The following is a 54,778-nucleotide window of genomic DNA, read 5'->3' as shown; positions in this document are numbered from 1 at the left end:
CGCAACGCCAATGGCGGCACCGAGATCTACATCACCCATCGCGGCATGATTGAGGTCTACGGCAACGTTTCCAAAGACAGCACCGTGTGGCAACCCCGCCCCTCCGACCCGGAACTCGAAACCGAATTCCTGCGCCGCCTGATGGTCAAGCTGGGCGTGAGCCAAGAGCAGTCCAAGGCAGTGGCTGCGGCTCCCGCCCCACGCGCTCAGTCGGCCCGCATGGCCACGGTAGACAACAAACCCGTGGTCCAGCTTGACGAGGGTTTTGACCGCGCCTGGCGCCGCATCGGCCTGGCCCTGGACCGCACCGGCTTCACGGTGGAAGACCGCAATCGCAATGAAGGCACCTACTTTGTGCGCTATGTGGCGCCCAATGCCGAGAAGAAGGAGCCAGGGTTCTTCGGCAAACTCTTCAGCTCGTCCAACGCCACACCTCCACTCAAGTACCGCATTCTGGTGCGCAGCCAAGGGGAGTCCACCACGGTATCGGTGCTCAACGAAGCCGGCGTCCCCGAATCGTCCTCCAATGCCGAGCGCATCGTCCGCGTGATTGCCGACGATCTGAAATAAGCGACGAACCGCGCGCCTCTTCGCTCCCCCTGCCTGGGCCCGGGGCCCAGGCTACAGAGGTGCTGCGCGGCAAGCGCCTTCAACCACGACATGCTGCGTTTCAAGAACCTGGGTAGCGGCAGCACGGGCAATGCCACGGTGGTGGAAGGCAGCAGCGGCACACAGGTACGCCGCCTGCTGATCGATTGCGGATTCGGCATCCGGCAACTGCAAACCCGCCTGGCGCAAGCGCAGTTGCAGATCGAAGACTTGGATGCCGTCTTCATCACCCACGAACACTCGGACCACATCGGCTGTGCACTGGCCGTGGCCGTGCGCTACCGCATCCCGGTATGGATGAGCCAGGGCACCTACGCCGCCCTCGGAGCCCCCGACTTTGATGGCATGCTGCGCATCGCACACGACATGGAGGCTCTGGACCTCGGCATCTTCAGCGCCCTGCCCTTCACGGTGCCCCACGATGCGCGCGAGCCGCTGCAGCTGCGCTGCTCGGACGGCGCATCCCACCTGGGCGTGCTCACCGACCTGGGCCACGCCAGCGACCATGTTCTGCAGCAACTACAAGGCTGCCATGCGTTGATGATTGAAGCCAACCACGACCCCGCAATGCTCGAAGCATCCCGGTATCCGACCTTCTTGAAACGCCGCGTCGGGGGACCGTATGGGCACTTGGCCAATTTTGCGACAGCCGACATCCTGCGTGCCGTGCGGCACCCTGGCCTGCAGCGTGTGGTGGCCGCCCACCTGAGCGCACAGAACAATGCACCCAGCCTCGCTCAACAGGCGCTAGGCCTTGCACTGGAGTGGCCCGCCGAGGAAATCACCGTCGCCAGCCCAACGGTGGGAACGCCCTGGCTGGCAGTTGCAGGATGAAGTGACTCCGGTCACGCCGCAAACGACCAACCCCGGGGAAGGAAAACGCCCCCAAAAAGAAAAAGCCCCGACCTTGCGGTGCGGGGCTATCGGTCGATAGCAGGTTTTGCAACCCGCTGCGGCCTGCAGCGAATTACTTGGCTGCGGAAGCGCCAGTAGCAGCGGTGGCAGCAGCGTCAGCGGCAGCCTTGGCAGCATCGGCAGCAGGTGCAGCAGCAGCCGAGGCAGCGTCGGAAGCGGCAGGAGCGGCTTCAGAAGCGGCAGGAGCTGGTGCGGGTGCTGGAGCTGGGGCTTCCACGGCAGCTGGTGCTGGAGCAGGAGCGGGCTCTTCCTTCTTGCCACAAGCGGCGAGTGCAGCAGCGGCGATCAGGGCGGCCAGAACGAGAGAGTTCTTCATTTCGATTTTCCTAGTTGGACAGACAGAATCTTGAAAAGCCACGGCGTCAGGCTTTTTGGAAGCCCCGGTACGCTTTGGCACAATGCGCTTGGCTTGCACCTTTTCGGCGCAGCCGCTGATTATATTGGTATTTAGTCAATACAGACTAACACTGACGAAACCTTTACGCCCAATTGACAAGGCGCAAAGCGCGCATTTGGCTCATAACCCCAGCGTCGATGCGGGGAAACCGGGCGTGCTTTTGCTGCGCACCCACTCGTTGAGCGTCTCGCGCAGCAGCACACGGCGATCTGGTTCAAAGCCTGCAACCCCCACGCACCGCTCCGGGTCCAGCCGTTGCATCACCCAGTACGGGGACCACAATGCACTGGGAATATCCAGGGGATCAGCCGCCGGGCTGCGACGGCAATTGATGATGTGGTCCCAGGTGCCCCGCCAACGCACAAAACGCGCGTGCCGACGTATCACATCATCGTAGCTGCACGCCAGCATGGTGAAACGCCGACTTCCATGGGCCCAATCCTGCAAGGCCTCCACCACACTAAGTTCGCCCAGGGGCCAGTCATGGAAATTCGCATCGCTGATCACAATTTCCTTCCAGCCATCCCGGGCGGCTGTGGCAATCGCGTCGCGCACCATTTGCTGAAACGCTTCACGGCTGCTGAAACGACCCACCGGGAGATCGGGCCGCGAATCGGCGGAACTGGCAGAAATCTCGGTCATGACGGTGTCTCCTGGGGTGCTTCGATCTATCCAGCCCAGACGTGAGCCCAGCCCGCATCACACCAGGACGACAGCAGCTCCAGCGCGTCGTCACTGGCGCGCGCAAGCTCGCGGGCGGTCAACTGACGTTCATCAGCCAGGCGGCGCATTAGCGTTGCATCGCGGCCTGCTGCGCGGTAGCTCTCGCCATTGATGAACACATGGTGCGTGTCGTACATCATGCGGCTGCGGCGGTCCAGGCGCACCCCTTCCAGCATCACGCCTGTATCGCCAGGTTCGAACCACACATTCGGCTTGGGCTCAGTCAGATACTCCCCCAGTGCGCGCTCCAAAACAAGGGGCTGCGCCAGCGCGCGGCTCAAAGCATCCCGCGCGAAGTCCTGCAAACCCGCCGGAATGGCCGCGGGTTGAGACACAGCTTCCTGCTGGGCATCGCGGTACAGCAGGGGCTTGTCTTGATCCGCAGCATCCTCGGCCAAGCGCACCAACAATTCCTGGCCCAGTTCGGCGCGGGACGGCACCTTAAAGCCGATCGAATAAGTCATGCATTCGCCCTCGGCGATGCCATCGTGGGCATAACGCGGCGGCAGGTACAGCATGTCGCCCGGCTCCAGCAGGTACTCCTCTTCAGGCTCGAACTGCGCCAGCACTTTGAGTGGAATACCTTCGCGCAGCGCGAGATCCTTCTGGCGGCCAATGCGCCAACGCCGCGTTCCGTGGGCCTGCAACAGAAAGACGTCGTAACTGTCGAAATGCGGGCCCACACCACCGCCGTCGGACGCATAACTGATCATGAGGTCATCAAGCCGCGCCTCCGGCACAAACCTGAACTGCTGCATCAGCGCATGCACGGCGTCGTTGTGCAGATCCACGCCCTGCACCAGCAAAGTCCAATCGGGATGCTGGAGCGCAGGCAGGGCACGCCTTTGAAAGGGTCCATGGCGCAGCTTCCACGCCCCTTTGGCCAGTTGCACGAGGCGAGACTCCACGCCCTCCTGGGAGGCCAGCGCGAACAGCTCCGACCGCAACACAGGGGGAGCAAACTGGGGAATGGCCTGGCGCACCAGCAAGGGCTTCTTCTGCCAATGGCGGCGCATGAACTGGGCGGGGGTCAGGCCACCGAGCAGGGTAAGGGGTTGCAGGATATCCATGGGAACTGGTCTGCCCCTTTGCGGAGCCGTTGGTCAAACTGCGACAATTCTCCTATGGAAATTACCCAACAATGTGTGGTCGCACTGACCTGGACACTGAAAGACACCCTTGGCGAAGAACTGGATGTGCTCGACGATCCCGTAGAGTTTCTGGTGGGGGGCGACGACCTTCTACCCCGCATCGAAGAAGCCCTGCAAGGCCACGGCCCCGGTGCCACGCTGGCGTTGCACCTGGAGCCCGAAGATGCGTTTGGTGACTTCAACGACCAACTGCTGTTCCTGGAGCCACGCGATCTTTTTCCGGCAGAGATCGAAGAGGGAATGACGTTTGACGGCGCCGCGCTGCCCGAGGGCTGCAATCCCGATGCCCCCCGCACGGGGCTCTACACGGTCACGGAGATCTATCCGGAGCATGTGGTCCTGGACGGCAATCACCCGTTGGCGGGGATTGCGCTGCGCTTGCAGTTGACCGTACAGGCCGTGCGGGAAGCCACCGAAGAGGAAATTGGCCGGGGCAGCGCCGGCACAGGCTTTTTTCGGGTACAGCCGCAGGCGCCTGGCAGTAACCTGCTCCACTGAGCTGGGCGAAAGGAAGGCCCTGAACGGTTTTCAGAGCCTAGCCAAGCCCGAATGGTCGATTAAAGGCGTGAAATCTGGCCGTTGTACAGGCGTACACGGTCGCCAATGCGCAGATCGCCGGGGCTGCTTACGTCGTAGACGCGGTAGCCGCCGTGATCGAGTTGCACCGACAGGCGGTAGCCCTGTACTTCCTGGCTGTTGTTGCGGCCCTCAATGGCATTGCCTGCTACTGCGCCTCCAACAATGCCCACGCCGGTTGCGGCCGCACGACCAGAGCCCTTGCCAATCTGGTTGCCCAGAACACCACCGACGACCGCGCCGATCACAGCACCAGCCCCGGAGGTCTGGCCTTGCGACCGCCCCTGCAGCACTTCGATATTGGAAACCCGACCGTACTCCGTGCCGGCCGGATTGTTCGGGTAGGCCGGCGCCGTTTGGTAGCCGCCCGAGTAACCCCCCGAATATTGCGGCGCAGGGGCCGATCGGTTGTGGCCGCAGGCGGCCAACGAGCCCACAAGGACCACGGCGCCAGCGATGGCGAAAGAACGGGTAATTTGCAGCATTTTCGTACTCCTAAAGTCAGGGGGTGCACACGGCTTGCAGGGAATCCGGCCTTGGTGCGCATACCTAGATTGGAACAACGCCCCAGCCCCCTGTCCCGTAGACGCAGGGGCTGCGCCTGCGTCAGTAACAAACCCATCCAAAGGTAAGCGGCGTCTTACAACCCCAACCTGCCCCGACCCCATTCAGCCCGGTGCTCAGGCCTTCCCGGTTGACCCGTAGCCACCCTCGCCCCGCTCCGTCGCTGCAAACGCAGTCACCACGTTGAACTGCGCCTGCACCACCGGCACGATGACCAGTTGGGCCAGGCGCTCCATGGGCTCCAGCGTGAAGGCCACATTGCTGCGGTTCCAGGCGCTCACCATGAGCTGGCCCTGGTAGTCGCTGTCAATCAGGCCCACGAGATTGCCCAGCACGATGCCATGCTTGTGTCCCAGACCCGAGCGCGGCAGGATCAGCGCGGCGTACCCGGGGTCTTTGAGGTAGACGGCAATGCCCGTGGGCACCAGTTGCCAGGCATTCGGCTGCAGGGTGAGCGGAGCATCCAGGCAAGCGCGCAGGTCCAGGCCAGCACTGCCGGGGGTGGCATAGGTGGGCAATTGGTCCGCCATGCGCGGATCCAGAATCTTCACATCAATCTTCACGGCTATTTTTTCTTTCCTGTTGTGCGCTGCTGGGCCATTTGCCGCAGCCGCTCCTGCAAGGGCTCCACGCCAGACGCGGCCCCGAAGGCTGCGGATGATAGGGCCTTGGGAGCCACGTCGATCAAACGCCCCAACCCCCACCAGATGGCCGCCATGACCGCGAGCCCCGGCAAAGATCCTTGACTGAACATGAACAGCGCCACCCCGTGCAAGGCAATCAACACCAGCAGCACGGCGCGCACCGCACGCACAACGCCCAGCAAAGGCTTCAGAACCAGAGCGAGATCCGGCGGACCGGACTGGGGCGCCGGGCGCACCCCACCCGCCCCAGCGGACTTCTGGGCGGTGGTGGAGCCAGGGGCTGGAGCCTGTACACCTCTGGCAGGTGCAGGCGCGGTCAGCCGTTCCACGTAGCGTGCAAAGTCGCCATCGGGCGGCGTATCCCATTCAGGCTTGGTGGCACCAGTCTTCATACGGCCTCCCGGCAAAGACCTCTAGGAACCCACAGGGGACAACCGCGCCGCAATCTCCCCGATCAGCTGCTGGGCCAGCACCCGCTTGGAAGCCCGGGGCAGCTCGCGGTGCCCTTGGGCGTCCACCAACAGCAGGGCATTGTCATCCTGCCCAAAGGTGGCAGGGCCAATGTTGCCCACCAGCAGCGGCACCCCTTTGCGCGCACGCTTGGCCGTGGCGTGTGCCAGCAGATCATGGCTTTCAGCAGCAAAACCGACGCAAAAGAGATCACCCTCCAGGGCATGCGATGACTTCGCGACCATGGCCAGGATGTCGGGGTTTTCCACGAAACCCAGGGTCGGTGTCTGGCCCGAGCCGTCTTTCTTGATTTTCTGGGAGGACTGGCTGGCGGGCCGCCAGTCCGCCACGGCAGCGGTGGCAACGAACACCGACGCCACCTGCACATGGCGCTGTACAACCGCCAGCATCTCCTGGGCCGACTGCACATTCACACGCTGCACCCCACGTGGCGTGGGCACATGCACAGGCCCTGCGACCAAAGTGACTTCGGCACCGGCCTCGCGGGCCGCACGGGCAATGGCAAAACCCATCTTTCCGCTCGAGAGGTTGGTGATGCCACGCACGGGATCGATCGCCTCAAAAGTGGGCCCCGCCGTCACCAGCACCTTGCGCCCCGCCAGGACCTTGGGCGCGAAGAAGGCAATCAACTCTTCCAGCAGCTCCACAGGCTCAAGCATGCGGCCATCGCCAGTCTCGCCACAAGCCTGGTCTCCGTTGCCCACACCCAGCACCACCGCGCCATCCTGCGCCACCTGGGCCAGGTTGCGCTGCGTGGCCGGATGGGCCCACATCTCGCGGTTCATGGCCGGAGCCAGCAGCAACGGCACCCGCTGCGCAGGGCGGGCCAGGCACAGCAAGCTGAGCAGCTCATCCGCCCTGCCCTGCACCAGCCGCGCGATGAAATCGGCGCTACATGGCGCTATCAGGATCGCGTCGGCCTCACGGCTCAGGTTGATGTGGGGCATGTTGTTGGGCTCGCGCGCATCCCACTGCGAGCCGTACACCGTGCGGCCAGACAGCGCCTGCATGGTGACCGGCGTGATGAATTGTTCAGCCGCCTCGGTCATCACCACCTGCACGGTGGCCCCCTCCTTGATGAGCTGGCGGCACAGATCAGCCGCCTTGTAGCAAGCCACGCCCCCGCTCAGACCCAGAACAATGTGTTTGCCAACAAGCTCATTCATGGGGCGAATTTAGCAGACGGGGGTGACCCTGCCCGGCGGGGTGTCGCCGGGGTGCCATCTATAATCCCAATTTCCCACCACCAGGAGACCTCTCGTGAGAGGCCCCCTTCAGACATGACCAAATTTGTCTTCGTCACCGGCGGTGTGGTGTCTTCCCTCGGTAAGGGAATCGCCTCAGCCTCCCTTGCCGCGATCCTCGAATCGCGGGGACTCAAAGTCACCCTCATCAAGCTTGACCCCTACATCAACGTAGACCCGGGCACCATGTCGCCGTTTCAGCACGGCGAGGTTTTCGTGACCGACGACGGCGCAGAAACCGACCTGGATCTGGGCCACTATGAGCGTTTCATCGAAACGCGCATGAAGAAAACCAACAACTTCACCACGGGCAAGATTTACCAGTCCGTGCTGGAGAAGGAACGTCGCGGCGACTACCTGGGCAAGACCGTGCAGGTCATTCCCCACGTCACCAACGAAATCCAGGAATTCATCAAGCGCGGCGCCGGTATCGGCACGCCCGATGCCGTGGATGTGGCCATTGTCGAAATCGGCGGCACTGTGGGTGACATCGAATCGCTGCCGTTCCTGGAAGCCGTGCGCCAGATGAGCCTGCGCATGGGCCCGAACAACGCAGCCTTCGTGCACCTGACCTACCTGCCCTGGATCGCGGCAGCGGGCGAACTCAAGACCAAGCCTACCCAGCACACGGTGCAGAAGCTGCGCGAAATCGGTATCCAGGCCGACGCGCTGCTGTGCCGCGCCGACCGCCGCATCCCTGAAGAAGAGCGCGCCAAGATCTCGCTGTTCACCAACGTGCCCGAATGGGGCGTGATCAGCATGTGGGACGTGGACACCATCTACAAGGTGCCCCGGATGTTGCACGAACAGGGCCTCGATGGCCTCATCTGCGACAAGCTGCGCCTGAACACCCCGCCCACCAGCCTCAAGCGCTGGGACGACCTGGTGTATGAAACCGAACACCCCCAGGGCGAAGTCACCATCGCCATGGTCGGCAAGTATGTGGACCTGTCGGACAGCTACAAGTCGGTGAACGAGGCCCTGCGCCACGCCGGCATGCGCAACCATGTCCGCGTGAAAATCGACCACGTCGATTCCGAAACCATCGACAGCGCCGACGCAGCAGCCAAGCTGGCCAAGTACGATGCCATCTTGGTGCCCGGTGGTTTTGGCCAGCGTGGTGTGGAAGGCAAGATCGCCACGGCCCAGTTTGCCCGCGAGCGCAAGGTGCCCTACCTGGGCATCTGCCTCGGGATGCAGGTGGCCACCATCGAATACGCACGCCACGTGGCGGGCCTGGCCAACGCCAACAGCACCGAGTTCGACCCCAACACGCCCCACCCCGTGATCGCACTGATCACCGAGTGGAAGGATGCAGACGGCACCATCAAGAAGCGCGATGAAAACTCCGACTTGGGCGGCACCATGCGCCTGGGCGCGCAGAGCTCGGACGTGTCCAAGGACACGCTGGCCCACAGCATCTACGGCGACGTGGTGACCGAGCGCCACCGCCACCGCTACGAAGCCAACGTGAACTACCTGGACCAGTTGCGCAAGGCGGGCCTGGTGATCTCGGCGCTGACCCAGCGTGAAGAACTCACCGAAATCGTGGAGCTGCCACAAACCGTGCACCCCTGGTTCATCGGCGTGCAGTTCCACCCCGAGTTCAAGTCCACGCCCTGGAACGGCCACCCGCTGTTCAATGCCTTCATCAAGGCGGCCGTGGAACACCAGCAAGCCGCGAAAAAAGCCTAAGGGGACCTCACCATGCAGCTGTGCGGATTCAACGTCGGCCTGGAACAGCGCTTTTTCCTGATCGCGGGCACTTGCTCCATTGAAGGCCTGGAAATGTCGCTCGATGTCGCAGGCCAGCTCAAGGAAGCCTGCGCGCCGCTGGGCATTCCGCTGATCTACAAGGGCTCGTTCGACAAGGCCAACCGCTCCTCCGGCACCAGCAAGCGCGGCGTCGGCATCGACGCTGGCCTCAAGATCCTCGATGAAGTGCGCCGCCAACTGCAGCTGCCCATCCTGACCGACGTGCACGACACCTCGCACGTGGCCGAGGTGGCCAGCGTGGTGGACGTGCTGCAAACGCCTGCGTTCCTATGCCGCCAGACGGATTTCATCCGCGCGGTGGCGCAAAGCGGCAAGCCGGTGAACATCAAGAAGGGCCAGTTCCTGGCGCCCTGGGACATGAAGAACGTCATCGACAAGGCCCGGGCTGCAGCGGCCGAAGTTGGCCTGTCGGAAGACCGCTTCCTGGCCTGCGAGCGCGGTGTGAGCTTTGGCTACAACAACCTCGTGGCCGACATGACCAGCCTGGCCGAGATGCGCAACTCCGGTGCGCCCGTGGTGTTTGACGTCACCCACTCGGTGCAAAAACCCGGCGGCCTGGGTGCCGTGAGTGGTGGCGCGCGCGACATGGTGCCCGTGCTGGCCCGCGCCGGTGTAGCCGTGGGCGTGGCGGGCCTGTTCATGGAAACCCACCCCCGCCCTGCTGAGGCTTGGTCGGACGGCCCCAACGCCGTGCCGCTCAAGCACATGAAGGCGCTGCTCGAAACCCTGGTGGCACTTGACGACATCACGAAGAAAAGCGGATTTCTCGAAAACAACTTCAACTAACAGGACGACCCCATGCCAGCTGCCTACATCATCGTGGACATGAAAGTGTCCAACCCCGAACAGTACAAAGACTACATGGCGGCCGCGCCCGCAGCCGTGAAGGCCCACGGTGGCGAATACCTGGTGCGCGGCGGAAAGTTCGAGACCCTGGAAGGCAACTGGACGCCCGCGCGCGTGGCGATGCTGCGCTTTCCCAGTTTCGATGCCGCCAAGGCTTTCTACGACGCCGAGCTGTACCGTGCCGCGCGCAGCAAGCGCGCCGGTGCGACCGAGTTTTTCAATATGGTGCTGGTCGAAGGCGTTGACGCCCCGGTCTGACCTCTATCTATCCAAAGGAAAAAAATGAGCGCAATCGTTGACATCGTAGGTCGCGAAATTCTGGACAGCCGCGGCAACCCCACCGTCGAATGCGACGTGTTGCTCGAATCGGGCGTGATGGGCCGGGCCGCCGTGCCGTCGGGCGCCTCCACCGGCAGCCGCGAAGCCATTGAAATGCGCGACGGCGACAAGAGCCGTTACCTGGGCAAGGGTGTGCTCAAGGCTGTGGAATACATCAACACCGAGATCAGCGAAGCCGTGCTGGGCCTGGACGCCTCCGAGCAGGCCTTCCTGGACAAGACCCTGATCGACCTGGACGGCACCGAGAACAAGAGCCGCCTGGGCGCCAACGCCATGCTGGCTGTGTCGATGGCCGTGGCCCGTGCTGCCGCCGAAGAGTCCGGCCTGCCCCTGTACCGCTACCTGGGCGGCATGGGCAGCGTGCAACTGCCCGTGCCCATGATGAACGTGATCAACGGCGGCGCGCACGCCAACAACAGCCTGGACCTGCAAGAGTTCATGATCATCCCCGTGGGCGCTCCCACGTTCCGCGAAGCCGTGCGCTGGGGCGCCGAAGTGTTCCACGCGCTCAAGAAGATTCTGCACGACAAGGGCATCAGCACTGCCGTGGGCGACGAAGGCGGCTTTGCCCCCAGCGTTGAAAACCACGAAGCCGCCATCCGCCTGATCCTGCAAGCCATTGAAGCTGCGGGCTACACGGCGGGCGAGCAGATCGCCCTGGGCCTGGACTGCGCCGCGAGCGAGTTCTACAAGGACGGCCACTACGTGTTGGAAGGCGAAGGCGGCCTGAAGCTCACCGCCCAGCAATGGACCGACATGCTGGCCGCCTGGGTGGACAAGTACCCGATCATCAGCATCGAAGACGGCATGCACGAAGGCGACTGGGACGGCTGGAAGCACCTGACCGAACGCCTGGGCGACAAGGTGCAACTGGTGGGTGACGACCTGTTCGTGACCAACACCAAGATCCTGAAGGAAGGCATCGACAAGCGCATTGCCAACTCGATCCTGATCAAGATCAACCAGATCGGTACGCTGACCGAAACCTTTGCCGCCATCGAGATGGCCAAGCGCGCAGGCTACACCGCCGTGATCTCGCACCGCTCGGGCGAAACCGAAGACAGCACCATTGCCGACATCGCCGTGGGCACCAACGCAGGCCAGATCAAGACCGGCTCGCTGAGCCGCTCTGACCGCATCGCCAAATACAACCAGCTGCTGCGCATTGAGGAAGACCTGGGTGAAATCGCTCAGTACCCCGGCCGCGCTGCGTTCTATAACCTGCGCTGATCCCCATCCAGCCCGAGCGAGCCATGGGCTCCCGCCTTGTGCCTGTGATCCTGCTGGCTCTGCTGGCAGCGCTGCACGCCCAGCTCTGGCTCGGGCGGGGCAGCGTGCCGCGCGTCAACGAGATGCAGCGGCAAATCGATGTGCAAAAGGCTGCCAATGACCAGGCCAAGCTGGCCAACGAGCGCTTGTCGTCCGAGGTGCATGACCTCAAGGAAGGGCTCGACATGGTGGAAGAAAAGGCGCGCAGCGAACTGGGCATGGTCAAGCCCAACGAGGTCTACGTGCAGTTCACGCCACGCTGAGTCCTTGTGTTCGCCCCTCCTGGGGTCAGTGCCCCGGCCCCCAAAAACTGCCCTTCGGATGTCTTGATGGTGGATTGGGGACGACACCCCACCTTCTGCCCCCCCCTGCCACCGTGCCCTTCCCGCCCACAATTGTTCTCCTCGGCGCGCCCGGCACCGGGGCCCAGGCGCTGCGCGATGCGCTCCACGCGCAACTTGCCCCCGGCTCCGCGCAAATTCTCTGCAACCCTGGCCTGCCCTCTGAGGGGGTCGTGGATGCCAGCCTGATTCTGCTCATGGGGCTGGATCTGCCCTGCCCCACCAGCGAGCGGGCCGCACAGGAAGCCGCCGATGCACGTTTGCGTGCGGATCTGACCCAGGTGGGTATGGGCTATCGCGTTGTGTATGGCCACGGTGAGCAGCGCATTGCCAATGCGCTGAATGCTATAAAAAACATAGCTTCTAGCACATACCCATCAAGCGCCAGAGGCAATTTCGATTCAGATTCTGGCTCCAGTACCCGGACAGCGCCCCGCCTGCGCGCCTGGAACTGCGAAAAATGCAGTGATCCCGAATGCGAACACCGACTCTTCACTGCACTTATGGGGCGGGACACAGGCTCCACCTAAAACCCGCGACCCGAGGCATATCCCCAAACAACGTGGAGGGGATGGAGGTAGAGGGATGAGATCAGGCCTGCTGCACCAGACCGCGCTTGAGCTCCTTGAGCAGCAGCACCACTTGGCTGGAGCCATAGCGGTAGCCGCCATGGAGCACCTGCACGGCCTTGTCCCACTCGCCCTGCTGGGCCAGCTCCACCAGCATCGCTGCCTGTTCGTGGAAATACTGGTGGCGTGCCATCAGCACCGCATACGCAGGCTGGTCGCCCAGCAATTCACCGCCCACCCCATGCAGCCAGCGCCCGAGGGCACCCCGGTCACTGCGGCGCACCTCCGCAGGGTCCAGACCCTCGGTGGTACGGCCTTCCAGGTAGTCCATGAGATGGGTTTTCCAGCGCTCGTGGGCATTGATGGCGGCGTCGATGTCGAGGGCCGCCAGCACGGTGTCCGCGCGCAGCGAATCCTGCGTGCCGGAAGCCCGGCTGCTGTCGCACAGCTCCAGGGAAGGCACAGCCTCTTGCCCCCGGGCACCCCCAAACACACGGCGTAGTAACCCCATAACTCCTCTTGCACTTGCAGCACCACACCAAGAAAGCGGTGCGGCTGCGGGCCTGCCCCTGGGGTGGCCTTGCAGAGAACCTGCCGTGTGGAAGGCGACATCTTAGGGGCGCACAGCGTGATAAAGCGCGTGCGATTGTCAACGATGGTCATCCGCCCGGCACGTCGGCTGGCCCGTGGAGCGCAGGCAGCCGTGGCTGCGACGGGCGCCGGAAGACCTACCAGATGCCCTACTGGATGCCGGTGGGTCCGGGCGGCTGGCTGACGGTGGGTGGCACAAAAATCTGCGCGGCATCGACCGCGTCAAAGCGGTACTGCTGCCCGCAGAACTCGCAGCCCACCTCGATGTCTTCGCGTTCGGAGAGGATGCTCTCGGCTTCTTCGACGCCCAGGTTGCGCAGCATGTTGCTCACACGTTCACGGCTGCAGGTGCAGGCAAACCGAGGGCCGCTGGCGCCCTGCTGGGGCTCGAAGCGCAGTAGCTTTTCCTCCCAGAAAAGGCGGCGCAGGATGGTATCCACGTCCAGGGTCAGCAGCTCTTCGCGCGTGAGGCTGGCAGCCAGGTGGGCGATCCGGTTGTAGTCTTCGTTGTGGCCGATCTGGTCTTCGTTCTCGCGGTGCGTGAGGCCTGCTGCCAAATTGCCCTCGCCCTTGATCGGCATGCGCTGGATCAACAGGCCCGCAGCCACCTGGTCATTGGCGCCCAGCACCAGGATGGTGTCCAGCTGCTCGGACTGCAGCATGTAGTGCTGCAACACGTCGGACAGGCGTTCCAGCTTCTCGTGGCGGTCGCCATACAGCGGCACCACGCCCTGGTAGGGCTGCTGGCCCGGGTGGCGGTCCTTGGGGTCGAGCGTGATCGCGCAGCGGCCGCCACCGCCCACATTCACCATCTGGCTCAGGGCTGCGCCCTCTGGCACCTCGCTGTTCACGGTCGCCGTGGCTCGCAGGCTCAGGTCCGACTGCACTTCGGCCACGGCGAGCTTTACGGGGCCATCGCCAAACACCTGCAACACCAGTGCGCCGTTGAACTTGATGTTGGACTGCATGAGCACACCGGCGGCGGCCATCTCGCCCAGCAACTCGCTCACGGGCGCAGGGTAGGCACCCGTGCTGGTGTTGCTGGCGCGGCGGCGCAGGATTTCGGTCCAGGCATCGGTCAGGCGCACGATCATGCCGCGCACGGGCAGGCCGTCGAAAAGAAACTTGTGGAGTTCAGACACGCAGGGGTTCCAGGAGAAAAGTGGACGGCAGCAACGAAAAATGGTTGCCGCCGCTCAGGCGAGCTTGTGCAGGCCGCTGTGATAGCGGCGCGCGTTGTCGATGTAGTGCTGGGCGCTCTGGCGCAGGCCTTCAATCTGCTCGGGGGTCAGTTCGCGCACTGCCTTGGCAGGGCTGCCGATGATCATGGAGCCATCCGGGAACTCCTTGCCCTCGGTCACCAGCGCGCCCGCGCCCACCAGGCAGTGCTTGCCGATCTTGGCGCCGTTGAGCACCACGGCGCCAATGCCGATGAGTGATTCGTCGCCGATGGTGCAGCCGTGCAGCATGACCTGGTGGCCCACCGTCACACGCTCACCCACCACCAGGGGCTTGCCGATGTCTGCATGCAAGACACTGGCATCCTGGATGTTGGAGCCAGCGCCGATGGTGATCGTCTCGGTATCGCCGCGGATCACCGTGCCGAACCAGACGCTGGCGTCTTCGCCCAGCACCACATTGCCCATCACTTGGGCACTGTCCGCCACCCAGGCCGATGCCGCCAACTGGGGCACCATGCCATCGAGTTCGTAAATCGCCATGCACCACTCCAAAAAAGAGGAAAGGCCAGCGTTTGCACAGGCCCAGGGAAGTCGCCAGACGTTACAAAGCGTGCGCCGTGTTCCGCATGGCAGGGCCTAGAATTGTAAGGATGGAGCTTCGCCACCGTGCACTGCAGGTCTTGTGCCTTGCAGACCCTGAACAAAAAGCGGCCGCAGCGCTTGACCTGCAAGCGCAATCAGCTACTCTTTCGATAGCAGAACAATCCCCCACTCCCCCATCCGACGCCAGTGCACTGCCTGGCCGTCCCGAGCGGCCGGAGTTGCTTCGCCATACCGACGTCGCCCGCCGTTCGCCGGCCACTCCACAGGGGCGCGCCATTCTGATCCACGCCATTGCGCACATCGAGTTCAACGCCATCAATCTGGCACTCGACGCGGTATGGCGCTTTGACGGCATGCCCCGCAGCTACTACACCGACTGGATGCTGGTCGCAGGGGAAGAGGCCCGGCACTTTCGCCTGTTGCGCGATCACCTGCGCCGCCAGGGCCATGACTATGGCGACTTCCCGGCCCACCAGGGCCTGTGGACGATGTGCGAGAAGACCCAGCACGACATCCTGGCCCGCATGGCGCTGGTGCCGCGCACCCTGGAGGCGCGCGGGCTGGACGCCACGCCGCAGATTCAGGCCAAGCTGCGCCAAGTGGGCACGCCCGATGCGCTGGCCGCCGTGGGTATTCTCGACACCATCCTGCGCGACGAGGTGGGCCATGTGGCCATCGGCAACCACTGGTACCGCTGGCTGTGCGAGCGCCAGGGGGTAGACCCTGAAGCCCACTATGACACCCTGGTCAAGCAGTACGAAGCCCCCCGCCTGAAACCCCCGTTCAACGAAGCCGCCCGCCGCAAGGCCGGGTTCACTGACAACGAGCTGCGCTGGCTCCAGCAGATCTGACATGGCTTGCGCAAAAAAAGGCTCCGTCAAGCGGCCAGTCCCAGGGCGAGAAGGCTGGCGCATCCCGATGTATGCAAGCCCTGTCTGAATTCCTGGTTACAGCGCGCGCCCGCAGCGGCTCCTACAATTTGCCGCGCCAGCCCCGCCCGCTGACACTGGCCCCTCTTTCTTCGATACTCCCTCCATGACTTCACCCACTGCCCCCGGCACTCCCACCGCACCGCCCTCCGGCAACCAGTCCTCGGTCGCCATGATCGCGCGGCAGGCCATCGTGAATGCGCAGCAGGTGGTGGTCGGCTATGAGCTGTTCAACCGCTCGCGCAGCGGCGCCGCACACACGGCCGCCACCGACGTGATCCTGGTCTTCACCGCCCTTTCGCACGCTGGCACTGAAGAGCTGGTGGGCAAAAAGCTCATCTTCGTGAACTGCACACATGAAAGCCTTTCCGGTGGCCACCTCGAACTCGTGGAGCCCGACAAGGTGGTGCTCGAAATTCCTCCACTGGGCCACACTGCGGCCGAAGAAGTCGCCACACGCCTGCCTATCTTGACCGAGCTGCGCGACCGGGGCTTTCACCTGGCGTTCAACCACACGGTGTTGCAGTCCGCGTATGCCCCGTGGCTGCCGCTGGCGGACTACATCAAGCTGGATCTTTCGGTGCTGGCGCCCGACCAGCTGGCCGTGCTGATCAGCTACGCCGGGCGCCACAGCCAGGCCGAACTGATCGCGGAAAAGGTGGAAACTGCTCAGCAGTACGACATGGTCTCCAGCCAGGGCGTGCAGATGTTCCAGGGCTACTGGTTCGCACGGCCCGCGCTGGTCGAGGCCAAGCTGCTGACCCCGTCACAGGCCAGCATCATTGAACTCATCAACCAGGTGCGCAAACAGGCCAGCACCGATGACATCGAAGAAACGCTCAAGAAAGATGCTGGCCTGGCCTTCAACCTGATGCGCCTGATCAACTCGGCAGGTTTTGGCCTGTCGCGCGAGATCACGTCTTTCCGCCAGGCCGTGATGCTCATGGGCCTGAAAAAACTGTTCCGCTGGGCAGCGCTGCTGCTCACTGCCTCGCGCACGGGCGGCACCCCATCGTCTGTGGGCCAGACCGCCGTGGTGCGGGGCCGCCTCATGGAACTGCTGGCGCTCGAAACCCTTCCGCCCGAAGAAGCCGACCAGGCCTTCGTCGTGGGCATCTTCTCGCTGCTGGACGTGATGCTGTCCATGCCCATGGAATCCGCGCTCGGCCTGCTCAACGTGCCTGAGCCCGTGGCGGCGGCGCTGCTGCGGCGCGAAGGCTTCCTGGGAGACCTGCTGACCCTGGCCGAAGCCTGCGAATCCAGCGACGATGTGGTGTTCGACCGCACGGCGGGCCTGCTGCACCTGACCAGCCAGCAGATCAACTTTGCGCACCTGCAAGCCCTGGCCTGGGCGGACCAACTCACCGACTGAAGCTCACATTGATTGATAGGCGCACGCCACGTGCAGGTCTAGAATCATTGCAGACCCCAGCACATCACTCCAGCAGACCCCATGTCGACCACACCTGAACAAGACGCCCCCGAAGCTGCATCTCCTGCGGTTGACCCTGTAGACGAGAACATCGCCATCATTGCGCGCCAGGCCATCGTGGACGAATCCCGCGCTGTCTATGGCTATGAGCTGTTTGACCGGTCCACCGCCTCCGACGCCCACACAGCGGCCAGCGACGCTGCCCTGCTGTTCAACGCCCTGTCGTACGCCGGCACCGAGGCCCTGGTCGGCAAGAAGACGGTGTTTATCAACTGCACGCACGACAGCCTCTCGGGCGGCCACCTGGAGCTGATCCACCCCGAAAAGGTGGTGCTGGAAGTCCCCCCTTTACCCGAAGGCGCCACGCCCGAGGAGATCGAAGGCCGCATTCCCACGCTGGAAGCCCTGCGCACGCGCGGTTTTCGCCTGGCATTCGACCAGCAGGCCCTCAAGCGCGCCTACACCAGCTGGTTGCCCATGGCCTCCTTCATCAAGCTCGACATGCAGGCCTTCAAGCCTGAACTGGCTGGGCCGCTGGTCAAGTTCTCCACCACCCACAGCAAGGCCACGCTGGTGGCCGAAAAGGTGGAAACCGCCGAACAGTACGAGCTGATGCGCGGCCTGGGCGTCAAGCTCTTCCAGGGCTACTGGTTTGCCCAGCCTTCGCTGGTGAAGGCCACCACCATCCGCCCCTCGCAGGCCACGATCATCCAGCTCATCAACCTGGTGCGCAAACAGGCCAGCACGGCCGAGATCGAAGATCTGCTCAAGAAAGACCCCACGCTGTCTTTCAACCTGCTGCGCTTCATCAACTCCTCCGGTTTTGGCCTGTCGTGCGAGATCACCTCGTTCCGCCATGCGGTGATGATCCTGGGCCTCAAGAAGCTGTTCCGCTGGGCGGCCTTGCTCATGACCACGTCCCGCGCCGGCGGCGCGCCCCCAGCCGTGGGCCAGACCGCCGTGGTGCGCGGCCGCCTGATGGAACTGCTGGCCGCCGAGCTGCTGCCACCCGAAGAATGTGACAACGCCTTTGTGGTGGGTGTGTTCTCGCTGCTGGACACCATGCTGGGGGTTCCGATTGAAAAGGCGCTCGAATCCGTGGCCCTGCCCGAGCCCGTGATGGACGCCCTGCTGCGCGGCACTGGTGTGTTCGCGCCCTTCCTGGAACTGACCAAGGCCTGCGAAAGCGGCGACGAAGTGGCCTTTGCCAAGAACGCCGATGCGCTGCACCTGTCCAACCGCCAGGTCAACTGGGCCCACCTGCAGGCACTGACCTGGGCCGAGAGCCTCAACGAAGACTGATTCGTCCCAGAAACACCTTTACCTGCACGGGCCCTGGTCATCCAGGGCCCGTGGTTTTTCAGGCGGTCATTGATTTCCCTGGATACCCGCCGCGCGGATGATGCGCGCGTTGTTCTCCGACTCCTGCGCAATCTGGCGCGCGAACTCGGCAGCCGTGCCGCCGGTCGGTACGTTGTCCGTGGCCTCGAGCTTGTTGCGGATGTCGGGCAGGGCCAGCGCCTTGTTCACCTCGGTATTGATGCGCTCCAGCACGGCCACAGGCGTCTGCGCTGGCGCATAGATGCCAAACAGCGAAGACAGGTTGGCAGCAGGCTGGCCTAGCTCTGCCAGCGTGGGCACCTGGGGCAGCGAGTCGAGCCGCGCTGGTGCGCCCACCGCCAGCGGCTTGAGCTTGCCCGCCTTGATGTGCTGCAGCACGGCAGGGCCCGCGTTGGTGGACAACACCTCGTACTGGCCGCCCAGCGCGTCGTTCATCTGCTGGCCGCCGCCCTTGTAGGGGACATGGGTGATCTGCACCTGGCTTTTGCCCATGATCTGCTCCAGCATGATGTGGCCCAGCGACGCCTGCCCCGAGGTCGCCCAGCGCACAGCCCGCGGCTTGGCCTGTGCGGTGGCGATGAGGTCCTTGAAATCCGCCGCCTTGCTGGCGGATGTGCCCAGCAGCAGCACGGGTGAATACATCACGCTCACGACCGGTGCAATGTCCTTTTGGGGATCGAACGGCGACTTGCCCAGGTGCGGATTGAGCGCCAGCGGGCTCACCGCCGCAAAGCCCAGGGTGTAGCCGTCGGGAGCCGCCTTGGCCACCGCGTCCACGCCCAGGCTGCCACTCGCACCGGCCTTGTTCTCGATGACCACGGGGGTGCCGAGCTGCACAGCCAGCTTGTCGGCCAGCGCTCGGGCCACCGTGTCGCTCACGCCGCCAGCGGGGTAGGCGACCACGATGCGAATGGGTTTGGCCGTAGGCCAGGCCTGCGCCATGGCCAAGGTGACGGTGCTCAGCAGCAACGCGCCGATAAATAGTTTTTTCATGAATGTTTCCTTGGGTGAAAGGGCGTGTATCCGCAGGGGCACCACAACCAGGGCGCCTGCGCTACCCGCGCGGATGGTGTTGCGCATGAAGCGATTTGAGCCGCTCGCGCGCCACGTGGGTGTAGATGGTGGTGGTGGAAATATCGGCGTGGCCCAGCAGCAACTGCACCACCCGCAAATCTGCACCGTGGTTGAGCAGATGCGTGGCAAACGCGTGCCGCAGCGTGTGGGGCGACAGTGGCACGGTGATGCCCGCCACCTGCGCCCATTTCTTCACGATGACCCAGAACATGACCCGCGTCATGCCGCTGCCCCGCTGGGTGACGAACAGGTCGTCTGTCTGCTGCCCGCCCAGGATGGCGCTGCGGCCTTCCTGCAGATAGCGGTCCAGCCACTGGCGGGCCACTTCGCCAAACGGCACGAGCCGCTCCTTGCTGCCCTTGCCCATGACCCGCAGCACACCTTCGTTCAGGCCCAGCTGAAAGGTCTTGAGCGTGACCAGCTCCGTCACGCGCAGGCCGCTGGCGTACATCAGCTCCAGCATGGTGCGGTCACGCAGCCCGAGCGGGTTGCCGACGTCTGGCGCATTCAGCAGGGCTTCCACCTGCGCCTGTGACAAGGTCTTGGGCACGCGCAGAGGCTGGCGCGCAGCCTGCAACCGCACCGTGGGGTCGACCGTGATGCGCCGCTCCCGCAGCGCCCAGTGAAAGTAGCGGCGCAGCACCGTGAGGCGCCGGTTGGCAGACGTAGCGCGGGTCTGCGCATGCCGGGCGGCGAAGTAACCCTGCAGATGGTGCTCGGCCGTGCCGTCCAACGCCTGCGGAGGCTGCTGGTCGGCCAGCCACTGCGCGTACAGCGTCAGGTCACGCCGGTAGGCGGCCAGCGTGTTGCGCGAAAGCCCGTCCTCCAGCCAGAGGGCGTCCACAAAGGTGTCGATGGCGGTCAGGCTGGTGGCAAGCATGCAAAAAACGATAGCACGTAAAAAAGCCGCCCGTGGCAACGGGCGGCTTTGACTGAGAAGTATGGAATACGGCGCTTGCTTATTCCAGCGTCAGCTTCTGCTTGGCGACCACCTGCTTGTAGACCGCGAACTCGGCCTTGATCTGCTCGGCAAACTGCTCGGGCGTGTTGCCCACCACGATGGAGCCGGTGTCTTCGATGCGCTTCTTCACGGCCGGGTCTTGCAGTGCGGTGCGCACGGCGGCGTTGATTTTGTCAACGATGTCCTTGGGCAGTCCCTTGGGGCCCAGGATGCCGTAGTAGGCCATGCGGTTCACGGGCTCCAGGCCCAGTTCCTTGAACGTGGGCACATTGGGCAGTGCGGCAACGCGCTGTGGCGCGGCCACAGCGATGGCCACGAGGCGGTTGTCCTTGATGAAGGGCAGCGCGGATGGAATGTTGTCAAAGATGATCGGCACCTGGCCGGCCACGGTGTCGTTCAGCGCCGGGCCCGCACCGCGGTAGGGGATGTGCGTGACGAAGGTGTTGGACAGGCTCTTGTACAGCTCCATCTGCAGGTGGCCAATGCCGCCCGTGCCCGACGATGCATACGAGTACTTGCCGGGGTTCTTCTGCACTTCGGCCACAAACGACTTGTAGTCCTTGGCGGGGAAGCTGGGGTTCACGGCAATCAGATTGGGCGTGGCCGCAATGTTGATGATGGGCGTGAAGTCCGTCAGCGGGTTGTACGGGGTCTTGGGGTTGATGGCGGGGTTGGCGGCCGTGGTGGACACGGTAGCCACGCCCAGCGTGTAGCCGTCTGGGGCCGAGCGTGCCGTTTCTGCCGCACCCACGATGCCGCCGCCACCGGCCTTGTTCTCCACGATCACGCTCTGGCCCAGGGCCTTGCCCAGCGGGTCGGCGATCACGCGCGCAATGATGTCGGTGGTGCCACCGGGTGCAAACGGCACCTGCAGCTTAATCACCTTGTTGGGGTAGCCCTGGGCGGCTGCGGTGCCTGCGGCGGCAGCCAGTACGGTCAGCGCGAGCCATTGACGACGATGCATGGAGTTCTCCTTCGAGCGGGGGTAACAAACAGCGCTGATGGTATGCGCAATGGCTGCCTTGGAGCCCTGCGGATTCCACATAAGGGCTAACCCGCAGAGACTGACACGGATCAAGTATTCTCGGCACGTGAATTACGCCCAGCTCCTGATCCCGGACTTCTCCCTCATCCTCTGCGGATACCTCATCTGCCGGTACACCGCCCTCAACCGCTCGGTATGGCAACCCGTGGAGAGCCTGGTGTACTACCTGCTGTTCCCTGTGCTGTTGTTCCAGTCCATCGTCAAGAGCCCGGTGGACATCGGCGCCGCGTCGGGCCTGATCGCTGCGGGTTTGACCATGGGTGTCACGGGCATTGCACTGGCCTACAGCCTGCCGCACTGGCCGTGGCTGGGCAAACACATCGACGCACGCGACCACGCTGCCAGTGCGCAGGTGGCGTTCCGCTTCAACTCGTTCATTGGCCTGGCCATTGCCGAGCGCCTGGCGGGCGCTGAGGGCTTGCTGATGATTGCCGTGCTGATCGGCGTGTGCGTGCCGCTGTTCAACGTGGCGGCCGTGTGGCCCATGGCGCGGCATGGCCAGCACAGCTTTGCGCGCGAGCTGGTGCGCAACCCGCTCATCGTCGCCACGGTGTCGGGCCTGGTGGCCAACCTGCTGGGCTTTCAGATTCCGGAATGGGCCAGCCCCACGGTCAGCCGCATCAGTGCGGCGTCGCTCGCGCTGGGGCTGATGGCGGCGGGCGCAGGCCTGCAGTTTGGCCTGCTCTCGCGCGGCAAGGCCCTGAGCGTGGCGGTGTTGTCCATCCGGCACCTGGTGCAGCCCCTGCTGGCGTTTGCGATGGCCCGGCTGTTTGGGCTCAATGCCGTGCAGACCACCATGCTGCTCGCTTTCTCGGCCCTGCCCACTGCCTCTACCTGCTATGTGCTGGCAGCGCGCATGGGCTACAACGGGCCGTATGTGGCGGGGCTGGTGACGCTCTCCACATTGCTGGGCATGGTCAGCCTGCCGTTTGCGCTGGGGTTTCTCCGATGACCGATTCCCGCAGAGCCCTGGGTTCCGACGCCTTGGCAAGCCGCCGCGCGTTGATGGCAAGCCTGGGGGCACTGGCGCTTGTGCCGTTGGTGGGCTGCGGGCGCAAAACCCCGCGCGCGCAATCGTTGCCGCCCGATGCCACCGTGCTGGCCCTGGGCGACTCGCTGACATCGGGCGTGGGTGCCTCGGCCGACACCGCCTACCCGGCCGTGCTGGCACGCCTGACAGGCTGGAAGGTGGTCAATGGTGGCATTTCGGGTGACACCTCGGGCGATGCGCTGGCACGCCTGCCGGGGTTGCTGCAAAAGCACAAGCCGGCGTTGGTGATCGTGAGCATTGGCGGCAACGACTTTCTGCGCCGCCAGAGCGCCACCGGCACCCGCAGCAACATCCGCCAGATCTGCGCCGATGCTCAGGCCAGCGGCGCACAGGTGCTGCTGGTGGCGGTGCCCGAGCTGACGATGCTGGCGGCGGTAGGCCGCCTGAGCGACCACGCGATGTACGAAGAGATCGCCGGCGAACTGAAAGTGCCGCTGCACAGCAAAGGCTGGTCGGGTGTACTGGGGCAGGAGCGGCTGCGGGCGGACCAGATCCATGCCAATGCTGCGGGGTATGAAGAATTTACCCAGGGGCTGGTGTTGACCCTCAAAGACACAGGTTTGCTGGCGCGGTAGCCGCAAGAGCAAAAGCAACACGCCCCAGCAAAGCTGGCACCAATGCTCTTATTTTGATAGCTGTTTGCGCTTATCCATCAAGCGCTAGGTGCCAATTTCACTCAAAATTCAGCGCCCAGACCACATGTTCGCGCACCAGCTCGCTGGTGTCGTCGGCGCGGGACTGCAATGCCGCACGCACCGCCTCGTCGCCCGTCGCCCGCAGCGCATTGCCCAGCGCCACAGCCACATTGCGCAGCCAGCGCTCGTGGCCAATGCGGCGGATGGGGCCGCCTTCGGTCATGCGCAAAAAGGTCGGCTCGTCCCACGAAAACAAGTGCACCAGCTGCTGGCCCGCCAGGCCCTTGCGCTCGTCAAAGTCCGGCAGGCGGCTCACCTGGGCAAACTTGTTCCAGGGGCAAATCAGCTGGCAGTCGTCGCAGCCATAGATGCGGTTGCCCATCAGCGGGCGCAGTTCCACGGGGATGGGCCCGGCGTGTTCGATGGTGAGGTACGAGATGCAGCGCCGCGCATCAACGCGGTGCGGCGCAATGATGGCCTGCGTGGGGCACACGTCAATGCACGCGCTGCAGCTGCCGCAATGCGCGGTGACGGGCGCGCTTTCGGGCAGGGCCATGTCCACATAGATCTCGCCGAGGAAGAACATCGACCCCGCCTCGCGGTTGAGCACCAGTGTGTGTTTGCCGCGCCAGCCCTGCCCGCTGCGCGCGGCCAGCTCCGCTTCCAGCACGGGGGCCGAGTCGGTGAACACGCGGTGGCCAAACGGTCCAATCGCCTCGGCGATGCGGTCGCTGAGTTTTTGCAGGCGCGCGCGCAGCACCTTGTGATAATCCCGGCCCCGGGCGTAGACCGAGACGATGCCCTCCCGCGGGCGCTGCAGGCGCGAAAGCTCCGCCGTCTGCCAGCCTTCGGGCGCGTCCATGGCGGTATCGCGCGGCAAGTAATCCATGCGCGCCGTGATCACGCTCACGGTGCCGGGCACCAGTTCGGCCGGGCGCGCACGCTTCATGCCGTGGGATGCCATGTAATGCATGTCACCATGGAAGCCCTGTGCCAGCCAGGCCTCAAGCCCGGGCTCTGCCGCAGACAAGTCCACCCCCGCCACGCCGATTTGGGAAAATCCCAGCTCGCGGGCCCACTCCTGCATTTGAGGAACGAGTTGACTGTTGCACCACATACCGGCCAGATTGTAGAAAGCGGCAACCATGCTGCTGCCGAAACTGCGCGCCATTTCACCTGGCACAGCGAGGACGACACCACCGCCTTCGCGCAGCGCCTTGCCGCGCAGCCCCTGCTGGCCAATGCCTTTGTAACCCTGCACGGCGACCTGGGCGCGGGCAAGACCACGCTGGTGCGCCACCTGCTGCGCGCGCTGGGCGTAGAGGGCCGCATCAAGAGCCCCACCTACGCCGTGGTGGAGCCACACGAGGCCCCGGGCCTCGCCATCTGGCACTTTGACTTCTACCGCTTTGACGACCCGCGCGAGTGGGAGGATGCGGGTTTCAGGGACATTTTTGCCAACCCCGGTCTCAAGGTGGCAGAATGGCCGGAAAAGGCTGCAGCGCTTACCCCGCTTGCGGACCTTGCTATCCACATTGAAGCAATCGACGACACCGAAAGGAAAGTCACCGTGCACGCCCATACCCCCATCGGGCGTGCCTTGCTGCAAGCACTCTGAGACGCCGTGAACGAACCCACCCTGCCCGCTCATCCCCCCGCTGCCCCCCTGCCCTCGCGCCGCGCTGTGCTGCAGGCAGGCAGCCTGGTGCTGTTGCTGGGCACGCAGCAGATTGCACGCGGCGCCACCATCCTGGCCGTGCGCGTGTGGCCCGCCCCCGAGTATTCGCGCGTGACCATCGAATCCGACGGTGCGCTGGTGGCCAAGCAGTTTTTCGTGACCACCCCGCCCCGGCTGGCGGTGGATATCGAGGGCATTGACCTGAGCCCCGAGCTGCGCGAGCTGGTGGCCAAGGTCAAGCCCGACGACCCCAACATCGCTGGCATCCGCGTGGGCCAGAATGCGCCCGGTGTGGTACGTCTGGTGGTCGACCTGAAACAGGCGGCCATGCCCCAGGTGTTCACGCTGCCCCCCGTGGCGGCCTACCAGCACCGGCTCGTGTTTGACCTGTACCCCGCCGCACCGGTGGACCCGCTGGAGGCGCTGATTGCCGAACGCCTGCGCGAGGCCCCCGCCAAGCCCGCCCCCGCACCCAATCCGCCGCTGACGGCCGCTGCTGCGGCCAACGCCGCCGCAGCGCGCGCCCCCACAGCGCCCGAGCACGACCCGCTGGGCGACCTGATTGCGCAGCGCAGCCAGCGCCCTGGCCCGCCCGAGCCCCCACCCATGGTGGCCACCGCGCCGCCACCGCCAGAACCCGCGCGCCCCGGCAACCGAGCCACATCCACCCAGACGGACCGCATCATCATCGTGGCGCTGGACCCTGGCCACGGCGGCGAAGACCCCGGCGCCATCGGCCCTGCAGGCACGCGCGAAAAAGACGTAGTACTGCGCGTGGCGCACCTGCTGCGCGACCGCATCAACGCCACCACCGTGGGCGGCAACCCCATGCGCGCCTACCTGACGCGCGACGGCGATTACTTTGTGCCCCTGGGCACCCGCGTGCAAAAGGCCCGGCGCGTGCAGGCCGACCTGTTCGTCAGCATCCACGCCGACGCGTTCACCACCCCCGCCGCCAGGGGCGCCAGCGTGTTTGCGCTGAGCCAGGGTGGCGCCTCCAGCACGGCTGCCCGCTGGCTGGCCAACAAGGAAAACCAGGCCGACCTGGTGGGCGGGATCAACGTGCAGTCCAAAGACCAGCACGTGCAGCGCGCGCTGCTGGACATGAGCACCACCGCACAGATCAACGACAGCCTGAAGCTGGGCACCGTGCTGCTGGGCGAGATCGGCGGCATGGCCAAGCTGCACAAGCCCCGCGTGGAGCAGGCAGGTTTTGCAGTGCTGAAGGCGCCCGATATTCCGAGCGTATTGGTCGAAACCGCCTTTATCAGCAACCCCGAAGAAGAAAAGCGCCTGCGCAGCAGTGCCTACCAGGAACAACTGGCCGATGCGCTGATGCGCGGCATCACGCGTTACTTTGCCAAGAACCCGCCGCTGGCCCGCAGCCGGTCGGTGTAAGAACCTGTTCAAGACACCCCAATGGTGACTCCCCCGCCTTGCGCGGGCCGCGAAGTGCAGGCACAGTAGCCTTCATCGTCCCAGCCTGGCGCGCACCGCGCACCGGCAGGAAAGGAGGAATGCCATGGCACTACCCCACGCCCAATCCGGCCAGATCGTCAGCATGCGCCCCCTGGGCGACCGTTTGCCCGAAACCGTCACCACCGCCATCCTCAAAGCAGGTCAGCTTGAAGTGATACGCGTGGTGCTGCCGGTGGGCAAATCCATGAAAGAACACCAGACCCCCGGCGAGGGCACCGTGTTGTGCATTGAAGGCATGGTGGAATTTGTCAGCGAGCACGGCGTTCAGCAACTGCGCGCGGGCGATTTTGTGCACCTTGCGCCCCGCGCACTGCACTCGCTCAAAGCCGTGGAGGATGCATCGCTGCTGGTCACCATGTGCCTCAAGCCTACCCAAGCAGCATAGGCCCATCAGCGGATCAGTGTCCGCTCAGCGCCCCAGCCGGAACACGCTCACAATTTCGGCCAGCTTGGCAGCCTGGTGCTTGAGGCTGTCGGCCGCTGCGGCGCTCTGCTCCACGAGCGCCGCGTTCTGCTGCGTGACCTGGTCGAGCTGTGTGACGGCCTCGCCCACCTGACTGATGCCGATGGTCTGCTCGCCCGTCGCACTCGATATTTCGCCGATCAGGTCACTCACACGTTTGACCTGGGCGACGATGTCTTCGATGCTCTGCCCCGCGTTGCCGACCAGGTGCGTACCAGCATCCACCTTCTCCACACTGGCACCAATCAGGGCCTTGATCTCCTTGGCAGCCTCGGCACTGCGCTGGGCCAAATTGCGCACCTCGCTGGCCACCACGGCAAAACCCCGGCCCTGCTCGCCCGCGCGGGCGGCTTCCACAGCGGCATTGAGCGCCAGGATGTTGGTCTGGAACGCGATGCCATCTATCACCGCAATGATGTCGGTGATCTTGCGCGATGCGGCCGAAATGTCCTGCATCGTGGCCACCACCTGGCCCACCACCTCGCCACCCTTCACGGCCGCAGCCGATGCGGTGCCCGCCAGCACGGCAGCGCGCTGGGCAGTGTCGGCATTGTTCTTCACGGTGCTGGTGATCTCCTCCATCGAGGCTGCGGTTTGCTCCAGGTTGCTGGCCTGCTCCTCGGTGCGCTGGCTCAGGTCGGCATTGCCCGAGGCGATTTCGCTGGAGCCGGTGGCAATGCTGTCGCTGCTGTGGCGCACATCGCCCACGATGCGCACCAGCGAGGTCTGCATGGCCTCCATCGCCCGCATCATCTCGGCCACCTCGCCCCGCCCGCTGGCATGGATGGGCTGCGACAGATCACCCTCGCCAATGCGCTGGGCGACGGCGCTCACTTCCCCCAGCGAGCGGCGGATGCGCTGTACCACCACCCACGACAACACCGCCAGCAGCGCCAGCCCCGCCACACCCGCCACCAACACGGTCATGCGGTAGGACTGGATCAAGCCCGCCGCCTCGGCCGCCTGCTCGGCCGAGCGTTGCACCTGGTAGTTCACCATCTTGTCGGCCACGGCGTTGTACTTGTCCAGCACCGGGGCAAAGCTGCCCAGCGCATAGGCGCGCGCCTGGGCCATGTCGCCCGCCTTCTTCAGCGCGAGCGACTTGTCGCGCGTCTCCAGGTAAGACTTGCGGATGGTGGCCAATTCCTCCTGGATGAGCAGCCCCTGCGGGCTGTTTTCCAGCTCGGTGTAGCGCTTTTGCACCTTGCTGGTGTCAGCGGTGGTGGCCGCCACCACGTCCTTGAAGTAGTTCTGCAGGTCATCGCCCTCCGTCTGGACGATGGAAAACACCCGCGTGGAGTTGACGGCAATGTTGCTGCGCCAGCGCAGTGCCAGCTGCAGCCGCTCGACCTGCTCGGTGGCCAGGCGGTCTACCGTATTGCCCAGGGTCTGCACCCGCACCAGGCTCAGGACCAGGATGAGCACCAGCGCAAAAACAGCCACCCCCACAATCAATCCAATCTGTTGCGCAACCGTCAGCTGCGCACCCATCCCCCGTGGTTGCTGGTCCATGGTGTCCCCTTTTGTAGATGTATGTGATGGGTTTGCAGAGAGAAGAAATGATCTTCCTGCGCCCGCCCGTTGGCAACCACCCCACGGGCCACGTAAACCCTGATCACCGGCCTCTGGCCCATGGGCCAAGGACGCCTTACGGCCAAACGCAGCGCCCGCCCCGCACGAGGCCCCATGTCCTACAGACGCTTGCCACAGCTGCCTACGCCGGGCCCCAGCCGCCGGATTGATAGTGAAGCCACAGGTCGAGCCCCAACGCACCCGCTGCAGGGACCCCAGGCCTGACTCCATTCATAAAGGACTCCTGCCATGAAAATCCGTCACATCCTTCTTGCCACCACCTGCACTGCAGCCCTTGCTCTGGGTGGTTGCGCTTCCAATCCGTCGGGCGCCCAGGTGGGCACCGGTGTAGGCGCCGTGGTCGGCGGTGTAGCCGGCAACGCTGTCTTTGGCGGCCCCGTGGGCACCATTGGCGGCGCGGCGGCCGGTGCCCTCATCGGCCATGAGATCGGCGAAGACCGCGATCAACGCAAGCCCTACCGCCGTTAATTCCACCCTCTGTGCCTGACCCTCTGGGAATCAGGCATAAAAATAGCTGCTAGCGCTTATTTTGTAGCGCCAGCAGCTATATTTTTTTAGCATTTGCAATTGATAAATCAGGCCGCCTTGGCCTGCCGCCCAGCCCGCCAGGCGCCAAAAATCGCGATCAGGCCGGGCACAAAAATCATCGCCCAGATGATCTTGTCCAGGTTCTCCTTGACCCAGGCAAAGTTGCCAAAGAAGTAGCCAGCGGAGCAAATGCCCAGCACCCAGATGAGTGCCCCGGCCACGTTGAACGCTGTGAACTTGGCACGGCTCATCTCGGCCACGCCCGCCACAAAGGGCGCAAACGTGCGGATGAATGGCATGAAACGCGCGAGGATGATGGTGATGCCCCCATAGCGCTCGTAAAAATCGTGCGCCTGGTTGAAGGCCCGGCGGTTGAACCAGCGCGAGTCCTCCCACTGGAACACCTTGGGGCCAAAGAAGCGGCCAATCGAATAGTTGCACTGGTCCCCCAGAATGGCCGCCGCGATGAGCACCGCGCAGGCCAGCGGAAAACTCATCATCCCCGCGCCGCAGAGCGCGCCCACGATGAACAGCAGTGAGTCACCGGGCAAAAACGGCATGACCACCACACCGGTTTCGACGAACACGATCAGGAACAACAGCGCATACACCCAGGCGCCATAGGTTTGCACAAAGGCTTCGAGGTACTTGTCGACATGCAGGATGAAGTCGATCAGAAAGGTCACCAGTTCCATGGGGTAGCCGGTGGGGGCACCGGACGCAAAAAAGTTGCGGGCATTATCCCCATCGGCCAATAGGCACCGGCCGATACCCCTGCGCGGCCCCCGCCCTAAAATTGGCCGGGTGAACGACACCACCCCCACCCTTGCAGCGGCGCAGCCTGCCTCTTTCACCCCCCTCAACACCCGCCGCCCCATCCGCGACCTGCCGGACGAGCTGATCAGCCAGATCGCCGCCGGTGAGGTGGTGGAACGCCCCGCCTCGGTGGTGCGCGAGCTGGTGGACAACGCGCTGGATGCAGGCGCCACGCAAATCACCGTGCGCCTGTCGGCCGGCGGCGTGCGCCTGATCACCGTGGAAGACGACGGCGGCGGCATTCCACACGAAGAGCTGCCCGTGGCCCTGCGCCGCCACGCCACCAGCAAGATCACCAACCTGAACGACCTGGAAACCGTGGCCACCATGGGCTTTCGGGGCGAGGCGCTGGCTGCGATTGCCTCGGTATCGGAGATGTCGCTGCTCTCCCGCCCCATCGCCCAGTCCAACGCCTTTTTGCTGGACGCCCGCAGCGGCGAGCTGCGCCCCGCCGCGCGCAGCACCGGCACCACCGTGGAGGTGAAGGAGCTGTTCTTCTCCACCCCCGCGCGCCGCAAGTTCCTGAAGACCGACGCCACCGAGCTGGCGCACTGCATCGAATCGGTGCGCCGGCACGCGCTGGCCCGGCCCGATGTGGGATTTGCCATCTGGCACGAAGGCAAGCTGGTGGAGCAGTGGCGCGCCACCTTCGTGCCTGGCCAGGGGGATGCACAAGATGCGCTGGCCCGCCGCCTGTCGGACGTGCTGGGCGAAGACTTCGTCACCCAGTCCGTCGCCGTGCAGCACCGCGTGGGCCCCGTCATCGTGACCGGCCGCGCAGGCCTGCCCGACGCTGCCCGCTCGCGCCCCGACCACCAGTATTGCTACGTCAACGGGCGCTTCGTGCGCGACAAGGTGCTGACGCACGCCGCCCGGAGCGCGTATGAAGACGTGCTGCACGGCCACAAGCAGCCCATCTACGCGCTGTATGTCGAGATCGACCCGGCGCGCGTGGACGTGAACGTGCACCCCACCAAGATCGAAGTGCGCTTCAGAGACAGCCGCGAGGTGCACCAGGCCCTGCGCCACGCCGTGGAGAACGCGCTGGCAGCGCCCCGCGCCGCAGCGCTGGCGGCGGCTGCAGGGGCTGCCGCTTCAGCAGACACGGGCTCCACGGCACAGGCCCCCATTGAGAATTTCAAGCCAAATCAGCCTCTAGCGCTTAACAGACAAGCGCAAGCAGCTATCAAATTTGAAGAACGTGGCCACCATGTGGCGGACCTGCAGGCGCTGTGGGGACCAAGGAAAGAGGACGTAGCCACACCGTCTGCAGAGCTCACCGCACCGCTGGTGAACTGGGGCGCTGCGGCCAACACCGGCGAGGCAGATGCCACGCCGCAGCCCGTGACGCCCACGTCATTCACCCCCCCTGCTGCGGCCTGGGCCAACAACAGCACCGCGAAAGAAACCACCTGGCCCCAGGGCCAGGGCGGCAACGACACCGCCTGGCCGCTGGGCAAGGCCGTGGCCCAACTCCACGGGGTCTACATCCTGGCCGAAAACGCCCAGGGCATGGTCATCGTGGACATGCACGCCGCACACGAACGCATCGTCTACGAACGCCTCAAGTCCCAGGTGGACAGCGGCGCCCGAATTGCCAGCCAGCCCCTGCTGATCCCCGCCACCTTTGCCGCCACCCCGCAAGAGGTCGCCACCGCCGAAGAATCGGCCGAGGTATTGGCCACGCTGGGCATGGAAGTCGTGCCGTTCTCCCCCAAGACCCTGGCCGTGCGCGCCGTGCCCACCACGCTGGCCCAGGGCGACCCCGTGGAACTGGCCCGCAGCGTGCTGGCCGAACTGGCCGCCCACGACGCCACCACCGTGGTGCAACGCGCGCGCAACGAAATCCTGGGCACCATGGCCTGCCACGGCGCCGTGCGCGCCAACCGCAAGCTCACCATCGACGAGATGAATGCGCTGCTGCGGCAGATGGAAACCACGGACCGCAGCGACCAGTGCAACCACGGACGGCCAACGTGGCGGCAGCTCAGCATGAAGGAACTGGACGCGCTGTTCCTGCGGGGCCGGTAAGGTACCCGCAAAAAGATCGGCCCGAGGGCCGATGGTCCACCTGCACATCAAGCCCAGGAGCCGCCACAACCGGCACAGCCCCAGGCCAGTGCACCCGTGGAACCGGCTTTGCTGGCCCACCGGGTACGCGCCCCCCCTTGGGGGGAAGGCGCGCCGGGCCTCAGTGGGCTTCAGTTATCCCGCGCCGCCTTGGCATGGTCCGGGAAGTCGCTGAACACGCCATCCACGCCCAGTTGATAGAACAGCTTGTATTCCGCCTTGGGATCGCCCTTGAAGTCCGACGCCAGGCGCTTGGCCTCGCTGCGGAAGGTGTAGGGGTGCACCAGCAGGCCTGCGGCGTGGGCGTTTTTCACCACGTCGGTGGCGGGCATCATCACGCGGTCGCGTTCGTCGATCTTGCCGTCGCCATTGAGGTCGTCGGCCTTGCCGTCCTTGTTGGCGTCCACCTGCTTGGAGGGGATCAGGTAGGGCTTCCAGGGGCCGATGCCGTCGGCGTAGGTCTTCACTTCCTTCAGGCCCGCAGGCGTGAGCAGGCTGGCGAAGGTGCGCGTGTCTCCCGCCACGGCAAAGTCGTACGGTTTGTCGTAGGGGGCGGTCAGGTCCATGCTGCCGTCGGGGTTCACGTCGTTCGCGTCCACCAGTTGCACCAGGCGGATCTGGGTCTTGGTGCGCAGGTACTTGAGGTTGGAGACCTCAAACGACTGCACGATGACCGGCGAGCTCTTGGCGGTGTAGCTGTACTTGGCCAGGATGGTGAGGAGGCGGTCTTCGAGTGGCAGGCCCAGGCGGACGTGGTAGGTGGGGTGCTTGGTTTCGGGGTACACACCCACGGTGCGGCCCGCCTTGGCGCCTTCGCTCTTGGCCAGGTCCAGCACCTCTTCCAGCGTGGGGATCTGGTACTTGCCGTTGTGCGACTGGTCGCGGTCGGCCAGGGGCTGGATGGCGCGCAGGGTCTTGATTTCGGCCAGGGTGAAGTCCGAGGCGAACCAGCCTTCTTCTTCCACGCCGTCGACCACTTTCTTGGTCTTGCGGCTGGCAAATTCGGCGCGGGTGGACACATCGGTGGTGCCGGTGATGTTGGGCTCGTGGCGTGCAATCAGCGCACCGTCCTTGGTGGCGACCAGGTCAGGCTCGATGAAATCGGCGCCCATCTCGATGGCCCGCTTGTAGCCTTCGAGCGTGTGGTCCGGCAGGTAGCCCGCGGCACCCCGGTGGCCAATCACCAGGGGCTTGTCGCCACTCAAAGTGGGATAGGGGTTGTCATCGCTGCCACCGCAAGCAGCCAGCGTGGCCACCAGGGCCAGCGCACCCAACTTAGCACCGGAAATGTGCATGCTCTTCTCCTCGTTGTGTTTAGAACCGCCGAACTGTGGGCGCCCCCTGTGACAAGGCGATGACGCCCGTTTTGCGAATGGATGACAGCTTCACCGCACCATCCAAACGCACCAAAAAGTGGCAATCACCCTGCCACATTCCCCACCATTGTGCAGAGTCATGCGCATAAACGTATAACTTTTAGACATAATTCGATGTTGCAGCGCGCCATGGCGTGCCACCGCCCCTTGATCTTCAGAAAGTTTTTTGAAATATGAAACACGCGTCCGCAGGCAGCTTCCTCTCACACGTCGCCCTTCGCAACCCAGGACAGCCCGAGTTTCTGCAAGCTGTCACCGAGGTGATGGAAAGCCTGTGGCCCTTCATTGAAGAACACCCCCGCTACGCCGAGCACGGCCTGCTGGAGCGCCTGGTGGAGCCCGAGCGCATCGTCATGTTCCGCGTGTCGTGGGTGGACGACCACGGCAGCGTGCAGGTCAACCGGGGCTACCGCATTCAGCACAGCATGGCGATTGGCCCGTACAAGGGTGGCATCCGGTTCCATCCGTCGGTCAACCTGTCGGTGCTGAAGTTTCTGGCGTTTGAGCAGACCTTCAAGAACGCTCTGACCACCCTGCCCATGGGCGGCGGCAAGGGCGGCAGCGACTTTGACCCCAAGGGCAAGAGCCCGGGAGAAGTCATGCGCTTTTGCCAGGCCTTTGTGTCCGAGCTGTTCCGCCACGTGGGGGCCGACACGGACGTGCCAGCGGGCGACATCGGCGTGGGCGGCCGCGAGGTGGGCTTCATGGCCGGCATGATGAAAAAGCTCAGCAACCGGGCCGACTGCGTGTTCACCGGCAAGGGGCTGTCGTTTGGCGGCTCGCTGGTGCGCCCCGAAGCCACGGGCTACGGCACGGTGTACTTTGCGCAGGAAATGCTCAAGTCCAAAGGCCGCTCGCTGGATGGTTTGCGTGTGTCGGTTTCCGGTTCGGGCAACGTCGCGCAATACGCCGTCGAAAAGGCCATGGAACTGGGTGCCAAGGTGGTCACGGTCTCGGATTCGAGCGGCACCATCGTGGACGAAGACGGCTTCACCCCTGCCAAGCTGGCCGAACTCATGGAAGTGAAGAACCATCTGTATGGCCGCGTGAGCGACTACGCAGCCCGCACCGGCGCCACCTTTGAAGCCGGGGTACGCCCTTGGCATGTACCAGTGGATGTGGCCCTGCCCTGCGCCACCCAGAATGAGCTGGACGCGAACGACGCGGCGGTGCTGATCAAGAACGGCGTGGTCTGCGTGGCCGAGGGCGCCAACATGCCGTCGACCATCGACGCAGCCAAGGCGTTTGAGGCTGCGGGCGTGCTCTATGCCCCGGGCAAGGCCAGCAACGCAGGCGGTGTGGCCACATCGGGTCTGGAGATGAGCCAGAACGCCGCGCGCCTGTCCTGGCCGCGCGAAGAGGTGGACGCGCGCCTGCTGCAGATCATGCAGGGCATCCACGCTGCCTGCCTGCATTACGGCAAACGCGGCGATGGCACCGTGAGCTATGTGGACGGCGCCAACATCGCCGGTTTTGTGAAAGTGGCCGACGCCATGCTGGCGCAGGGCGTGGTGTAACCCCGGTTCCGAAGGCAAGGCAACCGAAGATGGGACAAGAAGGCGCGTTGCCCGCCATTTCGCTCGATTTGCAGGAAACGGGCACAAACCCTGCTTCGCCGGTCAGAACTTTCTGACGCGAAGCCGAGTCTGTCTCCACCATGAAGCGCACCCCCCTCCTGGTTACCCTGACCTTGGCCATCGCCGTGACGGCGGGCTGCGCCACCCTCGACGCCAAGCAGCGCGAATGGATCTTCCAGCCCAGCGACCGCAGCTGGGGCGGTGCACAGTCCACGGCGGACATGCAGGATGTCTGGATCAACTTCCAGTCCGACGCCAGCGGCAAGGCCGAGCGCCTGCATGGCCTGTGGCTGGCCCATGAGCGCGCCGATGCGCCCGTGCTGCTCTATTTGCACGGTGCACGCTGGAACGTGGCGGGCTCGTCGGGCCGCATCCGGCGCATGCAGGAGCTGGGCTTTTCGGTGCTGGCCATCGACTACCGGGGCTTCGGCCAAAGCAGCGCCGGGCTGCCGTCCGAGGCGACCGCCAGCGAAGATGCCCGCGCCGCGTGGGACTGGCTGGCCCAGCAGCAACCCGGCAAGCCCCGCTACATCTTCGGCCACTCGCTGGGCGGCGCCATTGCCATCGACCTGGCCCGCCAGGTGTCTGACGAACAGGGCACCATGGTGGAAGGCACGTTCACCAGCATCCCCGATGTGGTCAGCACCTTCAAGTGGGGCTGGTTGCCGGTGTCGGGCCTGATCACGCAGCGATTTGAATCCGTCCGCAAGGTGGCCGAGATCGGATCGCCCCTGCTGGTGGTGCACGGCAGCCAGGACAGCCTGATCCAGCCCGCCCTGGGCCGCAAGCTCTTCGAGGCGGCGCAGGAACCCAAGCAGTTTGTGCTGGTGGAAGGCGGGTCGCACCACAACACCAACTCGGTAGGGCAACCAGCGTATCGGCAAGCCATGGCATCGCTGTTCAAGCTGAGGTAGAGACACCCCCCTGAGGCGCTGCGCGCCTTCCCCCCGCTCTCGCAGCGCTGCGCGCTGTGGGCAGGGGGACGCAGCCCTCGCTGCGGGGCGGCCCTTGCTCGGCTGGCCTGGCCTGGGCCGCGCCGGTATCGAAGGCCCTGTCTGGTACGCTCCAGCGGTTATGTCCGCTCCCTCAACCGCAGCTGCTGGCGCTGCTCCCCCTGCCTCCATCAACCCAGGCATGGCCATCCTGGTGCTGGCCATGCTGCTCTCCATTCAGCCCGTCACCACTGACCTGTACCTGCCCGCATTGCCCGCCCTCACGCGCAGCCTGGGCGCTCAGATGGCCGCGGCACAGCTCACGCTCAGCGGGCTGCTGCTGGCGTTTGGCTGCTCGCAAATGGTGTGGGGGCCGTTGTCAGACCGCTTTGGCCGCCGCCCCATCCTTCTGGCGGGGCTGGGCATCTACACCGTAGCTTCGCTGGGTAGCGCCTTTGCGCCCACCATGACACTGCTCATCGTGTGGCGCATTGCCCAGGGTGCCGCCATGGGCGCGGTGGTGATGTGTGCCCGGGCCATCGTGCGCGACCTGTACACCCCGCTCGATGGCGCGCGCGCCATGTCCAAGGCACTCACCGGGCTCGGGATTGTGGCCTGCATCTGCGCACCACTGGGTGGGGTGCTGAGCGAGTGGCTGGGCTGGCGCGCGGCGCTGATGGCGCTCACGGTGTATGCCGTGGCCACGCTGGCACTGGTGGCGCTGCGCTTGCCCGAGACCCTGGCGCACCGCAACCCGAAAGCCCTGCAGCCCCGTGCACTGGTCGGCACCTGGATGCAGGTTTTGCGCAGCCCCACTTTCTGGGCGTTCTCGCTGCAGACCACAGCCACCTATGGCGGGCTGTTCACCTTTCTCGCCGCGTCCTCGTTTGTCTTCATCGACGTCCTGGGCCTCACCCGCACGCAGTTCGGGTGGACGATGGCGTCGGCCTGCGTGGCGTATCTCGCGGGCACTTTCCTGTGCCGGCGCCTGCTGGTACGCCAAGGCCTGCTGCGCACCGTGGCCATTGCTGGCGCGCTGAGCGTGAGCGGCGGTACGCTGATGGCGGCCGTGGCCTTCATGGGCTGGCACCAGCCGTGGGCGCTGCTGCTGCCCTTTTACCTGTTCATGCTGGGCCACGGCATCCACCAGCCCTGCGGGCAAAGCGGTGCGGTGGGGCCGTTTCCCAAAGCGGCCGGCGTGGCGTCTGCGCTCAATGGTTTCATGATGATGCTGGCCGCGTTCGGGATTGGCGGCTGGCTGGGCATGCGGCTGGACGGCACGGTGTGGCCGCTGGTCAACGGCATCTGGTTCTGGTCGGTGGTGCTGGCCCTGATCTCGTGGACGCTGGTGCAAAAATTTGGAGCGCCGCGTGAGCATGCCTGAGCCCCTGCTGCACGCCGCTCTGCCCGCCATCGCACTGGCAGGCCCCACAGCCTCGGGCAAGACGGCGGGTGCCCTCGCGCTGGCGGCTGTGCTGGGCAAGCAGGGCACGCCGGTGGAGATCATCAGCGTGGACTCGGCCCTCGTTTACCGGGGCATGGACATCGGCACCGCCAAGCCCACGCCCGACGAGCTTGCTGCCGTGCCGCACCACCTTATCGACATCCGCGACCCCCTGCAGGCCTACAGCGCGGCCGAGTTCGTGCAGGACGCCACGCGGCTCATCGCCGAGATCCGTGCGCGCGGCGCCCTGCCGCTGCTGGTGGGCGGCACCATGCTGTACTTCAAGGCGCTGTTTGACGGCATTGACGACATGCCCGCCGCAGACCCTGCCGTGCGCGCACAGATCGAAGCCCAGGCCGCCGAGCAGGGCTGGCCCGCACTGCATGCCGAGCTGGCCCGCGTAGACCCCGTGACGGCCGCACGCCTGGCCCCGGCCGACAGCCAGCGCATTCAGCGCGCGCTGGAGGTGTGGCACGTATCCGGTCAACCCCTGTCGAGCTTTCACACTACTAAAAAGATAGCTAGTAGCGCTTGTGGGATAAGCGCTAGAGCCTTGTTTTCCTTAGAACCTGACGACCGCGCCTGGCTGCACGGCCGCATTGCCCAGCGTTTTGACGCCATGCTGGCCAGCGGCTTCATCGACGAAGTGCGGGCCCTGCGCGCGCGCGGCGACCTGCACCCGGACCTGCCCTCCATGCGCTGCGTGGGCTACCGCCAGGCGTGGGAAGAGCTGGACTTCCAGGCGGCCAAGGGCCCCGACGCGCCGCTGAACCTCGCCTTTTTGCGCGAGCGCGGCATTGCGGCCACACGCCAGCTGGCCAAGCGCCAGATCACCTGGCTGCGCAGCATGCACGAGCGCCACACCATCGCCTGCGACCAACCCCACGCCGTCGCCCAGCTCGTGCAGGCCGTGCTGCAGCGGCTGCAGCAGCAGCCGGGCGGACAAGAATCCGCCACCCCATGACACTGCTGCGCGCTGAACAACTGGGCAAACACTACGGTGAAACGCCGGTGTTCTCGCACGTGAACTTCACTGTCGAGCCGGGCGAGTTCGTGGCCATCGTGGGCGATTCGGGCGTGGGCAAGTCCACCCTGCTCAACTGCCTGGCGGGGCTCGACACCTGGGACACCGGCCGCATCACGCACGGCGCCACCGACCTGGGCCAGCTAAGCGACACAGAGCGCGCCCTGTGGCGCCGCGCCCATGTGGGTTTTGTCTTCCAGGCTTTTCATGTGCTGCCGCACCTGGACGTAGCGCAGAACGTGGCCCTGCCGCTGATGCTGCTGGGCCAGAAAGACCCGACGCGCGTACAGCAGATGCTGGACGCCGTAGACATGGCCGACCTGGGCGCGCGGCTACCGCAGCAGCTCAGCGGGGGGCAGCTGCAGCGCGTGGCCATTGCCCGTGCCCTCGTGCACCGCCCCGCCCTGCTGCTGGCCGACGAACCCACCGGCAACCTCGACCCCACCACCGCCGCCCGCGTGATGGACCTGCTGCTGGCGCAGACACGCGGGCATGGGGCGTCGCTGGTGCTGGTTACGCACTCCGACGCGGCGGCAGCCCGGGCCGACCGCGTGCTGCGGCTGCGCAGCGACGGCATCTGCGCGGGCGGCTGACTGAGAGGCCTGCCTGTTCAGGGCTCCAGGCGGGGCGCCCGGAAGCGCCCGTTCTGGTGCAGCACCACGGCACGCACCTCGCCGCTGGGATAGCGCTCAAACTCCAGCTCGGCCCGTACCGCGTCATACGCAAACCGGTCTGGCTGCCCCGGCAGCGGATAGACCGTGAAGCGCGGCTGCGAGCCCAGGCGCACCTGCAGACGACCGTCTTCAGCCTGCACATCCAGCACATTGCCGCCCCGCAGCCGGTAGCGGCCCAGGTAAGGGGCCAGCACACCCTGGGCCTGGGGTGGTACCAGGCCGAGCACCGGCTCTTCGGACCGGGTTGCCGTCAGGCGTGCCCCAAAGCGTGTGTAGTGAAGCACTGTGGGTCGGCCTTCCGTATTGCGCTCCAAGCGGAACTGGCGGCCGGTGGCTGGCTGCGTGAACGCATCCGGCCCCAGCACCTGCAGCGGCTCAAACACCCCACCCGTGGGGCGGGCTTGCAGTTGCCCATCCACCATGGCAAGGCTCAGGGCGACGGCAGGAGATACGCGGTACACCCCTTCGTACGGGGTAAGCACGGTCGCATCGGTGGCGGGCTGACCGGGCGGCACGGGGTAACGCTGCTTCAACAGTGGCGTCATCACATCCTGCTGTGCGGCACGCGCGTTGCCCACCAAGGCGATCACCGCCTCACCCCTGTCGGGCGCCAGCAACCACACGCTGCGAAAACCCCCGGTACCGCCGCCATGCAGCCAGGTGCGCACCCCATCGCGCTCGCGCAGCATGATGGCGTAGCCGATCTGGCCACCGTCGTGGTCCGCAAGCGGTGTGAACAGGCGCTCGGCCGCTGGGCCCAAGGGCCCTTGCGCGCCCGCCAGCAGCGCGCGGCTGAGCACCAGCATGTCGGCCGTGGTCGAGCGCAAGGCGCCCGCACCGGCAAAGGCATCAAACTCCCACACCGACACCCGCGTCTCGCCCTCGTGCGGTGCAGCAAGGCGGGGTGCCTTGTCGCCCAGCGACTGCACCGTGTCCTGCATGCCCAGCGGGCCGGTGATGCGCTCGTGCACCAGCACCGCCCAGGGTTTGCCGTAGCGCTGGGCCAGCAGTTCGCCCAGCACCGCAAAACTGAGGTTGCTGTATGCGCCAGCGCACGGCGGCGACTGGGTCAGCCGTGCATCGGCCAGGGCTTGCCACAGGCGGGGGCGGTCGTAGCGCAGATAAGGGTTGGCGGGATCGGAGTTGTGGCGGAAGTCCGCCGGCAAGCGTGGCAGGCAGGAGGTGTGGGTCACGAGTTGGCGCAAGGTGATGGCGGCCACCGGGGCGGGCAAGGCGGGAGCCAGCGCGGATGAGCCATTGAGCAGCCGGCCCAGCGTGTCGTCCAGCGCCAGATCGCCGCGCTCTACGGCCTGCGCCAGCAGCAGGCCGGTAAACACCTTGCTGATCGAGCCCACTTCAAACAGAGCCTGCGCGGGTGCATCCGCCGTGCGGTTGCGGGCTGTGCCGAAATGCGCCCGCCCCCCGTGCCACACGCCCACCTCAGCCGCGCCGCGCAACGGGCCCAGCGCTGCAGCCGCCATGGCGTCCGCAGGGCCCGACCAGTCGAAACGGGGTGGAGGGGCAGGCACAGCGGGTGTGGTTGCAGCGTGCCCGGCAAACGCTATCCACAGCGCCCCGGCAGCAAGGGCTTGCCACGCAAGGCGGCGTACCGGGGCAAGGACTCCATCACAACAAGTCATTTGATCGCCTCCCTGAAAGGCACCACGGTACGGGTGCCATGGCGGGCATGGTCGCATGCACTGGCTGTGGGCAGGCTTAAGAAGTGGTTCAACATCTATTGGGGAGCGCCATCCGGCGGCGCTTCGGACGGCCATCCGACGCTCCACGGGCAACGGAGATCCCGGCCACGCAGCCCCATGGATCTGCATGCGGCAGGCCGTTGGCGGGCGACCCAACCGCCGTTTGAGGTTCGTCTTGCGGCCACTCAATCAACCAACCCACTCGCCCTGGCAGGGGCGGTGGATTGCATTTTTTCGCGCAAGTCCGATGGAGTTACTCGATGTTCAACCGCTGCGCCGCCTTGTTCACCTTCTTGGGCAGGTTCAGCGTCAGCACACCGTTGTCGTATTTGGCCTTGGCTTGTGCAGCGTCCACATCGGCGGGCAACTGGAAGCTGCGGGCCACCGCGCCGTAGTAGCGCTCCGAGCGCAGCACCTTCTCGCCTTCGCGCTTTTCATCGTGCTGGCGCACCTCGGCGCGCAGGCTGACCACGTTGCCTTCGAGCGAGACATGGATGTCTTCCTTGGCCACGCCGGGCACTTCGGCCAACACGGTGTAGCCGTCCTCGGTTTCCTTCACGTCCACCTTGATCTGGCCGGGGCTGGGCAGGTTGTCGCCGTGCAGCGGGCGCACGTAAAAGCCCGGTGCAATGTCCTTGAAGAAGTCGTCAAACAGACTGCCGCGTGTCACAAGAGAGTTCATGGTTTTGCTCCTGAAAAGGGGTTGAGACAAACAACTGGGCCTGCGCAGGAGGGCGGGCCCCTGAGAAGGTGTGAACGAACCCCACATGCCCGCACATCCCGCCAAAACGCTCCCGCTCGTTGTTGCAAATGCTCGCCATAGCCCGAGCTATAGCTGCGTTTTGCGCCTAGATCGGAAACGTTTTGGCAGCCTAGTCGGGCACGCGGGGCTCATTCACACCTTCTGGCTCCAAGATAGGCGCAGCCTTTCGGCACTTCAAGAGGATGCAAAACGCAAGGTTGACCTGCATCAAACGCTGCTGGGACCAGCCCCTGCGGCCACAATGCAGGCCATGCTTGCATTGCTCCGCACCTTCTCCTGGCAGGACCTGCGCCACCACCCCTGGCGCAGCGCTGCGGCGGTGGCGGCGGTGATGCTGGGCGTGGCGCTGGCGTTTGCGGTGCATGTGATCAATGCGTCGGCGCTGGACGAGTTTTCGCAGGCGGTGCGCGCCGTCAACGGTCAGCCCGACCTGGAATTGCGCGCCATGCAGGGCGATCTGCCCGAGGCGTTGTATGGGCAGCTTGCCACGCACCCCCAGGTGGCGCGCGCCAGCCCGCTGCTGGAGCTGTCGGCCGCGGCGCGAGCCCTGCGGCCACAGCCAGGTGCTGGAAGCGTGCCTTCCCCCACCAGCGCCCCGCTGCGCGTGCTGGGCGTGGACGCCCTGCTGCTGCCCACCATGGCGCCCGCGCTTATGCCACGGCCCTGGGCGGGGGCCGACCGGCTGGCCCTTTTTGCACCGGACACGGTGTTCCTCAATGCGGCGGCGTTGCAGGCACTGGGTCTGCCCACCACGCCCACCTCGTCGACTGAACCGGCACCGCAACTCCTGCTGCAGGCCGGGCTGCAGCAATGGCCGGTGCAGGTGGCGGGCACCGTGGCCGCCGGGGGCGCACCCCTGGCGGTGATGGACATCGGCGCTGCGCAGGATCTGTTTGGCCGCGCGGGCCAGCTCAGCCGCATTGACCTGCAGCTGCAGCCGGGCACCGACCGCAGCGCGTGGGAGCAGGCCGTGCGTGCGCTGCCCGGCTGGCCATCGCAGGTGGTGTTTGCGCAGCCGGGCGACGCGGCGCAGCGCATCAGCAATCTGTCGCGCGCCTACCGCGTGAACCTCACGGTGCTGGCGCTGGTGGCCTTGTTCACGGGCGCATTTCTGGTGTTCTCGGTGCTGGCGCTCAGCGTGGCGCAGCGTGCGCCGCAGTTTGCGCTGCTGGCCGTGCTGGGCGCCACACCGCGCCAGCGCCTGGCGCTGGTGCTGGCCGAATCCGCCATGCTGGGCCTGGTGGGCAGCGCCGCCGGCATCGCCCTGGGCACGGCCCTGGCCGCTGCCGCGCTGCGCCTGCTGGGGGGCGACCTGGGCGGTGGCTACTTTGCGGGCGTACAGCCCGTGCTGCAGTGGAGCGCACCGGCCGCCCTGGTCTACGGCGCACTGGGTGTGCTGGCTGCACTGGTGGGTGGCTGGTGGCCCGCGCGCGCCGCGCAGACACTGCCGCCCGCGCAAACCTTGAAAGGCCTGGGCACCGTGTCCAGCCAGGCGGGCAAAGGCTGGATAGGTATTATTTTGATAGCTATTGGCGCTGTACTGACGAGCGCTCCGCCCATTTTTGGCATACCACTTGCCGCGTACGTGGCCATCGGCCTGCTGCTGGTGGGCGGCATTGCCGTGCTGCCCTGGGCCATGGCCTGGCTGTTGCACCACCTGCAGCCGCTGGCCGCACGCCACGCCCTGGCGCTGCTGGCACTGGAGCGCGCGCGGCGCATGCGTGGCACGGCCGCTATCGCAGTGGGCGGCGTGGTGGCCAGCCTGAGCCTGGCCGTCGCGCTGACGGTGATGGTGTCGAGCTTTCGCGGCTCGGTCACGCAGTGGCTGGACGCAGTGCTGCCATCGCCCCTGTATGTGCGCTCGGCCCTGGGTGTGCCGGGCAGCGAGGCTGCACTGCTGCCTGCGGGCTTCGCCGAATCCGTCGCGCAATTACCTGGGCTGGCGCGTGTGCAAGCCCTGCGCGCGAGCCCGCTGCAGCTGGATGCCACGCGCCCCGCGCTCACGGTCATCAGCCGCCCACTGGGTAACGATCCGGCGCAAAGTCTGCCACTGGTGGGCGAGGCCCTGCGCGTGCCCGCGGGGCGCACTGGCGTCTACATCAGCGAGGCGGTGGTGGACCTGTATGGGCTACGCCCTGGTATGGAGTGGCCTGCACTTTCTGATGCTTTTAGCCCCCTGGCGCTTGATAGACAAGCGCAACAAGCTATCTTTTATATAGCAGGCGTATGGCGCGACTACGCCCGGCAGTCGGGCGCCGTGGCCATGGACCGCACCGTATGGCTGCGCCTGACCGGCGATGCCCGCACCAGCGATCTGGCGCTGTGGCCCGCCGAGGGAGCAGACATCGCAGCGTTGCAGGATTCGATCCGCGCAGTGGCAGCCGCGCAGGCGGGCCGTGTGCCCACGGCCCGGGAGAGCGCCAGCGCGGTGGACGGGGCCCTGGTGGAGTTCGTCTCCGCAGGCGCTATCCGTGAACGGTCGCTGCGCATCTTCGACCGCAGCTTTGCCGTCACCTACTGGCTACAGGCCGTGGCCATCGGCATCGGCCTGTTTGGTGTGGCCGCCAGCTTCAGCGCCCAAATCCTCGCGCGCCGCAAGGAGTTCGGCCTGCTCGCCCACCTGGGCCTCACGCGGCGCCAGATCCTGGCTGTGGTGGCCGGCGAAGGCGCCGCCTGGACGGGCGTGGGCGCGGCCGCAGGCTTGCTGCTGGGCCTGGGCGTATCGGTGGTACTGGTGCACGTGGTCAACCCGCAGAGCTTTCACTGGACCATGGACCTCAGCCTGCCTGCCGGGCGGCTGCTGGTCTTGTGCGTGGCCGTGGTCGCATCGGGCACCGTCACGGCGTGGCTTGCAGGGCGGGCTGCGGCGGGGCGGGATGCGGTGATGGCTGTGAAGGAAGACTGGTAGCCAGCGGAACACAGCCCTGCAACGGCCCACCAGGCCCATGCAACAAATTGGTGCAGACACGTCACACCGACCAAATTTTGTTTGCAAATTGCAAACTCTTTCACGAAGATAGTAAACACGCTACAAAAATCATCGCGCTGTAACCAGCACACAGGCCGCAGGCATCCGCCCGAAACGCGCCTCACTGTGGTGCAGCGTTTGCCTGATCAACGAGGGAAAATCCAATGCAACGAAAGATTTCACGCCTTTTGGCCGGTTGTGCCATGGCCTTGTGCTTGTGCGCCCCTGCGGCAGCGCAAATTGTCATTCCACCCGGCGCCTCGCTGGACGCTCCAAGTGGCTCCATCGTTGATTTGAGCTGTAGCACCGTGGATATGCAAGGCACGCTCAACATCGGTGGCACGCTGAGTGTAGACAGCGACGTTACCTTCGGCTCCAGTGCCATCGTCTCCGGCAGCAACGGGATCATCTCGGTGGGTGGCAATCTCTCCGCCACAGGCCCCATCGACACCGGCAACAACACAGTGGTGCTGCGCGACGGCTGCATCGGCAACACCAGCCAGATCAGTGGCAATTTCGTGTTCCAGAACCTGACCTTGTCCAGCACCACGGGCCGCACTTTTGTCATCCCCGCAGGTGCCAACATCACCGTGCTGGGCACCCTGACCCTGCAAGGAGCGCCCGGTCAAAACATCCAGCTGGTCTCCTCGGGCGGCGGCACTGCCGTCATCAACCTGGGCCCCGGCGCAACGGTCACCCGCAACAACGCCACTGTCAATGGCGGCGTGCAAATCGGCGGCGCGGCAGCAGCCACCAACATTCCAACTTTGAGCGAATACGGCCTCATGCTGATGGCATTGTTGATGGGCTTGGCAGCCTTGTGGCACCAACGCCGTGTCCCAGGCGCAACGGGCAATCGACGCATCTGAAACTGCCGGAACCAGGAGTTTTCATCCATGAAGTCATCGTTTCATCCTCTGCGTCTGATCTGCGCCCTGAGTGCTGTCTATGCGCTGCACACGCCCCTGGCCCTGGCTGCCGATATCAGCTTCACCCCGCCCAGCGGCGGCGGTTTCGTGATCAAGAGCCCGGGCGGTGCCCAGGAACGGTTTCGTGTGCAGGGCACTGGCGAGGTCACCGTCCCCGGCCTGAACGGTGCCCCCACCGCCAACAACCTCACTTGCTTTGATGGCGCCGGGCGCCTGGGGCCTTGTGCCGCAGGCATTGGCTCCGGCGCCACGGGAGCAACAGGCCCCACCGGGGCGACCGGTGCAACAGGCGTGACCGGCCCCACCGGTGCCACAGGTACCACAGGTACTGCAGGTGTTACTGGCGCCACCGGCCCGACAGGTGCCACTGGAGCGACCGGCGCTTCGGGCACCGGTGCCACGGGCGCAACAGGCGCCACCGGGGCCACGGGCGCTACCGGTGTGACGGGCCCCACGGGGGTCACAGGTGCAACGGGCGCCACGGGTGCAGACAGCACCGTACAAGGACCTACAGGCCCTACGGGGGCTCAAGGCCTCCAGGGCATTCCTGGGCCTACCGGCGCTACCGGTGCCGACAGCACCGTGCCCGGGCCACAGGGTAACCCCGGCGCGACTGGTGCCACAGGGCCAACCGGCGCTACGGGCGCCACAGGGGTTGCTGGACCACTTACGCTGACTACGGTCACCGCCAATGGCTCCTGGCTCGCTAATGCTGGTGCGGTTTCGGTGACTGCAACGTGCACGGCAGGAAAAACGGTGGTCAGTGGGGGATGTCGTATGACGTTAAACGCCGCTGATCACTACTTTGGGGGGGGCTACCCAGCTGCAGCCGACCAATGGACCTGTGAGTACAGTGTTTTCGCAAACCCGGCTGAAGCCACGGCCTACGCCATCTGCCAGTAGTTGAGGACCTTCCCCCGTCGCGTACCGCACACGGGGCATGGGTGCAACAGCGCACATGCCCCGTCCAACGCATGGGATGGAATGTCATTGTGATTGGCAGTGCCCTCGATATGTCGCACCCGGCTCCATCACTGCTACGCCTGCTTTCGCGATTGTCAGAAAGCACAGGCCTGCACTATTGGGTGCTGCCTGACTTGGCATCGTCTCGCCACATCCACCAGAGTTTCATCCTCTAGCAACACCCTCAACCAGCACGGCGCACCATGAAACCCGCCTACCAACCGCACCACCTGTTCGCTGTGCTGGGAGCCGCCTACGCACTGCACACCCCCCTGGTCTTGGCTGCCGATCTCAGCTTCACCCCGCCCAGCGGCGGCGGTTTTGTGATCAAGAGCCCGGGCGGTGCCCAGGAACGGTTTCGTGTGCAGGGCACTGGCGAGGTCACCGTCCCCGGCCTGAACGGTGCCCCCACCGCCAACAACCTCACCTGCTTTGATGGCGCCGGGCGCCTCGGGCCTTGTGCGGCAGGTATTGGCTCTGGCGCCACTGGTGCGACAGGCCCTACCGGGGCTACCGGACCCACAGGCAATGCCGGACCCACGGGGGTCACCGGCGCGGCCGGAGCCACGGGCGCGATGGGCGCTACAGGCCCCGCAGGTGCCACCGGAGCGACTGGCGCCTCTGGCACAGGTGCCACTGGCGCAACAGGTGCGACCGGAGCCACGGGGGCGACTGGCTCTACCGGGGCCACCGGAGCAACAGGCGCCACTGGCGCAGACAGCACGGTGCCCGGCCCCCAAGGTATTCAGGGCGTTCAGGGAGTTCAAGGACCTGTCGGGCCGACTGGTGCCGACAGCACCGTACCCGGGCCACAGGGCATCCAAGGGACCCAAGGGATTGCAGGCCCCACAGGGCCGACGGGGGCAACCGGAGCAACGGGGGCAGGAACAGTGACACTGACCACCTACACGTCCACCGATGAAACTTTTACCAACAATTGGTACAACGTTACCGCGACCTGCGGTGCCGGTAAAACCATAGTCACTGGCGGCTGCAACACCACCGATGGCGATCTAGTGCTAAAGGGCGATGTCTTGGGAGCAAGCTATCCAAGTTCCTCCAGCACTTGGGTTTGCAAGTTCGCAATTACTGACCCGCAAGTCACGCATACAGCGTTTGCCATATGCCAATGATTTTGAGTTTCTAGCCTGAGCCGATTTCCAGTCGATCACAACCTCAGCAACGCGGGCAAAAAGCGCATTCAAACCATGAAAACCTCATTTCACCCTCTGCGTCTGATCTGCGCCCTGAGCGCTGTCTATGCACTGCACACGCCGCTGGCCCTGGCGGCGGACTTGTCCTTCACGGTACCCAGCGGTGGTGGATTTGTGATCAAGAGCCCCGGCGGCCAGGAACGGTTTCGCGTGCAGGACAGTGGCGAGGTGCGCGCACCCGGTCTGAGTGGTGCCACACCCAACACCAGCCTCACCTGCTTTGATAGCGCCACAGGTCGCCTGGGCCCTTGTGCCGCAGGTATTGGCTCTGGCGCCACGGGTGCCACAGGCCCTACCGGGCCGACCGGCGCAACAGGCGCTTCCGGCCCCACTGGGGTCACGGGCGCCGCGGGAGCTGCAGGCGCAACCGGCGTCACAGGCCCAACAGGTGCCACAGGGGCTACTGGCGCTTCTGGCACCGGTGCCACTGGCGCAACAGGAGCCACCGGTGCTACCGGTGCAACGGGCGTCACAGGGCCTACCGGAGCAACGGGTGCCACCGGCGCCGACAGCACCGTGCAGGGGCCTACGGGGCCTCAAGGTATCCAGGGCATTCAAGGACCTGTCGGGCCAACGGGCGCCGATAGCACGGTGCCCGGCCCCCAGGGCATCCAAGGGACTCAAGGGATTGCAGGCCCCACAGGTCCAACGGGGGCAACCGGAGCCACTGGGGCCGCAGGCGGCGGAGGCGGCGGCATCCTGTTCGGCACCGCGGCGATCATGCCAGCGACGACCGACTCGGCCGCTTTTGTGCCTTTTGGCATCGGAGGCATGTCTGGCGGCAACTTTGACTATTCGCGATGCGCGTTCACTGCAGGGTCGGCCTGCACCATCGACCCAACGGTGTTCGCCAATGCCTCGTCCCCAGCCTTTGCGACCTGCACCACCACAAAGCTGCACGTGAGAAACTACACGGCCGTGCCAACGATTCCCCTGACGGTGACGCTCTATAAGAACGGTGCCTCGACGGGTCTGAGTTGCACGGTGGGCGCTACACCTGCTGCCACCTGCACCAGCACCACGGCGGTGGCCCTCTTGCCCACTGACAATATTGCGCTGCAGATGAGCACAACCAACGTTGGCGGCTTTACCTCTGGGGGAAGCGCGATCGAAGGAACCGCCATCAGCGCCGTGCATTGCGAGTGATTCAAGAGGCCGGCCCCGGCATAACCGGCCCCAGTCAATGCGATCCGTAGCTTTCTGGTTGCTTGCTTGCAGATAGGATGGAGACACCGCCCCCGCCAGAGGACAACTGGCGGGGACCGCGCAGACTGCCAACACCGGCCTGCGCGCAATCTGCCGGGGTCCGGATTCCCCGCCTCTAAAGCCCACGCTGAAGACCTATGCGACACATGCCCCCCGTCGTGCTCAACATGATCATCAAGAACGAGGCCCCGGTGATCACCCGGTGCCTTGCTTCGGTCAAGCCCTGGATAGACCACTGGGTCATCGTGGACACGGGCTCCACCGATGGCACGCAGGACATCGTCCGCGAGTTCATGCACGACGTTCCCGGTACGCTGTTCGAGCGCCCCTGGAAAAATTTTGCGCACAACCGCAACGAAGCGCTGGAGTTGGCGCGCCCCTATGGCGGCTACCTGCTCTTCATTGATGCCGACGAGCAACTGCGTGTGCCACCCGACTTTGCCTGGCCCGCGCTCTCGGCCGACGGCTACACCCTGACCTGCCACATGGACGGCTGGGAATACCAGCGCAACAGCCTGATTGCCACACGCATCGGCTGGCACTGGGAGGGCGTGCTGCACGAGTACCTGACCGCCAAGCAGCACGGCCCCTGGCAAACGCTGCAGGGGCCGGTCATCCACGTCTCCCATGATGGCGCCCGTGCACGCGACCCGGAGACTTACCTGCGCGACATGGCCTTGCTGGAGCAGGCCGTGCGGGACGACCCCACCAACACGCGCAACGTGTTCTACCTGGCCCAGAGCTGCCGCGATGCCGGGAAGATCGAGCCCAGCTTGTTGTGGTACCAGCGCCGGGTGGATATGGGGGGCTGGGAAGAAGAGCGCTGGTACGCCCTGTTCCAGATCGCCGTGCTGCACGAGCGCAACCAGGCCCCCGCCGCCACCGTGCGCGAGGCCTATCTGGCCGCCTACGCAGCCCGCCCCCAGCGGGCTGAACCGCTGTGCGAACTGGCCCGCTACCACCGCGAGCGTGGCGAACATGCGCTCGCCACGGTGTTTGCGCTGCAGGCGTCGCAGATTGCGCAACCCGCAGACATTCTTTTTGTGGACACGCAGGTGTACGCCTGGCGTGCACTGGATGAGCTGGCCGTAAGCGCTTTCTACACACCCCACCGCGACCTGGGCCGTGCCGCGCTGCAGCGGCTGCTGGCCGAACGCCGCTACCCTGAGGCACAAGCCCAGCGCATAGAGGCCAACCAGGCGTTCTACGGGCTTTGACCACCCTGGTGACCCGACGAGGGCTGCGACAATGCAGCCCATGCAGAAACAGCCCTCCGCTTCTCCCTGGCTCCACGAAGCCATCGCCCGCATCGAAGCCGACTACCAGCGCAGCGCCGATACGCACCTGATCCCACTGCGCATGCCTGCCTTTGCCGTGCATGGCATTGACCTGTACCTCAAGGACGAATCCACCCACCCCACAGGCAGCCTCAAGCACAGGCTGGCACGGTCGCTGTTTCTGTATGCACTGTGCAATGGCTGGGTGCATGAGGGCTCGACCATCGTCGAGTCGTCGAGCGGCTCCACCGCAGTGAGCGAAGCCTACTTTGCGCGGCTGCTAGGGCTGCCGTTCGTGGCGGTGATGCCGCGCACCACGTCGCCCGAAAAAATTGCGCAAATCGAGTTCCATGGCGGGCGTTGCCACTTCGTGGACAGCGCGGGCGCGGTGTACGACGCGGCCCGCACCATTGCCGCCGAAACCGGCGGCCACTACATGGACCAGTTCACTTATGCCGAGCGGGCCACCGACTGGCGCGGCAACAACAACATTGCCGAGAGCATGTTCACGCAGATGGCGCGCGAGCCGCACCCGGTGCCGCGCTGGATTGTGGTGGGCGCGGGCACGGGCGGCACCAGCGCCACCATTGGCCGCTATGTGCGCTACCAACGCCATGCCACGCAGGTGTGTGTGGCCGACCCGGCGGGTTCGGTGTTCAGCGCCTACCACAGCACAGGCGATGCCGCGCTGACAGCGCCGGGCTCACGCATCGAGGGCATCGGCCGGCCGCGTGTGGAGCCGAGCTTTATCCGCACGCTGGTGGACCGCATGGTGGATGTGGCGGACTGCGAATCGGTTGCTGCCATGCGCGCGCTGTCGCAGTTGCTGGGACGGCGTGTGGGGCCGTCCACGGGCACCAACTTTGTAGCCATGCTCACGCTGGCCAGCGAGATGCGCGAGCGGGGCGAGCGCGGCTCCATCCTGTCTCTGCTGTGCGATGCGGGCGAGCGCTACCTGCCCACGTACTTCGACACCGACTGGGTGGACCGCACGTTTGGCGATTGCTCGGCGGCGCAGCAGAAGGTGGATGCGTTGATGGGCTGAGCGCCCTGCCCCGTCCCGCAACTCCGTCCCGTACCTTGATCCCCACACCATGCACAGCTCCACACGCCGCCAGTGGCTGATGGGGGCCAGCCTGCAGGCAGCCGGGCTGGGTGCGCTGCTCTGGCCGGGTGCGGCGCAAGCACTGCCCGCGCGCGCTCTGGCCTTTCCGCGCGACCACGGCAGCCACCCGGAGCTGCGCACCGAGTGGTGGTACATCACCGGCCATGTGCAAGCGCAGGGCCAGCCTTGGGGGTTTCAGCTCACGTTTTTCCGCTCACGGGTGGACGCCACACAGGGCCTGCAGTCGGCGTTTGCTGCCAAGCAGCTGCTGTTTGCGCATGCGGCCATCACCGATGTGAAAGGCCAGCGCCTGCAGCATGACCAGCGCATTGCGCGCGCGGGCTTTGGTGTGGCGCAGGCCAGCCAGGCCGACACACACATCCGCCTACAGGACTGGACGCTGGAGCGCGTTGATGTGCCCCACAACACGCCCGGAGAGGCGCCGCGCAGCCGCTACACCACGCGCATCACCGGCAGCGAGCTGGGGCTAGAGCTGCAGTTCGACAGCACGCAGCCCGTGCTGCTGCAAGGCCAGCAAGGCCTGTCGCGCAAGGGGCCGGAAGCGACGCAGGCGAGCTACTACTACAGCCAGCCGCAGCTGGCCGTGAGCGGGCACCTGACAGTGGCGGGCCGCCGCATGGCGGTCGAGCCGGGCACCGGCCGCGCGTGGATGGACCACGAGTGGAGCGAGGCGCTGATGCACCCCGAGGCCCAGGGCTGGGACTGGATTGGCATGAACCTGGCCGATGGCAGCGCGCTCACGGCCTTCCGCCTGCGGCGCGCGGATGGGTCGGCGCTGTGGGCCGGAGGGTCGTGGCGGGCACCCGGGCAGGCCGTGCAGGTGTTTGGCGCGCAGGCCGTGATCTTCACCCCGCTGCGCACCTGGACCAGCCCGCACAGCGGCGCGCGCTACCCGGTTCAGTGGCGGGTGCTGACGCCCGTAGGCGAGTTTGAGGTGCGCGCCCTGCTGGACAACCAGGAGTTGGACAGCAGCGGGTCCAGCGGCGCGATTTACTGGGAGGGGCTGTCCGACCTGCTGGACGGCAGTGGGCAGCCTGTGGGCCGGGGCTATCTGGAGATGACCGGATATGCAAAGCCGCTGCGCCTGTGAGGGCGGCAGCGGCTTTTAAGCAGCATCCAGGTAGCAGCCCGCCGTTGCGGGCAATGGGGGGGTCAGTGCTTGGCCGTGTTGCCCGCCCGGCGCTGTGCCAGCCAGGCAATGATCTCGCCCATGATGCCCCGGCGGAAGGCCAGCACGCAGATCACGAAGATCAGGCCCGTGACCATGGTGACGGATTCGCCCAGGGTCTTGAACCACTCCACGCTGGTCAGCGCCGCCAGCAGGTTGCCGAATTCACCGATCTTGTTTTCGAGCAGAACCACCACGGCCGAGCCGATGAGCGGGCCCGACAGTGTGCCCAGGCCGCCCACCAGCGTCATCAGGATGACCTGACCCGAGGCCGTCCAGTGCACGTCCGACAGCGTGGCAAAGCCGAGCACAAGCGTCTTGAGGGAGCCCGCCAGCCCCGCAAGCGCAGCCGACAGCACAAAGGCCAGCAGCTTGAAGCGGTGCGTGTCGTACCCCAGAGAGATTGCGCGGGGCTCGTTCTCTTTGATTCCCTTGAGCACCTGGCCGAACGGCGAGTGGATGGTGCGCACGATAACGAGGAACGCAGCCACCACGATGACCAGCGCCACGTAGTACATGACCAGATCGTCTTTCAGATCGATCAGGCCAAAGAGCTTGCCGCGCGGCACGCCCTGCAAGCCGTCTTCACCCCCGGTGAAGGGCGCTTGCAAGCACACAAAGAACAGCATCTGGGCCAGCGCCAGCGTGATCATTGAAAAATAAATGCCCTGGCGGCGGATGGCCAGCCAGCCAAACAGCAGGCCCAGCAAAGCCCCCCCGGCCGTGCCCAGCAGCAGGCCCACCTCGGGCGTGAGGCCCCACACCTTGATGGCATGCCCCGCCACGTAGGCCGCCCCGCCCAAAAATGCTGCATGCCCGAATGACAGCAGGCCGGTGTAGCCCAGCAGCAGGTTGAACGCCGAAGCAAACAGTGCAAAGCACATGAGCTTCATCACAAAGATGGGATAAGCACCAAGGAAGGGTGCGGCAATCAGGCCCAGCAGTAGCAGGCCGTAGCCGATGGTGGCAGTGTTCTTGAGATTCATGCTGGCTGCCCCTTATTTTTCTTTGCCGAACAGGCCGGCGGGGCGGATGAGGAGAACGATGACCATGATGACAAACACCACGGTCGACGATGCTTCCGGATAGAAGACCTTGGTGAAGCCTTCGATGACGCCCAAGCCCAGCCCGGTCAGGATGGAGCCCATGATGGAGCCCATGCCGCCAATCACCACCACGGCAAACACCACGATGATGAGGTTCTGGCCCATGAGCGGCGTGACCTGGTAGACCGGGGCCGCCAGCACGCCAGCGAAGGCAGCCAGCGCGGCGCCAAAGGCGTAGGTCAGGGTCACCATCACGGGCACGTTGATGCCGAAAGCTTCCACCAGGCGTGGGTTTTCAGTGCCAGCGCGCAGATAAGCGCCGAGCTTGGTCTTCTCGATCACATACCAGGTGGCAAGGCACACCACCACCGAGGCCACCACCACCCAGGCCCGGTAGTTGGGCAGGATCATGAAGCCCAGGTTGGTCGCGCCTTCCAGCAGCTCAGGGGTGTCATAGCCCAGGCCCGACACGCCATAGATGGAGCGGAACACGCCTTCAATCAGCAAGGTGAGGCCGAGCGTGAGCAGCAGGCCATAAAGATGGTCCAGCTTGTAGATCCAGCGCAGCAGCAAGCGCTCGATCAACACCCCAAACAAGCCCACCACCAGCGGCGCCAGCACCAGCATCCACCAATAGTTGATGCCGAAGTAGTTCATCGCCATCCAGGTCATCAGGGCGCCCGTCATGAACAGCGCCCCGTGGGCGAAGTTGATGACGTTGAGCAGGCCAAAGATCACGGCCAGGCCGAGGCTGAGGATGGCGTAGAACGACCCATTGACCAGCCCCAGAAGGAGCTGGCTCAACAGGCCCGGCAATGAGACACCAAAAATTTCCATGGGAGGCAGTGGCAGGTGGAGGGGGTTCAGGTCAGGGGGCACAACGCGCCAGGCCAGCCCATCTGGGCGGCTGTGCGCGTTGAATCCGGCTCAGGGCTTTACTTCCAGAGCGCGCACTTGCTCTCAGCCTTGGTGGTGAACACCGTGTCGCCGGGCAGCTTCTTGACGAGCTTGTAGTAGTCCCAGGGCTTGGTGGACTCCGAAGGCTTCTTCACTTCCATCAGGTACATGTCATGCACGTAACGGCCATCGGGGCGCAGTTGGCCCGACGCAAAGAAGTCGTTCATCTTCATGCCGCGCCATGTGGCCATGACCTTGTCGGCATCCACCGTCTTGGCTGCTTCCACGGCCTTGAGGTAGTTCATCGTGGCGGAGTAATCGGCCGCCTGGATTTCGGTAGGCATGCGCTTGGTCTTCTCGAAGAAACGCGCGGCAAACTTGCGCGTGTCGTCGTTCAGATCCCAGTACCAGCTGGTGGTGAATTGCAGGCCTTCGGTGTTGCGCAGGCCCAGGCTGTGCACGTCGCTGATGAAGATCAGCAGACCCGCCAGTTTCATGCTCTTGCCAATCCCGAACTCCTTGGCAGCCTTGATGGCGTTGATGGTGTCGCCGCCAGCATTGGCGAGACCCAGAATCTGTGCCTTGGAGTT

Annotated in this window: 53 protein-coding genes (2 of these 53 only partly in view); 31 read left to right on the top strand and 22 right to left on the bottom strand. The window is 65.2% G+C overall.

All coding sequences use genetic code 11. The features are described from left to right. Positions 1–570, top strand: the 3' portion of a protein-coding gene (gene bamC / locus ACQ4MJ_RS04120) for an outer membrane protein assembly factor BamC (RefSeq protein ID WP_431149865.1). The gene continues 522 nt to the left of window position 1, outside the view; the window shows 570 of its 1,092 coding nt (coding positions 523–1,092); the start codon falls outside the window, past its left edge; the stop codon is at positions 568–570. Between the two features lie 90 nt (positions 571–660). Next, positions 661–1,443: an MBL fold metallo-hydrolase gene (locus tag ACQ4MJ_RS04115; RefSeq protein WP_431149867.1), complete on the top strand. Its 783-nt coding sequence runs from the start codon at positions 661–663 to the stop codon at positions 1,441–1,443. 133 nt (positions 1,444–1,576) lie between these two features. Here ACQ4MJ_RS04115 and ACQ4MJ_RS04110 read toward each other — a convergent pair whose 3' ends face one another. From ACQ4MJ_RS04110 to ACQ4MJ_RS04100, 3 genes are all read right to left on the bottom strand, one after another. Further along, on the bottom strand, positions 1,577–1,840 hold the full coding sequence (locus ACQ4MJ_RS04110; RefSeq protein ID WP_081474651.1) for a hypothetical protein: 264 nt from the start codon (positions 1,838–1,840) through the stop codon (positions 1,577–1,579). Positions 1,841–2,041: 201 nt separating this feature from the next. Beyond that, positions 2,042–2,563, bottom strand: coding sequence for a hypothetical protein (locus ACQ4MJ_RS04105; protein WP_431149869.1), 522 nt, complete (start codon positions 2,561–2,563; stop codon positions 2,042–2,044). A gap of 26 nt (positions 2,564–2,589) precedes the next feature. Next, positions 2,590–3,714, bottom strand: a complete 1,125-nt coding sequence (locus ACQ4MJ_RS04100) for a JmjC domain-containing protein (RefSeq protein ID WP_431149871.1) — start codon at positions 3,712–3,714, stop codon at positions 2,590–2,592. A gap of 54 nt (positions 3,715–3,768) precedes the next feature. On the opposite strand from ACQ4MJ_RS04100, the gene ACQ4MJ_RS04095 reads away from it, so the two are divergent. Next, positions 3,769–4,293, top strand: a complete 525-nt coding sequence (locus ACQ4MJ_RS04095; RefSeq protein ID WP_121420676.1) for an FKBP-type peptidyl-prolyl cis-trans isomerase — start codon at positions 3,769–3,771, stop codon at positions 4,291–4,293. Positions 4,294–4,352: 59 nt separating this feature from the next. On the opposite strand, the gene ACQ4MJ_RS04090 is transcribed toward ACQ4MJ_RS04095, so the two are convergent. The 4 genes from ACQ4MJ_RS04090 to coaBC all read right to left on the bottom strand — a co-directional run bounded on the left by ACQ4MJ_RS04090 (position 4,353) and on the right by coaBC (position 7,216). Beyond that, positions 4,353–4,856 carry a glycine zipper 2TM domain-containing protein gene (locus tag ACQ4MJ_RS04090; RefSeq protein ID WP_055400893.1) on the bottom strand — a complete coding sequence of 168 codons (504 nt, stop codon included), beginning with the start codon at positions 4,854–4,856 and terminating at the stop codon, positions 4,353–4,355. A gap of 195 nt (positions 4,857–5,051) precedes the next feature. Continuing rightward, complete coding sequence (dut, locus tag ACQ4MJ_RS04085) at positions 5,052–5,498, bottom strand: dUTP diphosphatase (RefSeq protein WP_431149874.1); 447 nt, start codon at positions 5,496–5,498, stop codon at positions 5,052–5,054. Between the two features lie 2 nt (positions 5,499–5,500). After that, a complete protein-coding gene (locus ACQ4MJ_RS04080; protein ID WP_431149876.1) occupies positions 5,501–5,971 on the bottom strand; it encodes a hypothetical protein in 471 nt (156 codons plus the stop codon). Between the two features lie 21 nt (positions 5,972–5,992). Next, on the bottom strand, positions 5,993–7,216 hold the full coding sequence (gene coaBC, locus ACQ4MJ_RS04075; protein ID WP_431149878.1) for a bifunctional phosphopantothenoylcysteine decarboxylase/phosphopantothenate--cysteine ligase CoaBC: 1,224 nt from the start codon (positions 7,214–7,216) through the stop codon (positions 5,993–5,995). 114 nt (positions 7,217–7,330) lie between these two features. Here coaBC and ACQ4MJ_RS04070 point away from each other — a divergent pair, with 114 nt between their 5' ends. The 6 genes from ACQ4MJ_RS04070 to ACQ4MJ_RS04045 all read left to right on the top strand — a co-directional run bounded on the left by ACQ4MJ_RS04070 (position 7,331) and on the right by ACQ4MJ_RS04045 (position 12,395). After that, positions 7,331–8,989: a CTP synthase gene (locus ACQ4MJ_RS04070; protein WP_431149880.1), complete on the top strand. Its 1,659-nt coding sequence runs from the start codon at positions 7,331–7,333 to the stop codon at positions 8,987–8,989. Positions 8,990–9,001: 12 nt separating this feature from the next. Beyond that, complete coding sequence (kdsA, locus tag ACQ4MJ_RS04065) at positions 9,002–9,856, top strand: 3-deoxy-8-phosphooctulonate synthase (protein ID WP_431149882.1); 855 nt, start codon at positions 9,002–9,004, stop codon at positions 9,854–9,856. A 12-nt stretch (positions 9,857–9,868) separates the two neighbouring features. After that, positions 9,869–10,174, top strand: coding sequence for a DUF1330 domain-containing protein (locus tag ACQ4MJ_RS04060; RefSeq protein WP_121420681.1), 306 nt, complete (start codon positions 9,869–9,871; stop codon positions 10,172–10,174). A gap of 24 nt (positions 10,175–10,198) precedes the next feature. After that, positions 10,199–11,485, top strand: coding sequence for a phosphopyruvate hydratase (gene eno, locus ACQ4MJ_RS04055; RefSeq protein ID WP_108626910.1), 1,287 nt, complete (start codon positions 10,199–10,201; stop codon positions 11,483–11,485). 23 nt (positions 11,486–11,508) lie between these two features. Next, a complete protein-coding gene (locus tag ACQ4MJ_RS04050; RefSeq protein WP_121420682.1) occupies positions 11,509–11,787 on the top strand; it encodes a septum formation initiator family protein in 279 nt (92 codons plus the stop codon). Between the two features lie 113 nt (positions 11,788–11,900). Beyond that, on the top strand, positions 11,901–12,395 hold the full coding sequence (locus ACQ4MJ_RS04045) for a hypothetical protein (protein ID WP_431149885.1): 495 nt from the start codon (positions 11,901–11,903) through the stop codon (positions 12,393–12,395). A 61-nt stretch (positions 12,396–12,456) separates the two neighbouring features. Here ACQ4MJ_RS04045 and ACQ4MJ_RS04040 read toward each other — a convergent pair whose 3' ends face one another. The 3 genes from ACQ4MJ_RS04040 to ACQ4MJ_RS04030 all read right to left on the bottom strand — a co-directional run bounded on the left by ACQ4MJ_RS04040 (position 12,457) and on the right by ACQ4MJ_RS04030 (position 14,746). Beyond that, a complete protein-coding gene (locus ACQ4MJ_RS04040; protein WP_121420683.1) occupies positions 12,457–12,945 on the bottom strand; it encodes a CZB domain-containing protein in 489 nt (162 codons plus the stop codon). Between the two features lie 229 nt (positions 12,946–13,174). Beyond that, a complete protein-coding gene (locus tag ACQ4MJ_RS04035; RefSeq protein WP_121420684.1) occupies positions 13,175–14,167 on the bottom strand; it encodes an Hsp33 family molecular chaperone HslO in 993 nt (330 codons plus the stop codon). Positions 14,168–14,221: 54 nt separating this feature from the next. After that, positions 14,222–14,746: a gamma carbonic anhydrase family protein gene (locus ACQ4MJ_RS04030; RefSeq protein WP_055398609.1), complete on the bottom strand. Its 525-nt coding sequence runs from the start codon at positions 14,744–14,746 to the stop codon at positions 14,222–14,224. 110 nt (positions 14,747–14,856) lie between these two features. On the opposite strand from ACQ4MJ_RS04030, the gene ACQ4MJ_RS04025 reads away from it, so the two are divergent. From ACQ4MJ_RS04025 to ACQ4MJ_RS04015, 3 genes are all read left to right on the top strand, one after another. Continuing rightward, positions 14,857–15,660 carry a ferritin-like domain-containing protein gene (locus ACQ4MJ_RS04025; protein ID WP_431149888.1) on the top strand — a complete coding sequence of 268 codons (804 nt, stop codon included), beginning with the start codon at positions 14,857–14,859 and terminating at the stop codon, positions 15,658–15,660. A 184-nt stretch (positions 15,661–15,844) separates the two neighbouring features. Beyond that, positions 15,845–17,110 carry an EAL and HDOD domain-containing protein gene (locus ACQ4MJ_RS04020; protein WP_055398607.1) on the top strand — a complete coding sequence of 422 codons (1,266 nt, stop codon included), beginning with the start codon at positions 15,845–15,847 and terminating at the stop codon, positions 17,108–17,110. 81 nt (positions 17,111–17,191) lie between these two features. Then, positions 17,192–18,472, top strand: a complete 1,281-nt coding sequence (locus ACQ4MJ_RS04015) for an EAL and HDOD domain-containing protein (protein WP_431149890.1) — start codon at positions 17,192–17,194, stop codon at positions 18,470–18,472. A gap of 66 nt (positions 18,473–18,538) precedes the next feature. On the opposite strand, the gene ACQ4MJ_RS04010 is transcribed toward ACQ4MJ_RS04015, so the two are convergent. The 3 genes from ACQ4MJ_RS04010 to ACQ4MJ_RS04000 form a co-directional block, all read right to left on the bottom strand. Next, positions 18,539–19,504 (bottom strand): Bug family tripartite tricarboxylate transporter substrate binding protein, encoded by a 966-nt coding sequence (locus ACQ4MJ_RS04010; RefSeq protein ID WP_431149892.1) that lies wholly within the window; start codon positions 19,502–19,504, stop codon positions 18,539–18,541. A 61-nt stretch (positions 19,505–19,565) separates the two neighbouring features. Beyond that, positions 19,566–20,465 carry a site-specific tyrosine recombinase XerD gene (gene xerD / locus ACQ4MJ_RS04005; RefSeq protein ID WP_121505825.1) on the bottom strand — a complete coding sequence of 300 codons (900 nt, stop codon included), beginning with the start codon at positions 20,463–20,465 and terminating at the stop codon, positions 19,566–19,568. A gap of 79 nt (positions 20,466–20,544) precedes the next feature. Continuing rightward, on the bottom strand, positions 20,545–21,510 hold the full coding sequence (locus ACQ4MJ_RS04000) for a tripartite tricarboxylate transporter substrate binding protein BugE (protein WP_055398604.1): 966 nt from the start codon (positions 21,508–21,510) through the stop codon (positions 20,545–20,547). Between the two features lie 127 nt (positions 21,511–21,637). On the opposite strand from ACQ4MJ_RS04000, the gene ACQ4MJ_RS03995 reads away from it, so the two are divergent. Both ACQ4MJ_RS03995 and ACQ4MJ_RS03990 read left to right on the top strand, forming a co-directional pair. Further along, positions 21,638–22,543 carry an AEC family transporter gene (locus ACQ4MJ_RS03995; RefSeq protein WP_431149895.1) on the top strand — a complete coding sequence of 302 codons (906 nt, stop codon included), beginning with the start codon at positions 21,638–21,640 and terminating at the stop codon, positions 22,541–22,543. Then, positions 22,540–23,217 (top strand): GDSL-type esterase/lipase family protein, encoded by a 678-nt coding sequence (locus ACQ4MJ_RS03990; RefSeq protein WP_431149898.1) that lies wholly within the window; start codon positions 22,540–22,542, stop codon positions 23,215–23,217. Before ACQ4MJ_RS03995 ends, ACQ4MJ_RS03990 begins: the two co-directional genes overlap by 4 nt. 97 nt (positions 23,218–23,314) lie before the next feature. Here ACQ4MJ_RS03990 and queG read toward each other — a convergent pair whose 3' ends face one another. Beyond that, complete coding sequence (gene queG, locus ACQ4MJ_RS03985) at positions 23,315–24,364, bottom strand: tRNA epoxyqueuosine(34) reductase QueG (RefSeq protein WP_431149901.1); 1,050 nt, start codon at positions 24,362–24,364, stop codon at positions 23,315–23,317. A 12-nt stretch (positions 24,365–24,376) separates the two neighbouring features. Between queG and tsaE the strand changes: the two genes are divergently transcribed. The 3 genes from tsaE (at position 24,377) to ACQ4MJ_RS03970 (ending at position 26,819) form a co-directional block, all read left to right on the top strand. Further along, positions 24,377–24,895, top strand: a complete 519-nt coding sequence (gene tsaE, locus ACQ4MJ_RS03980) for a tRNA (adenosine(37)-N6)-threonylcarbamoyltransferase complex ATPase subunit type 1 TsaE (RefSeq protein WP_431149905.1) — start codon at positions 24,377–24,379, stop codon at positions 24,893–24,895. 6 nt (positions 24,896–24,901) lie between these two features. Beyond that, positions 24,902–26,353, top strand: a complete 1,452-nt coding sequence (locus tag ACQ4MJ_RS03975) for an N-acetylmuramoyl-L-alanine amidase (RefSeq protein WP_228899395.1) — start codon at positions 24,902–24,904, stop codon at positions 26,351–26,353. A 124-nt stretch (positions 26,354–26,477) separates the two neighbouring features. After that, positions 26,478–26,819 (top strand): cupin domain-containing protein, encoded by a 342-nt coding sequence (locus ACQ4MJ_RS03970; RefSeq protein ID WP_055393289.1) that lies wholly within the window; start codon positions 26,478–26,480, stop codon positions 26,817–26,819. 24 nt (positions 26,820–26,843) lie between these two features. On the opposite strand, the gene ACQ4MJ_RS03965 is transcribed toward ACQ4MJ_RS03970, so the two are convergent. Further along, positions 26,844–28,409, bottom strand: coding sequence for a methyl-accepting chemotaxis protein (locus tag ACQ4MJ_RS03965; protein WP_431149908.1), 1,566 nt, complete (start codon positions 28,407–28,409; stop codon positions 26,844–26,846). A 309-nt stretch (positions 28,410–28,718) separates the two neighbouring features. On the opposite strand from ACQ4MJ_RS03965, the gene ACQ4MJ_RS03960 reads away from it, so the two are divergent. Next, positions 28,719–28,958 (top strand): glycine zipper 2TM domain-containing protein, encoded by a 240-nt coding sequence (locus ACQ4MJ_RS03960; protein ID WP_082437237.1) that lies wholly within the window; start codon positions 28,719–28,721, stop codon positions 28,956–28,958. Positions 28,959–29,065: 107 nt separating this feature from the next. Here the strand turns inward: ACQ4MJ_RS03960 and ACQ4MJ_RS03955 are convergent, their stop codons facing one another. Continuing rightward, entirely contained in the window at positions 29,066–29,713 is a 648-nt protein-coding gene (locus ACQ4MJ_RS03955; RefSeq protein WP_121420696.1) for a DedA family protein, read from the bottom strand. A 109-nt stretch (positions 29,714–29,822) separates the two neighbouring features. On the opposite strand from ACQ4MJ_RS03955, the gene mutL reads away from it, so the two are divergent. Beyond that, complete coding sequence (mutL, locus tag ACQ4MJ_RS03950) at positions 29,823–31,865, top strand: DNA mismatch repair endonuclease MutL (RefSeq protein WP_431149911.1); 2,043 nt, start codon at positions 29,823–29,825, stop codon at positions 31,863–31,865. A gap of 170 nt (positions 31,866–32,035) precedes the next feature. Here mutL and ACQ4MJ_RS03945 read toward each other — a convergent pair whose 3' ends face one another. Next, complete coding sequence (locus ACQ4MJ_RS03945) at positions 32,036–33,199, bottom strand: glycerophosphodiester phosphodiesterase (RefSeq protein ID WP_121505819.1); 1,164 nt, start codon at positions 33,197–33,199, stop codon at positions 32,036–32,038. A gap of 254 nt (positions 33,200–33,453) precedes the next feature. Between ACQ4MJ_RS03945 and gdhA the strand changes: the two genes are divergently transcribed. The 5 genes from gdhA (at position 33,454) to ACQ4MJ_RS03920 (ending at position 38,850) form a co-directional block, all read left to right on the top strand. Then, entirely contained in the window at positions 33,454–34,797 is a 1,344-nt protein-coding gene (gene gdhA, locus ACQ4MJ_RS03940) for an NADP-specific glutamate dehydrogenase (RefSeq protein ID WP_431149913.1), read from the top strand. A 140-nt stretch (positions 34,798–34,937) separates the two neighbouring features. Next, positions 34,938–35,771, top strand: a complete 834-nt coding sequence (locus ACQ4MJ_RS03935; RefSeq protein ID WP_431149916.1) for an alpha/beta hydrolase — start codon at positions 34,938–34,940, stop codon at positions 35,769–35,771. Between the two features lie 160 nt (positions 35,772–35,931). Continuing rightward, on the top strand, positions 35,932–37,173 hold the full coding sequence (locus ACQ4MJ_RS03930) for a multidrug effflux MFS transporter (protein WP_055393275.1): 1,242 nt from the start codon (positions 35,932–35,934) through the stop codon (positions 37,171–37,173). After that, positions 37,166–38,197, top strand: a complete 1,032-nt coding sequence (gene miaA / locus ACQ4MJ_RS03925) for a tRNA (adenosine(37)-N6)-dimethylallyltransferase MiaA (RefSeq protein ID WP_431149919.1) — start codon at positions 37,166–37,168, stop codon at positions 38,195–38,197. Before ACQ4MJ_RS03930 ends, miaA begins: the two co-directional genes overlap by 8 nt. Continuing rightward, positions 38,194–38,850, top strand: a complete 657-nt coding sequence (locus tag ACQ4MJ_RS03920) for an ABC transporter ATP-binding protein (protein ID WP_431149921.1) — start codon at positions 38,194–38,196, stop codon at positions 38,848–38,850. Before miaA ends, ACQ4MJ_RS03920 begins: the two co-directional genes overlap by 4 nt. A gap of 17 nt (positions 38,851–38,867) precedes the next feature. On the opposite strand, the gene ACQ4MJ_RS03915 is transcribed toward ACQ4MJ_RS03920, so the two are convergent. Beyond that, positions 38,868–40,571: a serine hydrolase gene (locus ACQ4MJ_RS03915; protein WP_431149924.1), complete on the bottom strand. Its 1,704-nt coding sequence runs from the start codon at positions 40,569–40,571 to the stop codon at positions 38,868–38,870. A gap of 313 nt (positions 40,572–40,884) precedes the next feature. Continuing rightward, a complete protein-coding gene (locus ACQ4MJ_RS03910) occupies positions 40,885–41,313 on the bottom strand; it encodes an Hsp20/alpha crystallin family protein (protein WP_055393269.1) in 429 nt (142 codons plus the stop codon). A 322-nt stretch (positions 41,314–41,635) separates the two neighbouring features. Between ACQ4MJ_RS03910 and ACQ4MJ_RS03905 the strand changes: the two genes are divergently transcribed. From ACQ4MJ_RS03905 to ACQ4MJ_RS03875, 7 genes are all read left to right on the top strand, one after another. Continuing rightward, positions 41,636–44,302, top strand: a complete 2,667-nt coding sequence (locus ACQ4MJ_RS03905) for an FtsX-like permease family protein (RefSeq protein WP_431149926.1) — start codon at positions 41,636–41,638, stop codon at positions 44,300–44,302. A gap of 374 nt (positions 44,303–44,676) precedes the next feature. After that, positions 44,677–45,231: an IPTL-CTERM sorting domain-containing protein gene (locus ACQ4MJ_RS03900; protein ID WP_255577784.1), complete on the top strand. Its 555-nt coding sequence runs from the start codon at positions 44,677–44,679 to the stop codon at positions 45,229–45,231. 27 nt (positions 45,232–45,258) lie between these two features. Further along, the gene (locus tag ACQ4MJ_RS03895) at positions 45,259–46,194 is read left to right on the top strand and encodes a collagen-like triple helix repeat-containing protein (RefSeq protein WP_431149929.1); all 936 of its coding nucleotides are present in this window, start codon (positions 45,259–45,261) and stop codon (positions 46,192–46,194) included. Positions 46,195–47,462: 1,268 nt separating this feature from the next. After that, complete coding sequence (locus ACQ4MJ_RS03890; protein ID WP_431149932.1) at positions 47,463–48,614, top strand: collagen-like protein; 1,152 nt, start codon at positions 47,463–47,465, stop codon at positions 48,612–48,614. A gap of 206 nt (positions 48,615–48,820) precedes the next feature. After that, on the top strand, positions 48,821–49,891 hold the full coding sequence (locus ACQ4MJ_RS03885) for a tetratricopeptide repeat-containing glycosyltransferase (RefSeq protein WP_228899720.1): 1,071 nt from the start codon (positions 48,821–48,823) through the stop codon (positions 49,889–49,891). Positions 49,892–49,922: 31 nt separating this feature from the next. Then, positions 49,923–50,996: a PLP-dependent cysteine synthase family protein gene (locus ACQ4MJ_RS03880; protein WP_431149934.1), complete on the top strand. Its 1,074-nt coding sequence runs from the start codon at positions 49,923–49,925 to the stop codon at positions 50,994–50,996. A 49-nt stretch (positions 50,997–51,045) separates the two neighbouring features. Next, positions 51,046–52,167, top strand: coding sequence for a lipocalin-like domain-containing protein (locus ACQ4MJ_RS03875; RefSeq protein ID WP_431149936.1), 1,122 nt, complete (start codon positions 51,046–51,048; stop codon positions 52,165–52,167). Positions 52,168–52,229: 62 nt separating this feature from the next. Here the strand turns inward: ACQ4MJ_RS03875 and ACQ4MJ_RS03870 are convergent, their stop codons facing one another. The 3 genes from ACQ4MJ_RS03870 to ACQ4MJ_RS03860 all read right to left on the bottom strand — a co-directional run. Next, entirely contained in the window at positions 52,230–53,231 is a 1,002-nt protein-coding gene (locus tag ACQ4MJ_RS03870) for a branched-chain amino acid ABC transporter permease (RefSeq protein WP_055393257.1), read from the bottom strand. 12 nt (positions 53,232–53,243) lie between these two features. Then, complete coding sequence (locus tag ACQ4MJ_RS03865; RefSeq protein WP_010463953.1) at positions 53,244–54,128, bottom strand: branched-chain amino acid ABC transporter permease; 885 nt, start codon at positions 54,126–54,128, stop codon at positions 53,244–53,246. Positions 54,129–54,226: 98 nt separating this feature from the next. After that, positions 54,227–54,778 carry the 3' portion of an ABC transporter substrate-binding protein gene (locus ACQ4MJ_RS03860; protein ID WP_055393256.1) on the bottom strand. The gene runs 645 nt beyond the window's last position, so 552 of the gene's 1,197 nt are visible here — the last part of the coding sequence; its start codon lies off the right edge, out of view; its stop codon occupies positions 54,227–54,229.

This window comes from Acidovorax facilis, from assembly GCF_050626955.1.
Taxonomy (GTDB): Bacteria; Pseudomonadota; Gammaproteobacteria; order Burkholderiales; family Burkholderiaceae_C; genus Acidovorax; species Acidovorax facilis.
The sequence above is the reverse complement of the archived record's forward strand: the minus strand, read 5'-3'. Positions and strand labels throughout refer to the sequence as shown.

Excerpts from the sequence above, each read along its gene's own strand:
- ACQ4MJ_RS04090 (WP_055400893.1), bottom strand. The coding sequence starts at position 4,856 with ATGCTGCAAATTACCCGTTCTTTCGCCATCGCTGGCGCCGTGGTCCTT.
- eno (WP_108626910.1), top strand. The coding sequence starts at position 10,199 with ATGAGCGCAATCGTTGACATCGTAGGTCGCGAAATTCTGGACAGCCGC.
- gdhA (WP_431149913.1), top strand. The coding sequence starts at position 33,454 with ATGAAACACGCGTCCGCAGGCAGCTTCCTCTCACACGTCGCCCTTCGC.
- ACQ4MJ_RS04050 (WP_121420682.1), top strand. The coding sequence starts at position 11,509 with ATGGGCTCCCGCCTTGTGCCTGTGATCCTGCTGGCTCTGCTGGCAGCG.
- ACQ4MJ_RS03890 (WP_431149932.1), top strand. The coding sequence starts at position 47,463 with ATGAAAACCTCATTTCACCCTCTGCGTCTGATCTGCGCCCTGAGCGCT.
- ACQ4MJ_RS03960 (WP_082437237.1), top strand. The coding sequence starts at position 28,719 with ATGAAAATCCGTCACATCCTTCTTGCCACCACCTGCACTGCAGCCCTT.
- ACQ4MJ_RS04000 (WP_055398604.1), bottom strand. The coding sequence starts at position 21,510 with ATGCATCGTCGTCAATGGCTCGCGCTGACCGTACTGGCTGCCGCCGCA.
- kdsA (WP_431149882.1), top strand. The coding sequence starts at position 9,002 with ATGCAGCTGTGCGGATTCAACGTCGGCCTGGAACAGCGCTTTTTCCTG.
- xerD (WP_121505825.1), bottom strand. The coding sequence starts at position 20,465 with ATGCTTGCCACCAGCCTGACCGCCATCGACACCTTTGTGGACGCCCTC.
- ACQ4MJ_RS03920 (WP_431149921.1), top strand. The coding sequence starts at position 38,194 with ATGACACTGCTGCGCGCTGAACAACTGGGCAAACACTACGGTGAAACG.
- ACQ4MJ_RS04030 (WP_055398609.1), bottom strand. The coding sequence starts at position 14,746 with ATGGCGATTTACGAACTCGATGGCATGGTGCCCCAGTTGGCGGCATCG.
- ACQ4MJ_RS03875 (WP_431149936.1), top strand. The coding sequence starts at position 51,046 with ATGCACAGCTCCACACGCCGCCAGTGGCTGATGGGGGCCAGCCTGCAG.
- coaBC (WP_431149878.1), bottom strand. The coding sequence starts at position 7,216 with ATGAATGAGCTTGTTGGCAAACACATTGTTCTGGGTCTGAGCGGGGGC.
- ACQ4MJ_RS03915 (WP_431149924.1), bottom strand. The coding sequence starts at position 40,571 with ATGACTTGTTGTGATGGAGTCCTTGCCCCGGTACGCCGCCTTGCGTGG.
- ACQ4MJ_RS04115 (WP_431149867.1), top strand. The coding sequence starts at position 661 with ATGCTGCGTTTCAAGAACCTGGGTAGCGGCAGCACGGGCAATGCCACG.
- ACQ4MJ_RS03870 (WP_055393257.1), bottom strand. The coding sequence starts at position 53,231 with ATGAATCTCAAGAACACTGCCACCATCGGCTACGGCCTGCTACTGCTG.
- ACQ4MJ_RS03880 (WP_431149934.1), top strand. The coding sequence starts at position 49,923 with ATGCAGCCCATGCAGAAACAGCCCTCCGCTTCTCCCTGGCTCCACGAA.
- ACQ4MJ_RS03955 (WP_121420696.1), bottom strand. The coding sequence starts at position 29,713 with ATGGAACTGGTGACCTTTCTGATCGACTTCATCCTGCATGTCGACAAG.
- ACQ4MJ_RS03905 (WP_431149926.1), top strand. The coding sequence starts at position 41,636 with ATGCAGGCCATGCTTGCATTGCTCCGCACCTTCTCCTGGCAGGACCTG.
- ACQ4MJ_RS04040 (WP_121420683.1), bottom strand. The coding sequence starts at position 12,945 with ATGGGGTTACTACGCCGTGTGTTTGGGGGTGCCCGGGGGCAAGAGGCT.
- ACQ4MJ_RS04110 (WP_081474651.1), bottom strand. The coding sequence starts at position 1,840 with ATGAAGAACTCTCTCGTTCTGGCCGCCCTGATCGCCGCTGCTGCACTC.
- ACQ4MJ_RS03990 (WP_431149898.1), top strand. The coding sequence starts at position 22,540 with ATGACCGATTCCCGCAGAGCCCTGGGTTCCGACGCCTTGGCAAGCCGC.
- ACQ4MJ_RS04070 (WP_431149880.1), top strand. The coding sequence starts at position 7,331 with ATGACCAAATTTGTCTTCGTCACCGGCGGTGTGGTGTCTTCCCTCGGT.
- ACQ4MJ_RS03895 (WP_431149929.1), top strand. The coding sequence starts at position 45,259 with ATGAAGTCATCGTTTCATCCTCTGCGTCTGATCTGCGCCCTGAGTGCT.
- ACQ4MJ_RS04060 (WP_121420681.1), top strand. The coding sequence starts at position 9,869 with ATGCCAGCTGCCTACATCATCGTGGACATGAAAGTGTCCAACCCCGAA.
- ACQ4MJ_RS03965 (WP_431149908.1), bottom strand. The coding sequence starts at position 28,409 with ATGGACCAGCAACCACGGGGGATGGGTGCGCAGCTGACGGTTGCGCAA.
- ACQ4MJ_RS04010 (WP_431149892.1), bottom strand. The coding sequence starts at position 19,504 with ATGAAAAAACTATTTATCGGCGCGTTGCTGCTGAGCACCGTCACCTTG.
- ACQ4MJ_RS03970 (WP_055393289.1), top strand. The coding sequence starts at position 26,478 with ATGGCACTACCCCACGCCCAATCCGGCCAGATCGTCAGCATGCGCCCC.
- ACQ4MJ_RS04025 (WP_431149888.1), top strand. The coding sequence starts at position 14,857 with ATGGAGCTTCGCCACCGTGCACTGCAGGTCTTGTGCCTTGCAGACCCT.
- ACQ4MJ_RS03885 (WP_228899720.1), top strand. The coding sequence starts at position 48,821 with ATGCCCCCCGTCGTGCTCAACATGATCATCAAGAACGAGGCCCCGGTG.
- ACQ4MJ_RS04100 (WP_431149871.1), bottom strand. The coding sequence starts at position 3,714 with ATGGATATCCTGCAACCCCTTACCCTGCTCGGTGGCCTGACCCCCGCC.
- ACQ4MJ_RS03900 (WP_255577784.1), top strand. The coding sequence starts at position 44,677 with ATGCAAGGCACGCTCAACATCGGTGGCACGCTGAGTGTAGACAGCGAC.
- ACQ4MJ_RS03930 (WP_055393275.1), top strand. The coding sequence starts at position 35,932 with ATGTCCGCTCCCTCAACCGCAGCTGCTGGCGCTGCTCCCCCTGCCTCC.
- ACQ4MJ_RS04105 (WP_431149869.1), bottom strand. The coding sequence starts at position 2,563 with ATGACCGAGATTTCTGCCAGTTCCGCCGATTCGCGGCCCGATCTCCCG.
- ACQ4MJ_RS03945 (WP_121505819.1), bottom strand. The coding sequence starts at position 33,199 with ATGCACATTTCCGGTGCTAAGTTGGGTGCGCTGGCCCTGGTGGCCACG.
- queG (WP_431149901.1), bottom strand. The coding sequence starts at position 24,364 with ATGCAGGAGTGGGCCCGCGAGCTGGGATTTTCCCAAATCGGCGTGGCG.
- ACQ4MJ_RS04080 (WP_431149876.1), bottom strand. The coding sequence starts at position 5,971 with ATGAAGACTGGTGCCACCAAGCCTGAATGGGATACGCCGCCCGATGGC.
- ACQ4MJ_RS04095 (WP_121420676.1), top strand. The coding sequence starts at position 3,769 with ATGGAAATTACCCAACAATGTGTGGTCGCACTGACCTGGACACTGAAA.
- miaA (WP_431149919.1), top strand. The coding sequence starts at position 37,166 with ATGCCTGAGCCCCTGCTGCACGCCGCTCTGCCCGCCATCGCACTGGCA.
- ACQ4MJ_RS04020 (WP_055398607.1), top strand. The coding sequence starts at position 15,845 with ATGACTTCACCCACTGCCCCCGGCACTCCCACCGCACCGCCCTCCGGC.
- ACQ4MJ_RS03935 (WP_431149916.1), top strand. The coding sequence starts at position 34,938 with ATGAAGCGCACCCCCCTCCTGGTTACCCTGACCTTGGCCATCGCCGTG.
- ACQ4MJ_RS03865 (WP_010463953.1), bottom strand. The coding sequence starts at position 54,128 with ATGGAAATTTTTGGTGTCTCATTGCCGGGCCTGTTGAGCCAGCTCCTT.
- ACQ4MJ_RS04015 (WP_431149890.1), top strand. The coding sequence starts at position 17,192 with ATGTCGACCACACCTGAACAAGACGCCCCCGAAGCTGCATCTCCTGCG.
- ACQ4MJ_RS03910 (WP_055393269.1), bottom strand. The coding sequence starts at position 41,313 with ATGAACTCTCTTGTGACACGCGGCAGTCTGTTTGACGACTTCTTCAAG.